General features: G+C 64.5%; 52 protein-coding genes and 1 tRNA gene (2 of these 53 running past the window's edge). 18 read left to right on the top strand and 35 right to left on the bottom strand.

Translation table 11 applies throughout. From position 1 onward, the window contains the following. The 4 genes from DYI37_RS19980 to DYI37_RS10005 all read left to right on the top strand — a co-directional run. Positions 1-10, top strand: partial view of a hypothetical protein gene (locus DYI37_RS19980; RefSeq protein WP_158555130.1) — the 3' portion only. It extends 128 nt beyond the left edge of the window; 10 of the gene's 138 nt are visible here — the last part of the coding sequence; the start codon falls outside the window, past its left edge; it ends in the stop codon at positions 8-10. A 135-nt stretch (positions 11-145) separates the two neighbouring features. Next, positions 146-222: transfer RNA gene (locus DYI37_RS10010), tRNA-Met, on the top strand. A 74-nt stretch (positions 223-296) separates the two neighbouring features. Continuing rightward, on the top strand, positions 297-578 hold the full coding sequence (locus tag DYI37_RS19780; protein ID WP_147307906.1) for a hypothetical protein: 282 nt from the start codon (positions 297-299) through the stop codon (positions 576-578). After that, entirely contained in the window at positions 563-1,267 is a 705-nt protein-coding gene (locus DYI37_RS10005; RefSeq protein WP_116683102.1) for a helix-turn-helix transcriptional regulator, read from the top strand. The genes DYI37_RS19780 and DYI37_RS10005 overlap by 16 nt, the downstream gene beginning before the upstream one ends. A gap of 181 nt (positions 1,268-1,448) precedes the next feature. Here the strand turns inward: DYI37_RS10005 and DYI37_RS10000 are convergent, their stop codons facing one another. Together DYI37_RS10000 and DYI37_RS09995 are read right to left on the bottom strand one after the other, a co-directional pair. After that, positions 1,449-1,649: a hypothetical protein gene (locus tag DYI37_RS10000; RefSeq protein ID WP_116683101.1), complete on the bottom strand. Its 201-nt coding sequence runs from the start codon at positions 1,647-1,649 to the stop codon at positions 1,449-1,451. Positions 1,650-1,702: 53 nt separating this feature from the next. Beyond that, positions 1,703-2,410, bottom strand: coding sequence for an acyl-homoserine-lactone synthase (locus DYI37_RS09995; protein ID WP_116683100.1), 708 nt, complete (start codon positions 2,408-2,410; stop codon positions 1,703-1,705). A gap of 509 nt (positions 2,411-2,919) precedes the next feature. On the opposite strand from DYI37_RS09995, the gene DYI37_RS09990 reads away from it, so the two are divergent. After that, positions 2,920-3,723 carry an exodeoxyribonuclease III gene (locus DYI37_RS09990; protein ID WP_116683099.1) on the top strand — a complete coding sequence of 268 codons (804 nt, stop codon included), beginning with the start codon at positions 2,920-2,922 and terminating at the stop codon, positions 3,721-3,723. A gap of 68 nt (positions 3,724-3,791) precedes the next feature. Here DYI37_RS09990 and DYI37_RS09985 read toward each other — a convergent pair whose 3' ends face one another. The 8 genes from DYI37_RS09985 to DYI37_RS09950 all read right to left on the bottom strand — a co-directional run bounded on the left by DYI37_RS09985 (position 3,792) and on the right by DYI37_RS09950 (position 9,976). Continuing rightward, a complete protein-coding gene (locus DYI37_RS09985) occupies positions 3,792-4,046 on the bottom strand; it encodes a hypothetical protein (protein WP_116683098.1) in 255 nt (84 codons plus the stop codon). A gap of 187 nt (positions 4,047-4,233) precedes the next feature. Beyond that, the gene (locus DYI37_RS09980; protein ID WP_116683097.1) at positions 4,234-4,983 is read right to left on the bottom strand and encodes an ABC transporter ATP-binding protein; all 750 of its coding nucleotides are present in this window, start codon (positions 4,981-4,983) and stop codon (positions 4,234-4,236) included. Between the two features lie 52 nt (positions 4,984-5,035). After that, positions 5,036-5,845 carry an ABC transporter permease gene (locus tag DYI37_RS09975; RefSeq protein WP_116683096.1) on the bottom strand — a complete coding sequence of 270 codons (810 nt, stop codon included), beginning with the start codon at positions 5,843-5,845 and terminating at the stop codon, positions 5,036-5,038. Next, positions 5,835-6,833 carry an ABC transporter substrate-binding protein gene (locus tag DYI37_RS09970; RefSeq protein WP_116683095.1) on the bottom strand — a complete coding sequence of 333 codons (999 nt, stop codon included), beginning with the start codon at positions 6,831-6,833 and terminating at the stop codon, positions 5,835-5,837. The genes DYI37_RS09975 and DYI37_RS09970 overlap by 11 nt, the downstream gene beginning before the upstream one ends. A gap of 135 nt (positions 6,834-6,968) precedes the next feature. Further along, positions 6,969-7,559: a CbiQ family ECF transporter T component gene (locus DYI37_RS09965; protein ID WP_116683094.1), complete on the bottom strand. Its 591-nt coding sequence runs from the start codon at positions 7,557-7,559 to the stop codon at positions 6,969-6,971. After that, positions 7,556-8,230: an energy-coupling factor ABC transporter ATP-binding protein gene (locus DYI37_RS09960; RefSeq protein ID WP_116683479.1), complete on the bottom strand. Its 675-nt coding sequence runs from the start codon at positions 8,228-8,230 to the stop codon at positions 7,556-7,558. The genes DYI37_RS09965 and DYI37_RS09960 overlap by 4 nt, the downstream gene beginning before the upstream one ends. Positions 8,231-8,323: 93 nt before the next feature. Then, on the bottom strand, positions 8,324-8,872 hold the full coding sequence (locus DYI37_RS09955; protein ID WP_116683478.1) for a biotin transporter BioY: 549 nt from the start codon (positions 8,870-8,872) through the stop codon (positions 8,324-8,326). Between the two features lie 243 nt (positions 8,873-9,115). After that, a complete protein-coding gene (locus DYI37_RS09950) occupies positions 9,116-9,976 on the bottom strand; it encodes a D-amino-acid transaminase (RefSeq protein ID WP_116683093.1) in 861 nt (286 codons plus the stop codon). A gap of 188 nt (positions 9,977-10,164) precedes the next feature. On the opposite strand from DYI37_RS09950, the gene DYI37_RS09945 reads away from it, so the two are divergent. Further along, positions 10,165-12,081, top strand: coding sequence for an FUSC family protein (locus DYI37_RS09945; RefSeq protein WP_116683092.1), 1,917 nt, complete (start codon positions 10,165-10,167; stop codon positions 12,079-12,081). Between the two features lie 327 nt (positions 12,082-12,408). Here DYI37_RS09945 and DYI37_RS09940 read toward each other — a convergent pair whose 3' ends face one another. The 6 genes from DYI37_RS09940 to DYI37_RS09915 all read right to left on the bottom strand — a co-directional run bounded on the left by DYI37_RS09940 (position 12,409) and on the right by DYI37_RS09915 (position 18,301). After that, positions 12,409-13,668, bottom strand: coding sequence for a branched-chain amino acid ABC transporter substrate-binding protein (locus DYI37_RS09940; protein WP_116683091.1), 1,260 nt, complete (start codon positions 13,666-13,668; stop codon positions 12,409-12,411). 166 nt (positions 13,669-13,834) lie between these two features. After that, positions 13,835-14,182: a DUF6867 family protein gene (locus tag DYI37_RS09935; protein WP_116683090.1), complete on the bottom strand. Its 348-nt coding sequence runs from the start codon at positions 14,180-14,182 to the stop codon at positions 13,835-13,837. Next, positions 14,182-14,919: an ABC transporter ATP-binding protein gene (locus DYI37_RS09930; RefSeq protein WP_116683089.1), complete on the bottom strand. Its 738-nt coding sequence runs from the start codon at positions 14,917-14,919 to the stop codon at positions 14,182-14,184. Before DYI37_RS09930 ends, DYI37_RS09935 begins: the two co-directional genes overlap by 1 nt. Beyond that, positions 14,916-15,917 (bottom strand): ABC transporter ATP-binding protein, encoded by a 1,002-nt coding sequence (locus DYI37_RS09925; protein ID WP_245413864.1) that lies wholly within the window; start codon positions 15,915-15,917, stop codon positions 14,916-14,918. Before DYI37_RS09925 ends, DYI37_RS09930 begins: the two co-directional genes overlap by 4 nt. 2 nt (positions 15,918-15,919) lie before the next feature. After that, the gene (gene livM, locus DYI37_RS09920) at positions 15,920-17,377 is read right to left on the bottom strand and encodes a high-affinity branched-chain amino acid ABC transporter permease LivM (RefSeq protein WP_199520132.1); all 1,458 of its coding nucleotides are present in this window, start codon (positions 17,375-17,377) and stop codon (positions 15,920-15,922) included. Between the two features lie 6 nt (positions 17,378-17,383). Beyond that, the gene (locus DYI37_RS09915) at positions 17,384-18,301 is read right to left on the bottom strand and encodes an ABC transporter permease subunit (RefSeq protein WP_116683087.1); all 918 of its coding nucleotides are present in this window, start codon (positions 18,299-18,301) and stop codon (positions 17,384-17,386) included. Positions 18,302-18,703: 402 nt separating this feature from the next. On the opposite strand from DYI37_RS09915, the gene DYI37_RS09910 reads away from it, so the two are divergent. Together DYI37_RS09910 and DYI37_RS09905 are read left to right on the top strand one after the other, a co-directional pair. Continuing rightward, positions 18,704-19,960, top strand: coding sequence for an FIST N-terminal domain-containing protein (locus DYI37_RS09910; RefSeq protein ID WP_116683086.1), 1,257 nt, complete (start codon positions 18,704-18,706; stop codon positions 19,958-19,960). Next, the gene (locus DYI37_RS09905) at positions 19,957-21,351 is read left to right on the top strand and encodes an ATP-binding response regulator (RefSeq protein WP_245413863.1); all 1,395 of its coding nucleotides are present in this window, start codon (positions 19,957-19,959) and stop codon (positions 21,349-21,351) included. Before DYI37_RS09910 ends, DYI37_RS09905 begins: the two co-directional genes overlap by 4 nt. 19 nt (positions 21,352-21,370) lie before the next feature. Here the strand turns inward: DYI37_RS09905 and DYI37_RS09900 are convergent, their stop codons facing one another. The 6 genes from DYI37_RS09900 to DYI37_RS09875 form a co-directional block, all read right to left on the bottom strand. Then, positions 21,371-22,060, bottom strand: coding sequence for a response regulator (locus tag DYI37_RS09900; RefSeq protein WP_116683085.1), 690 nt, complete (start codon positions 22,058-22,060; stop codon positions 21,371-21,373). Between the two features lie 276 nt (positions 22,061-22,336). Beyond that, positions 22,337-23,341, bottom strand: coding sequence for an ABC transporter ATP-binding protein (locus DYI37_RS09895; RefSeq protein WP_116683084.1), 1,005 nt, complete (start codon positions 23,339-23,341; stop codon positions 22,337-22,339). 13 nt (positions 23,342-23,354) lie between these two features. Beyond that, positions 23,355-24,185 (bottom strand): carbohydrate ABC transporter permease, encoded by an 831-nt coding sequence (locus tag DYI37_RS09890; protein WP_116683083.1) that lies wholly within the window; start codon positions 24,183-24,185, stop codon positions 23,355-23,357. An 11-nt stretch (positions 24,186-24,196) separates the two neighbouring features. Further along, positions 24,197-25,069: a carbohydrate ABC transporter permease gene (locus tag DYI37_RS09885; RefSeq protein ID WP_116683082.1), complete on the bottom strand. Its 873-nt coding sequence runs from the start codon at positions 25,067-25,069 to the stop codon at positions 24,197-24,199. 243 nt (positions 25,070-25,312) lie between these two features. Next, positions 25,313-26,644, bottom strand: a complete 1,332-nt coding sequence (locus tag DYI37_RS09880) for an ABC transporter substrate-binding protein (protein ID WP_116683081.1) — start codon at positions 26,642-26,644, stop codon at positions 25,313-25,315. 196 nt (positions 26,645-26,840) lie between these two features. Then, a complete protein-coding gene (locus DYI37_RS09875; protein WP_158555129.1) occupies positions 26,841-28,571 on the bottom strand; it encodes a sulfatase-like hydrolase/transferase in 1,731 nt (576 codons plus the stop codon). A gap of 134 nt (positions 28,572-28,705) precedes the next feature. On the opposite strand from DYI37_RS09875, the gene DYI37_RS09870 reads away from it, so the two are divergent. Next, on the top strand, positions 28,706-29,668 hold the full coding sequence (locus DYI37_RS09870; protein ID WP_158555128.1) for a lysylphosphatidylglycerol synthase transmembrane domain-containing protein: 963 nt from the start codon (positions 28,706-28,708) through the stop codon (positions 29,666-29,668). 2 nt (positions 29,669-29,670) lie between these two features. On the opposite strand, the gene DYI37_RS09865 is transcribed toward DYI37_RS09870, so the two are convergent. From DYI37_RS09865 to ribA, 3 genes are read right to left on the bottom strand one after another with little or no spacing between them, the layout of a single operon-like run. Next, complete coding sequence (locus tag DYI37_RS09865) at positions 29,671-30,435, bottom strand: FkbM family methyltransferase (protein ID WP_116683079.1); 765 nt, start codon at positions 30,433-30,435, stop codon at positions 29,671-29,673. Further along, positions 30,432-31,259, bottom strand: a complete 828-nt coding sequence (locus tag DYI37_RS09860; protein WP_116683078.1) for a CDP-alcohol phosphatidyltransferase family protein — start codon at positions 31,257-31,259, stop codon at positions 30,432-30,434. Before DYI37_RS09860 ends, DYI37_RS09865 begins: the two co-directional genes overlap by 4 nt. Then, complete coding sequence (ribA, locus tag DYI37_RS09855) at positions 31,256-32,392, bottom strand: GTP cyclohydrolase II RibA (RefSeq protein ID WP_116683077.1); 1,137 nt, start codon at positions 32,390-32,392, stop codon at positions 31,256-31,258. Before ribA ends, DYI37_RS09860 begins: the two co-directional genes overlap by 4 nt. Positions 32,393-32,568: 176 nt before the next feature. On the opposite strand from ribA, the gene DYI37_RS09850 reads away from it, so the two are divergent. From DYI37_RS09850 to DYI37_RS09835, 4 genes are read left to right on the top strand one after another with little or no spacing between them, the layout of a single operon-like run. Next, positions 32,569-33,567 (top strand): zinc-dependent alcohol dehydrogenase, encoded by a 999-nt coding sequence (locus tag DYI37_RS09850; RefSeq protein WP_245413862.1) that lies wholly within the window; start codon positions 32,569-32,571, stop codon positions 33,565-33,567. Between the two features lie 6 nt (positions 33,568-33,573). Continuing rightward, entirely contained in the window at positions 33,574-33,972 is a 399-nt protein-coding gene (locus DYI37_RS09845) for a 6-pyruvoyl trahydropterin synthase family protein (protein WP_116683076.1), read from the top strand. Continuing rightward, positions 33,969-35,015, top strand: a complete 1,047-nt coding sequence (locus DYI37_RS09840) for a glycosyltransferase family 4 protein (RefSeq protein ID WP_116683075.1) — start codon at positions 33,969-33,971, stop codon at positions 35,013-35,015. The genes DYI37_RS09845 and DYI37_RS09840 overlap by 4 nt, the downstream gene beginning before the upstream one ends. Further along, complete coding sequence (locus tag DYI37_RS09835) at positions 35,012-35,797, top strand: methyltransferase (RefSeq protein ID WP_116683074.1); 786 nt, start codon at positions 35,012-35,014, stop codon at positions 35,795-35,797. The genes DYI37_RS09840 and DYI37_RS09835 overlap by 4 nt, the downstream gene beginning before the upstream one ends. 22 nt (positions 35,798-35,819) lie before the next feature. Here DYI37_RS09835 and DYI37_RS09830 read toward each other — a convergent pair whose 3' ends face one another. From DYI37_RS09830 to DYI37_RS09800, 7 genes are all read right to left on the bottom strand, one after another. Next, positions 35,820-36,407: a cytochrome b gene (locus tag DYI37_RS09830; protein ID WP_116683073.1), complete on the bottom strand. Its 588-nt coding sequence runs from the start codon at positions 36,405-36,407 to the stop codon at positions 35,820-35,822. A 201-nt stretch (positions 36,408-36,608) separates the two neighbouring features. Continuing rightward, positions 36,609-37,256, bottom strand: a complete 648-nt coding sequence (locus tag DYI37_RS09825) for an Isoquinoline 1-oxidoreductase subunit (RefSeq protein WP_116683473.1) — start codon at positions 37,254-37,256, stop codon at positions 36,609-36,611. Between the two features lie 251 nt (positions 37,257-37,507). Beyond that, positions 37,508-39,700 (bottom strand): xanthine dehydrogenase family protein molybdopterin-binding subunit, encoded by a 2,193-nt coding sequence (locus DYI37_RS09820; RefSeq protein WP_116683072.1) that lies wholly within the window; start codon positions 39,698-39,700, stop codon positions 37,508-37,510. Between the two features lie 4 nt (positions 39,701-39,704). Beyond that, positions 39,705-40,163, bottom strand: coding sequence for a (2Fe-2S)-binding protein (locus DYI37_RS09815; protein ID WP_116683071.1), 459 nt, complete (start codon positions 40,161-40,163; stop codon positions 39,705-39,707). 303 nt (positions 40,164-40,466) lie between these two features. Continuing rightward, positions 40,467-40,652 (bottom strand): CsbD family protein, encoded by a 186-nt coding sequence (locus DYI37_RS09810; RefSeq protein WP_116683070.1) that lies wholly within the window; start codon positions 40,650-40,652, stop codon positions 40,467-40,469. A gap of 95 nt (positions 40,653-40,747) precedes the next feature. After that, positions 40,748-41,515 (bottom strand): sulfite exporter TauE/SafE family protein, encoded by a 768-nt coding sequence (locus tag DYI37_RS09805; RefSeq protein ID WP_116683069.1) that lies wholly within the window; start codon positions 41,513-41,515, stop codon positions 40,748-40,750. Positions 41,516-41,608: 93 nt separating this feature from the next. Further along, positions 41,609-42,286 carry a hypothetical protein gene (locus tag DYI37_RS09800; protein WP_116683068.1) on the bottom strand — a complete coding sequence of 226 codons (678 nt, stop codon included), beginning with the start codon at positions 42,284-42,286 and terminating at the stop codon, positions 41,609-41,611. 1,123 nt (positions 42,287-43,409) lie between these two features. Between DYI37_RS09800 and DYI37_RS09795 the strand changes: the two genes are divergently transcribed. The 4 genes from DYI37_RS09795 (at position 43,410) to pnp (ending at position 49,406) form a co-directional block, all read left to right on the top strand. Continuing rightward, the gene (locus tag DYI37_RS09795) at positions 43,410-44,618 is read left to right on the top strand and encodes a site-specific DNA-methyltransferase (RefSeq protein ID WP_116683067.1); all 1,209 of its coding nucleotides are present in this window, start codon (positions 43,410-43,412) and stop codon (positions 44,616-44,618) included. Between the two features lies 1 nt (position 44,619). Further along, positions 44,620-45,657, top strand: coding sequence for a DUF262 domain-containing protein (locus DYI37_RS09790; RefSeq protein WP_116683066.1), 1,038 nt, complete (start codon positions 44,620-44,622; stop codon positions 45,655-45,657). An 878-nt stretch (positions 45,658-46,535) separates the two neighbouring features. Continuing rightward, positions 46,536-46,805, top strand: a complete 270-nt coding sequence (rpsO, locus tag DYI37_RS09785) for a 30S ribosomal protein S15 (protein ID WP_116683065.1) — start codon at positions 46,536-46,538, stop codon at positions 46,803-46,805. A gap of 465 nt (positions 46,806-47,270) precedes the next feature. Then, positions 47,271-49,406 (top strand): polyribonucleotide nucleotidyltransferase, encoded by a 2,136-nt coding sequence (gene pnp / locus DYI37_RS09780; protein ID WP_116683064.1) that lies wholly within the window; start codon positions 47,271-47,273, stop codon positions 49,404-49,406. A 185-nt stretch (positions 49,407-49,591) separates the two neighbouring features. Here pnp and DYI37_RS19975 read toward each other — a convergent pair whose 3' ends face one another. Together DYI37_RS19975 and DYI37_RS19970 are read right to left on the bottom strand one after the other, a co-directional pair. Then, a complete protein-coding gene (locus DYI37_RS19975; RefSeq protein WP_158555127.1) occupies positions 49,592-50,206 on the bottom strand; it encodes a Dps family protein in 615 nt (204 codons plus the stop codon). Positions 50,207-50,391: 185 nt separating this feature from the next. Further along, a complete protein-coding gene (locus tag DYI37_RS19970) occupies positions 50,392-51,990 on the bottom strand; it encodes a hypothetical protein (RefSeq protein ID WP_158555126.1) in 1,599 nt (532 codons plus the stop codon). A 537-nt stretch (positions 51,991-52,527) separates the two neighbouring features. Between DYI37_RS19970 and DYI37_RS09770 the strand changes: the two genes are divergently transcribed. After that, on the top strand, positions 52,528-54,015 hold the full coding sequence (locus DYI37_RS09770; protein WP_158555125.1) for a VWA domain-containing protein: 1,488 nt from the start codon (positions 52,528-52,530) through the stop codon (positions 54,013-54,015). A 189-nt stretch (positions 54,016-54,204) separates the two neighbouring features. Here DYI37_RS09770 and DYI37_RS09765 read toward each other — a convergent pair whose 3' ends face one another. Further along, positions 54,205-56,265: the 3' portion of an EAL domain-containing protein gene (locus DYI37_RS09765; protein WP_116683061.1), read on the bottom strand. It continues 1,140 nt past the right edge of the window; the window shows 2,061 of its 3,201 coding nt (coding positions 1,141-3,201); its start codon lies beyond the right edge, outside the window — the gene reads right to left on this strand; it ends in the stop codon at positions 54,205-54,207.

Genomic DNA, 56,265 nt, shown 5'->3' with positions numbered 1-56,265 from the left:
ACCCGCCTGAACCGCTCGTTTTCGAGCCTTCGACTTTTTCTTTGCGAAGGCTCGAAATTTCCTGTCATCGGGGCTTCACATTCGGATCGGTCTCGAATAGATAGGGCTCACCGAACGGGGCGAACGAAAGCCTCATCGGAGTTGGCGCGGGGTGGAGCAGTCCGGTAGCTCGTCAGGCTCATAACCTGAAGGTCAGAGGTTCAAATCCTCTCCCCGCAACCAATATTCCAAATCGCCAATCGTCCTGAGCCCGCCGCAAGCGGGCTTTGATGTATGTGGATACGGGATCCAATCCGATGGATCAGTTCCTAATCGCAGACGCGTATGCGTCGCTGGCGAACGATCGCCGTGCGGGCGAACCGAAACCTTTCCCGAACGTCATACGAACAGTCTACAGGATCATCGCCGCTTATGGCATGATGCAGGATCTTAACCGTGCATCCGTTCATCGCAAGCCCGGTCTTCAATTTGCTGCGGCGTTTCAAGGAGAGAGAAAAGCTGGGACACGATCTGCCACCACGCAGCGCCGCCGTCCGGCGCTTGGCCAGACCATGGAACGGCGATGCCGCGTAGCCTGAATTGCGAAACCCTGTTGTCGGCCGTGCAGTCGGCCCAGTCCGTCGAATCGGCGATCCGGCAGCTGTCGATGCTTCTGAACGGTCTTCATGTCACCTGCCATCTCGCCCAGTCGGCGGTTGACACGATCGATTGGCCCTATTTGCGAACGACCTACCCGCAGAACTGGATCTCCCACTACCTCCTCAATGGCTATGCGCGGGTCGATCCCGTGGTCGCCGCAGGCTTCACCCGGACATTTCCCTTCGAATGGTCGGAGTTGGAAGTCGTCGGCGAGGCGATGGCCTTCTTCGAGGATGCGCGGATCCACGGCGTCGGTCCCGACGGATATTCCGTGCCGATCGTCGATCGAACCGGTCGTCGCGGGCTCGTCTCGGTGGGGGACTCCGAACAGTGCGACTGGCCCGACGCGTTCGACAACGCAACCGTCGTTCTGCCCAAGGTCGCCCATGCCCTGCACGCCAAGGCCGTCGCCGAGGCCTTCGGACCCATGTTGGAGGTCTCCCTGTCGCCGCGTGAGCGCGACGTGCTGGCGCTCGCGGCCAAGGGGCGGAGTTCCAAGGCGATCGCCCTCGAACTGGGCGTCTCGGAACACACCGTGCGCGGCTACCAGAAGTCCGCGCGTCACAAGCTGAACGGCGTTTCGATCGCTCAGGCGGTTTCGATCGCACTCAAGCGGCGCCTGATCTGACCACCAGACCGGCGGTATGGCGCGAGTCATCCTGGACGCTGCGGCACCATGAGCACGGCCCCGAGGCCGGTCACATGGCGCCACGTCGATTAAGTGTCGACGGATCGGGCCGTCCGTCCGAAGCCCCGTCTGCCGGCCTCAAGCCCTGATCTAGGACGACGGATTGCCGGTTTCGGCGCGCTCAGCTGTTCAGCTTGGGTCGTGGACGGTTGGAGCCGACGGGCGCGATCTGGGCGGCGAGGCGCGCCATTTCGAGGAGATGGGCGCAATATCCCATCCGTGTCGCTTCGCAATCGCGGATCAGTCGTTCGATCTCCATCTCGATACGCTGACGCCGCATGTCGACGTCCTGGATGGTCTCGACATCTTGCTGCAAATTCATTCGGTTTCAGTCCTTTTTGCCAATCTCGTATTGAAAATTCCGGTCCGCCCCGGTCAGGAAGCGGCTTTTCCCCGCAGGGCTTTCACCCGCCAGTTGGTGCCGGCGACGAGACGGGGTCTCTGCCGCGCTCGGCCGGGTTCGGTTCCGCGATAGAGCGGTGCATCGAGGCGGAGCCTGTCGCGCATCGTGCCGCAGACCGTCTCCGTGACGGCGAAGACGCCGCAGCAGACCGGGCGCCGCCCGAAGGCGTCGGATCGGCCCACCTCGTCGATGGCCGCGCCGTGCTGACGGTAGATGCGCAGGACGAGCGGATCGAGATTGCCGACGATGGTGTCGATCCCGTGGGCGAGCGCGACCTCGCAGGAGGCCAGGAACATGCGGCAAAGGGCCTTGTTCGGCGCGAGATCGGGATGGTCCTCGGCGATCCTCGCCTCGTCGATGCACAGGCGGGTCGCCTCCCAGATGCCCGGTGCCGAAAGGGTCGCTCCATCGGGGAAGGTTTCCGCGAAGACGTCGTAGAGCAGCGTCGGTCCGGTCGTCGGCATCAGCCGCGCGCTGCCGTAGAGAACGCTTCGGTCTTCGTTCGTCCAGAGGAGGTAGGCCGGATTCATCCGGTCGTACCGGTCGATTTCCTTCATGTCCTCGACCGTCACGTCCCACTGGAGTTGCTCGTGGAACACGCGAGCCCTCAGCCGGAACATCTCGTCGAGAAGTCCGCTATGGCGTTCGAAACTATCGGCTTGGACAAGCAGGAATGACATGGCGACCTCGCTTCCGTGTTGAAGCCGAGGATGCCATGGCGCCGGATCGCAACGTCAGTCCCCCAGATCGACCCCCTCATTCGGGGGGTACACGTGGCCTGGGCGGCCGCGAGGTCCATCTATTACTTGAAATGATATCTTTCTACATTTCAAGGTGTAATCGCGTTTCGTCTCGCCCGTCCGAATGGGCGGAGAGTAGGGCATTTGCGGATCGGGTCTTGCCTGAAGCCCCTGGCGACCCGCGCCTTCTCGAAAATTCGTCTCGCCTCCCGCGTCGTCGAAAGCGCTGCCGATTGCAACCTGCGGCGCACTCACGTCTTTGCGAAGTTGTCATGACCCGAGCCTTGAGCCCGATGACGGCGACGAACGGCGAGGGGGTGCTCGAGGGGTGAGATCGCTTCCCGACACCATCCAGACCGAACCTGACGGCTTGCCACAATGATGGAGCCTGATAAGCCGGTCACGCGCTGCGGCCGCGCCGATTCAACCGCCCATGGAAGAGCCCGACGATGACCTTCTCGATGACGACCTGGAACATCAACTCGGTTCGGCTTCGGGCCGATCTCGTGGTCCGGGTCCTCACCGAGGAGCAGCCCGACGTCCTGTGTCTCCAGGAGATCAAGTGCACCGAGGATCAGTTTCCGCACGAGGCCTTCGAGGGGCTCGGCTATGACCACGTGGCAATCCACGGCCAGAAGGGCTATCACGGGGTCGCCATTCTTTCGAAGCGACCCTTCACCGACATCGTCCGCCAGGACTTCTGCGAGGTCGGCGATGCGCGCCATCTCTCTGCGCGGATCGAAGTATCCGGGCGGCAGGTCCGTATCCACAATCTCTACGTTCCTGCAGGCGGCGACGAGCCGAACCCGGATACCAATCCGAAATTCGCTCACAAGCTGCGATTCGTGGAGGAGCTCAGGGCAATGAGGGCCGAGGCGGAGCCCGGCGTGTCGGCGCTTCTGTGCGGGGATCTCAACATCGCGCCCTACGAGACCGATGTCTGGTCGCACAAGCAGATGCTGAAGATCGTCTCCCATACGCCCGTCGAGACAGAGGGTCTTCTCGCCGCGATGGACGAGGGAGGCTGGCGGGATCTCGTTCGCCGGCACATCCCGATGGAGGAGAAGGTCTTCACTTGGTGGAGCTACCGCGCCAAGGATTGGGCCGCTTCCAATCGTGGCCGGCGGCTCGACCATGTCTGGGCGTCGCCCGATATCGCCGAGGCGTCGACGGGCGTCGCGATTCGAAGCGATGCGCGTGGCTGGGACCGCCCCTCCGATCACGTGCCGATCACCGTGCGTTTCGATCTCTGACGCAGCTTCGATGCGCCGGCGGGGAGGGGAGCTCGAAGCCTCGGTGACGCGTCGGACGATCCGACGCTCTAGAAGCGGATGCTCCTGCGCTTGGCCCGCTCGGCATCCTGGAGATCCGTGAAGCCCTGAACCCAGAGGCGGGCTTCCTGGGACGAGCCCGGATGCGGGCAGCTGGCTTCGCTCTGCTTCATGCGTGCGGCCGCTTTCCCCGCATGGTAATGGGCGCGCTCGCGGCTCGCGATTTCGATCGCACGGGCAAGCGCGGAGCGCGTCATGGCGCTCGCGTCGGAGCCTTGCGTGTGTGAGGTCGCATCGTAACGCATGCGCTTTTCCACCAACTCGAACAGGGTTTCCGCCGACGGCTCACTCCGTTTCGCATGCCCCGCCCGTGTTCGCGGACCGTTCGAAACCTGCCGATCGGAGGCTGCGGCATGCCGCAGGACGAGTGAATGGCAAAAACCTTAAGATTGCGAGTCATGCCTCGATCGGCGAGGGGCTTTTCCTCCGCGTTCACAGAACGCCGGGAAACTCCCTGTCGAGACGCCGGAGTTCGGTCTCGCGCCATTCGGCGTCGCGCGCCTCGCGGGCGACCTTGATCTCGTGAATGCCCCGGATCTTGGCCGGCCGTTCCGTCAGGAAAACGATCCGGTCCGAAAGCTGAACGGCCTCGCGCAGATTATGCGTCACCATCAAGGCGGTGGTTCGCCGTGCCGACCAGACGGTGGTCAGCAGGCGGCGAAGCCGGGCCGCGGTCATCTCGTCGAGCGAGACGAAGGGCTCGTCGAGGAGCAGGAGAGAGGGGCGGATCGCGAAGGCTCTGGCAAGGGCTGCCCGGCGGGCCAGTCCGAGGGACAATTCGGTGGGAAAGCGCGAACGCATTTCCGAGAGCCCGAGAACGTCGAAGAGTTCGTCGAGATCTTCCGTTCCGATGCCTTCGGGCAGCGCGAGGCGGACATTCTCCTCGACCGTGCGCCAGGGAAGAAGCCGTGGCTCCTGAAAGACGACCGCGATCCGTCCGTCCGGATCGGGCCGAACGACCGAGCCCTCGAACTCCGTCTCCAGCCCGAGGACGATGCGAAGGGTGGTGGTCTTGCCGCAGCCGGACGGGCCGATGAGCGTGACGAAGCTGCCGCCCGGCACCTCGAAGGCGACATGGGCGATCGCCTCCACGAGCTTGCCATCGGCGCCGCGAAAGGCCTTGCGGGTGATGGAGACCCGAAGCGGCGCACCGGGAGCGGCATTCGACAGGCCGCCGGTCATGAGCCGCCGACCCTGGGACTGCGAGGAGCCGGACTTTGCATTCCCCGTCTTCTCATCGTGGTCTGCGCCAGCGCGTCGCGCGCGCCTCGAAGGGTTGGACAAGCATGAGTTCGATGGCGAGCATCACCGCGACGAAGGCGAGGGTGTAGGCGAGAATCCCCGCGACGTCGAAAAGCTGGAAGTAGAGATTGATCTGGAAGCCTACGCCATCCGAGCGTCCCAGAAGTTCGACCACGAGCGCGATCTTCCAGATCAATGCGAGGCCCGATCGCGAGGCGGCGGAGAAGTAGGGCTGGAGCTGGGGCAGAACCACGTGGCGGATCCGCTTTGCGGCACCGAAGCGATAGATGCGCGCCATCTCGCTCAATTGCGGGTCCAGCGCCTTGGCGCCCTCACGCATGGTCACGACGACGTTCGGGATCTTGTTCACCGCGATCGCGCCGATCGCCGCCACCTCGTTGAGGCCGAACCAGATATAGGCGAGGACGATGACGACGAGGGCCGGGATGTTGAGGAAGAGGATCAGCCAGGGATCGAAGAACCGGTTCGCCTGCCGGCTGATGCCCATGCCGATCCCGATTACCGAGCCGATGGCCATCGCCGCGACGAAGGCGAAGGCGACCCGCATCAGGGTCATGGCGAGATGGAACCAGAGTTCCCCCGAGACCGCGTCACGCCAGAACACCTCGAACACCTGAGGCGGGGTCGGCAGGACCCGCGAATCCGCGACCGCTGCCGCGATCCACCAGATGGCGAGAAGCCCGAGAAGCGAGATCGTCGTGAGCGTGCCGGGCGTCAGCCGGTCGTGTGCGAGGCGGCGCAGGCGCTCTCCGCGCACACTCGCCATCCCGTCAAGGGCCATTGCCGAGGCCGGAATAATAGGTTCCCTCCACGAGAGTCTCGCTTGGGCCGACGAGGCGCTCGCCCCCAATCTCGTAGAGAAGGGCGTAGAGAGCCTCGGTGTCCTTCACCTCGTCTCCGGGACTGCGCGCCGGAATGCCGTCGCGATAGCGTTGGATGAGGATCCGATAGGCGGCGTCGTCCTCGGCCTTCATCATCGTGCGCAACGGCTCCCAGGCCGCGTCGGACGAGGTCAGAAGGTCCTTCGTCGCAAGATCGGCGGCGAGGAACCCGTCGATCGCCTCGGGATGCTCCTCGGCGAAGCTGTCGCGGAACACCCAGCCGATCGAGGCGACGGGTCCCTCCGTGCCCATCTCGCGGGCAGCCTCGGTGCCGGAGATCAGCGTGCGGAACCCCGATGCCTCGAGGCGCGCGGCATAGTGCCAGAAGTTGAGGACGGCATCGAGTTCGCCGGTCCGCGCCTTTTCCGTGAGTAGCGGCGGCGCGCCATAGACAATCTCGTTTGCGCTCGAAAGATCGACACCGTATTCGCGTTTCGCCAGCGCCTGGATCAGAAGCCAGTTCTTGTCGAGCGGACCACCCGCCACGCCGATCGTCTTGCCGGTCAGATCGCCGAGATCGGCGGCCGGGCTGTTCTGCGGCACCATCAGCGAGCCGACCGAGGTGGAATAGGGAGCGAAGGTGAAATCCGCGCCGGTCGCCCGTTGCCGCGAGACCCACAGCCAGTCGGCCACGATCATGTCCACATCGCCGGCCTGGAGCGCGACGCTGGACGCAGCTTCCCCGGCAAAGGGCACGATTTCCACATCGACGCCGTTCGCCGTGTCGAGGCCCTCGCGGGTCATCGCGTCGAGTTCCCAGTTGACCGTGCCGTATTGCAGGACGCCGACCCTGATCGGCTCCACCCGGGACGGGGTCTCCTGAGCCAGCGCGCCGAAGCACGACAGGAGACCGGCCGCGAGTGCCGCGATTCTCATCAGGGTCTTCATATCGCCGATCCTCCCGAAACCGTCGAAGCATGCTTGCGAACGGTTCTACAGGAAAGGACGCCCTGGCGTCAGGACCGGGAACTAATCTTTTGGCCAACAGGACATTTTCCCGCACGAGTGAGGGAGAACTGCCGGTCAGCTGCGGGCGTCGATGGCTTCCGCGATCGCATCGGCGCTCTTCAGGAGCCTTATGATCACCGGCACGATGAGCGTGACGACCGGTTTGCGGCTTCCGCGCGCGGCCTGCGCCTCCTTCACCTCGTCAACGACCTGCGAGACGAGAGGAATGAAGCGCAGGGTCAGCGAAATCGCGAGGCTCACCTTGCCGGCATCAACGCCGAAGCGCTCGAGCGGAGAGAGCGTGGCATGGATCGCCCCGACGAGATCCTCGGTGCGCGTCGTCAGGGTGACCAGCCCTGCTGCGAGGACGAGCGCGGCGAGCCTTGCGACGGAGAGGCCAGCGGCAGTGAGATCGGCGAGCCAGATCTGCGCGGCGAAGAGGATCGCGAGAACGATCAGAAGCGGCCGGATCTGCGCGAGGAGCGTATGCAGGCCGAAGCCGGCGACGGCATAGGCGAGGCAGACGAGAAAGAGGGCAGAGGCGGCCAGCCAGAGCGAGGGCAGCGAGAGGAGAAGCGTGCCGAACAGGGCGAGTGCGACAAGCTTCACGCCCGCCCGCATCCGGTGCAGCACGCTGTTGCCCGCCCGGTAGAGCCCGACGATCACGAGGCGAGCGCCCGATAGGCGGCGATCGCCTCGGCGGGCGGGCCGTCATGGGCGATCCGTCCCTCGCTGAAAACCAGCACGCGGTCGAACCCGGCAAGGCAGTCGAGATCGTGGGTGACGAGAATGACGCTCTGATCGATCGCGGCGAGTGTCTCCATGACCCGGCGCGTATTGCGCAGATCGAGAAGCGTCGTCGGCTCGTCCAGCACGAGAAGGCGCGGCTCCAGCACCATGACACCGGCAAAGGCGACCATCTGGCGCTCGCCGCCGGATAATTCGTGGACCAGCCGGTCTTCGAAACCGGTAAGGCCGAACCGTTCGAGCGCGGCCGCGACTCGCGCCGATGCGGCCTCGCCCGTCGCCTTGCGCGCCTTTAGACCGAAACCGACATCCTCGCCCACGGTTGGATAGACGATCTGGTTGTCGGGATTCTGGAACAGGAAGCCGACACGGCGCCGCACGTCCTTCGTCGCCGTCTTCGTATCGAGACCATCGATGCGAACGCTGCCGCTGGTCGGAAGAATGAGGCCGTTCAGAAGCCGTGCGAAGGTGCTTTTGCCCGAGCCGTTCGCACCCACGATCCCGATCCGGCGTTCCGTCAGTTCGCCATGGATGCCGTCGAGGACGAGCGTGCCGCCGCGCCTGACCGATACCTCGTCGAGTGAGATCATCGTCGAATCCATGGCTCGAAGGGATGGACCGGGGCGTTCACCTCAGCTCCGCCCCGCTTCGATCATCCGAGGTGTTCCGCGAAAACCCTGTTTCTATCCGCGCGCTTCGACGAGCGGATAGGAGCGCTTCAGGGCGACGATGACGAGCGCGGCGACGGCGGCCTTCACGAAGTCGCCCGGCAGGAAGGGGGCCGAGCCGGAAAGCGCCGTCCAGAGCGGAATCCCCGCGATGAAGGCAAGCGCCGGAATGCCGATCGCATAGAGCACGACGATGCCCCCGATCACGCAGTTCAGAAATGCCGTGACAGGGCCGAGGCTGCGCCAGGAGCGTTCCGTGAGCCAGCCGATGACGGCGGCGGCGACGATCCAGCCGAAGAGGAAGCCTGCGGTGGGGCCGGCAAAGACGCCGAGCCCGCCGCGCCCGCCCGAAAGAAGCGGCAGGCCGACGGCGACGAGGACGAGGAAGAGCGCCATGGACAGGGCGCCTCGTTTGGCGCCGAGGATGCCGCCCGCCAGCATCGGGCCCAGCGACTGGGCGGTGATCGGAACCGCGATCAGCGGCACGGTGAGCGGCGGGAAGATGCCGAGAACCGCCATGAGAGCGGCAAACAGGGCGATCAGGACGATATCGCGCGTGGTCATGGGATCGAAGACCTTCCTCATCATAACTGAGATCCGCCGGACTCTCGAAACCGGCTGTGCGCCAGATCCCGTTGGTCCGCATTCTCATTGCCCTGTCGCCCCTTCGGGCAACCGGCAGCCATCCTCGTTCTCTCGCCCTCAAGGGCGCTGGTGATTCCGGACCGCCTGCAGGGGCGAGACACCGGCGATCGACGCGCAGTCTGGTAGCGGATGCATTACGGCTCCGCAATGCGCAGGTCTTCGTCAGATCGCGTTCGCGTCGGCTTCGGCGATATAGGCCTCACGCAGGCGAAGGGTGAACTCGCCGGGCTTCGCCTCGCCGATCGCGGTTCCGTCGATCGAGATCACCGGCATGACGAAAGCCGAAGCGGATGTGACGAAGGCCTCGCGTGCCCGCAAGGCTTCCTCCACCGAGAAGGGGCGGATCTCGATCCGCATCCCCGTCTCCTCGGCGATGCGGACCACGGCCGCCCGCGTGATGCCGTGCAGGATGTCGTTCGACAGATGCCGCGTCACCACAACGCCTTCGGCAGTGACGATATAGGCGTTGTTCGAGGTCCCTTCCGTCACGAAGCCCTCTTCATCCACCATCCAGGCATCGCCTGCGCCTTTCGCCTTGGCCTCCATCTTGGCCATGGAGGGGTAGAGAAGCTGGACGGTCTTGATGTCGCGGCGCTTCCAGCGAAGATCGGGAACGGTTGCGACCGCGATGCCGGTCCGGGCGGCGGAGGTGTCGCGCAACGGCTTTGCCTGGGTGAAGAGAACGAGGCTCGCGGGCACGGGCCCGGACGGATAGGCGAAGTCCCGTTCGGCGGCGCCGCGCGTGATCTGCATGTAGACGAGCCCTTCCTCGATGCCGTTGCGCGAGACCAGTTCGCGGTGGATCGCAAGCAGGGCCTCGTCGTCGGCTGGGGAGGATAGGGCAAGTTCGTCCAGCGAACGTCGCAGCCGCTTCATATGGCCGCCGAAATCGACGAGCTTGCCCGAGAGTACGGCGGTGACCTCGTAGACACCGTCCGCAAAGAGGAAGCCGCGATCGAACACCGAGATCTTGGCATCGGCTTCGGGGACATAGGAGCCGTTGACGTAGACGATGCGGGACATGCGTGCTCCTTTTCGGCGGGATCGTGGGACGGAAGGTCGATGTATCCCCATCATCGCGCTATGGGAAGGCCGGAGAGCGGGCAGGCCGCGCGGGTCGCATGTGTGGGTGATTCGTCTGCCTGAGCGCCTGCCAGGAATGGGTTCGGGGGTCTCGAAGGCCGCCGGGCGGGAAGAGACGGAGCCGGTGCATGGTGAAGGGTCTGAGGCGCGGGTTTGGCGGTCTCGGCGCGATGATCGCAGCGAAGGATCCCAGTCTCGCAAGGCTGCGGATGGCGCTGCGCACGACGTTGACCGTCATCGGCGTCGGCCTCGCTCTCGCGCTCGCCCATCTCGTTCATCCGCTTCCCTTCACGGCCTATGGCGTCGGCATCGTCACCTCACTCCAGGGCGCGCTCGCCGTGCGGGACATCGGCACGCGCCAGCGCGCGGTCACGCGCTTCTGGTGCGGCCTCGCGGGCTTTGCGGCGATCCTCATCGTCACGCTTCTCGTGCCGTTCCTGGCAGCGGTCGAGATCTGGTTTCTCGTGGTGATCTTCGCTGCGGTGTTCATCCGCCGGTTCGGCGTGCGCTGGAATGCCGTCGGCATGTATGCCTTCATGTGCTCCTTCATCGCCGGCTATCTGAAGCCCGAGGTCGCCGATCTCGGGGGGATCGCGGTCGCCATCGTGATATCGGGCGTCGTCGCCCATTTCCTGCGCAACACCATCCTCCCGGAACGGCGCTCGAAGGATTTCGAGATCGCGATCATCGCGGTCGGATCGCGGGCAAGGGCGCTCTCGCGTGTTCTGGCCCAGGCGGCCGGGGCAGGCCCCAACACCTCGCGCGAGCCGTTGATCGCCGCTGAGAACGATTTGCGCGACGCAATTCTCGTTGCCGATGGCGATCTGCCGGTGCGGGCCGCAAGCCCGGCGGCCGAGCCCGCGCGCCGCGCGATGGCCGAATGCCTGATGGACGTCCAGGTGGTCGCCGAGATCCGGACCGCGGCGGCGTTCGCCGTGCCGCGCGATCCGGCATTCGAGGCGAGGGTCGACGCGCGCTTTCACGAGACGCTCGGCCGCATGCACCGCATGGCGCGGGAGATGCCGAAAGAAGCCTTCGACGGGGAGGCGGTGCCGCTCCAGCGCCCGGCCGTTCCCCAGTTCACCGGCCTCGTCTCGGATCCGGCTCTGCGTTCGGCGATGCAGGTCACGCTCGCCACGGCGATCGCGATGGTGGGTGGTCTCCTGTTGTCGCCGACCCGCTGGTTCTGGGCGATCCTGACCGCATTCCTCGTCTTCACGAACGTCCAGTCGCGCGGCGACACCCTGTTCCGCGGTCTCTCGCGTGCGCTCGGAACGCTGGTGGGCATCGTCTTCGGCATCGCGCTTGCGACGCTTCTTGCCGGCGACGTCGTGCTCTCCTCAGCGCTCGCGATCGTCTCGATCTTCGTCGCCTTCTATTTCCTCATGGTCTCCTATGCGGTGATGACCTTCTTCGTCACCGTCGCGATCTCCTTGATCTACGGGCTCATCGGCGTCTTCACGCCCGATCTCCTCATTCTTCGTCTGGAGGAAACCGTCATCGGCGCGATCGCCGGCATCTTCGTCAGCTTCGTGGTCTTCCCGCGTTCGGCGCGCGGCGCGGCGGACGATGCCGCCCGGGACTATTTCAGGACGGCGCGGGTGTCTCTCGATGCGATCGCGGCTGCGCTGCGCGGCGAGCATAGCGCAGACAAGCTCGCACTGGAGCGGGCGCTCGACCGCTCCTACGACGGCGTGGTGATGGCGGCGCGGGGGATCGGCAGTCCCTGGCAGATGCAGCGCAGGCCCGGCCCGGTCCGCCGCACGCTGTTCCGCATGCGCGCGCTCGCCCATTATGTCCACGTTCTCGGCGGCCATGTCACGCAAGACGGTCTCGCCGGCGCCGATCGCGAGGCGCTGGCCGGCGACGTCGAGAGTCTCGCCGAAAAGCTGGAGCGGCTCGGCCAGCGATCTGGCTATTTCGACAAGGGCGTCGAGCTGCCCGCGATGGCGGAGGATGCGAACCTGACGAACCGGGACGAACCGCGCCTGATCGTCGGCGTTCTGAAGAGGATCGTCGACGGGTTTCTCAGCGAAGGCCGGTAGATCCGACGGGACGAGGCCGGAGGATCGGGTTTCGAAGGTCCGATTGCCCAGAGGGGCGGCGATGCCACGCGTCTCGGCATGTGCCCCGTCCTTCGCGCAGCCACCATTCGGTCCGATGCGGGAGATGTGGCGTGCGACCTCAATCCAGACGCGGATCTGGACCGAAGGCGTGGCAATCGAAGGCGCGGCGCAGAACGCCGATCGGGTGAATATCGCGGACGATGTCGGAACGAAGAAAGGCCCCGGCGTCAATCGCCGGGGCCTTCGAAGCACTTGGTCGAAAGCCACCCGCCGCCGGGACCGGCGGCAGGGGAATACGGCCGTGGATCAGTTCGAGGAACCGTCGGTCGGCGCCGTGCTGCTCGAAGAGCCGGTCTCCTCGGCGGCCGCATCGCCATTGGCGCCCGCATCGTCCGTGGACGTCGGTACCGTCTCGGTGGTTCCCGAGGCGGAGCCGCCATCGACTGCCGCCTGATCGGCCGTCGGTGCGCCCTGGAGCTCGGCATACTTGCCGTTGTCCCACTCGTACATGACGTAGCCCGGCAGGGTCACGTCGCCCTTGTCGTCGAAGGACAGGTCGCCGATGACCGTGCTGAAGCTGCCCTCGTTCAGAGCGCCGACGACCGCGTCGTAATCGGTGGAGCCGGCCTGCTTGACGGCATCTGCCCAGGCCTGGATCGCCGCATAGGTGTAGAGGACGTAGCCTTCGGTCGTCTTGCCTTCGGCTTCCAGCTTCTCGACGATCGGCTTGGCCTGCTCGTTGTTGCGCGGGTCCGGCGAGAAGGTCATCAGGGTGCCCTGGCCGGCATCGCCGGTGATCGCCCAGTACTCGTCGGTGACGAGCGCGTCGCCCGACATGATGATCGTATCCATGCCCTGTTCGCGCATCTGGCGCGCCATCAGGCCGGCTTCGGTGTGGTAGCCGCCGATATAGACGAGATCGACACCGGCCTGCTTCATCTTGGTGACGAGCGAGGTGTAGTCCTTTTCGCCGGCGGTATAGGCCTCGACGAGCACGGGCTCACCGCCGGCTTCCTTGTAGAACTTCTCGGTCTGGTCGGCGAGACCCTTGCCGTAGGCGGTCTTGTCGTTGAGGATCGCGACCTTGGCGTCCGCGAAGTTGTCGTGGATGTACTTGCCGGCGACCTCGCCCTGCTGGTCGTCGCGACCGCAGACACGGTAGATGCCGTCGCCGGGGCGCTGGTCGGTATAGTCCGGATTGGTCGAAGCCGGGGAGATCTCGATGATCTGCTCGTCCGCATAGACCTGGCTGGCGGGGATCGATGAGCCCGAGCAGAAGTGACCCGCGACGAAGGGAACGCCTTCGGAGGCGAAGTTGTTGGCCACGGCCACGGCCTGCTTCGGATCGCAGGCATCGTCGCCGATGGAGAGCTTCAGCATTTCGCCGTTGATGCCGCCGGCTTCGTTGATGTCGGCCACGGCCTGCTCGGCGCCGACGCGCAGCTGCTGGCCGAAGCTCGCATACTGGCCGGTCATCGGACCGGCGACGCCGATCGTGATGTCGGCCTTGGCCGCTCCGGTGAAGACCAGTCCGAGGGCCGCGCTGGCGAGAAGTACCTTGTTCATGAATGCTCCCTGTTTGTCTCGTTGGCCCGGATGGATCCGGGTTGGGTCAGGAATGGGTCTCCATGCCTTCGCCGATTAAAAACCGAGGCGTCTGTATTTGCTAGTCGTTCCGCCGCTTTTTTCTACTTTGATGAATAAAGAGGCGGAGCGCACGTCGCATCGGCTTTCAGCGGGTTCCGAGAAAGCCGTATTGTCGTGCCATCTGTCGATTGCGCACGAAACTGCGTCCGATCGCGGCGATCGCGAAGAGGACGACATAGTCGATGAACGCGTAATAGAACGCGGTCCCGAACTCCTCGAGCGGCAGGAAGAACGTGCCGTCGAACAGGCTGAAGTGGATGAAGCGGACGGCGATGGTCAGGAGGAAGACATAGAAGGCCATCAGCCCCCAGCCGTTCCAGGACAGGGCCGTGGACCGCCCGATCGCATAGGCGCCGCCGCCGCCGAGAACGACCGTGACCACGATGAATTCCCAGACCGAAACCTCCCAGAGGAGAGCCATTTCCGGTTGCATCAGTGGGCTCCCCCCTCGAGATAGGCGCTGCGGACTTCCTCGCGCGAAAGAAGCTCCATGCCGGTGCCCGACATGGTGATCGAGCCGTTGACCATGACATAGCCGCGATGGGCGAGGCGCAGGGCGTGGAAGGCGTTCTGTTCCACGAGGAACACGGTGAGGCCCTCGGTGCGATTGAGTTCGCCGATGGCGGAGAAGATCTGCTTGACGATCAACGGGGCAAGGCCCAGCGAGGGTTCGTCGAGAAGCAGGAGCTTGGGGCGGCTCATCAGCGCGCGCCCGATCGCGAGCATCTGCTGCTCGCCGCCCGAAAGCGTTCCGCCGCGCTGGCTGCGCCTCTCCTTGAGGCGCGGGAAGAGGTGGAAGACCTTTTCGAGATCCGCATTGAACGTCGACGGATCTTCGAGAATCGCGCCCATCTGCAGGTTTTCCATCACGGTCATCCGCGAGAAGATGCGCCGGCCCTCGGGGGACTGGGCGATCGAACGGGACATGATGTCGTGGGTCGGCAGATGGGTGATGTCGTCGCCGCGATAGAGAATCTTTCCGCTGCGCGCCTGGGGCGAGCCGCAGATCGTCATCATCAGGGTGGACTTGCCGGCACCGTTCGCCCCGATCAGCGTCACGATCTCGCCGGCATGGACGTCGACATCGACCCCGCGCAGGGCCTGGATCTTGCCGTAGAAGGTCTCGACCCCCCGGATGGAGAGCATCAGTTCCTGGCTGGCGGCGCTCATGCCCGGTCTCCCTCGCCAAGCTGCGCATTGGCCGAGCCCTGCGGATCGTTCTGGTGCAGGGCTTCCTCCACCTCGTCCACCTCCTCGTCGTCGACGCCGAGATAGGCGGCGATCACCTTCGGGTCGTCCCTGACGGCGGCAGCGGCGCCGTCGGCGATCTTCTTGCCGTAGTCGAGAACCACGATGTGGTCGGAGATCTGCATGACGACGCCCATATCGTGCTCGATGAGGAGAACCGAGACGCCGTCCCGGTCGCGGATCGAGCGCAACAGGTCGTTGAGTTCGGACGACTCGCGCGGATTGAGGCCCGCCGCCGGCTCGTCGAGGCACAGGAGGCGCGGATCGGTGCACATGGCGCGCGCGATCTCGAGGCGCCGCTGGTCGCCATAGGCGAGATCGGCGGCCGGATCGTCGGCCCGGTCGATGAGATCGATGCGCTCGAGCCAGGCGATCGCCTTGTCCTTGGCCCGTTCCGCCTCGCGCCGCCATCCGGGCAGGCCGATGAGGCCGCCGATCGTGTAGCCGGAGGCCCGCATCAGATGGTTGTGCTGGGCGACGAGCAGGTTCTCCAAGACCGTCATGCCGCCGAACAGGCGGATGTTCTGGAAGGTGCGCGCGACGCCCGCGATGGCGGTGATGCGGAAATCGTTCATCCGCTCGAGGAGATAGATACCGTTCTCCCCGTCCCGGTCGTATTGCCGGCCGGACCGGGTGAGCTCGGCGATCGCTGCATCGCTGGGCTTTGCCCCACGGCGCAGGAGGATCCGCCCCTCGGTGGGCTTGTAGAAGCCGGTGACGCAGTTGAAGACCGTCGTCTTGCCCGCTCCGTTCGGCCCGATCAGGGCGGTGATGTCGCCGCGCCCGACGCTGAAGGAGAGGTCGTCGATGGCGGTGAGGCCGCCGAAGCGCATGGTGAGATGCTCGACGGTGAGGACGGGATCCTCCGTCCAGCGGGCATGGCTTGCGGGGGCGTGTGTCGGGTTCATTGTGTCTGACATGATCAGTGACCCTCGCCCTGGCTGACGAGATCGGCGCCGATCGCCTTCTTCTTCTTGTAGTAGACCGAGGGAACCCGGGTGGAGATCAAACCGCGCGGTTTCCAGACCATAATCGCGACCATTGCGAGACCGAAGATCAGCATGCGGTACTGGGTCGGATCGAAGCCGGCGCCGAAGACGGCGTCGAGCACCGTCAGGTTGCGCAGGAGTTCGATGCCGCCGATCATCACCACGGAAGCGATCACGACGCCGAGCTGGGAGCCGAGGCCGCCGAGCACCACGATGGCGAGGATGATCGCCGACTCGATGAAGGTGAAGCTTTCCGGCGAGATGAAGCCCTGTCGCGTGGCGAAGAAGGAGCCGGCGAACCCGCCGAACATCGCGCCCGTCGCAAAAGCCGTCAGCTTGACGTTGACGGTGTTGATGCCGAGCGCCCGGCAGGCGATCTCGTCTTCCCGAAGGGCTTCCCAGGCCCGGCCGACCGGGAGCTTGCGCATGCGCATGGTCACGAAATTGGTCAGTAGCGCCAGCGCGAGGATGATGTAGTAGAGGAAGATGAAGCGCTGGATCGGGTTGTATTCCAGGCCGAAATACTCCGCGAACCCGTTCTCGCCCCGGCTGAATTCCAGGCCGAACAGGGTCGGCTTCGGAATGCCGAGCAGGCCGTTGGGGCCGCCGGTGAAGTCGTACCAGTTGAGCAGCACGACACGGATGATCTCACCGAAGGCGAGCGTGACGATCGCGAGATAGTCGCCGCGAAGCCGCAGCACCGGGAAGCCGAGCATGATGCCCCAGAGCGCGGCGAACAGGCCGGCCATCGGCAGGCAGACCCAGAAGCCGAGGTCGAAATTGATGGACAGGAGCGCGAAGGAATAGGCGCCGACCGCATAGAAGGCGACATAGCCGAGATCGAGAAGACCGGCGAGGCCGACGACGATGTTGAGGCCCCAGCCGAGCATCACATAGGTCAGGATCAGGATCGCCAGATCCAGAAGATACCGGTTCTGCCTCGGCAGGAAGACGTCGAGGAGGAAGGGCAGCGTCAGGGCGACGAGCAGAAGGACGATGCCGAGGATCTTGCCGATCGGCAGCGAGGACCGCTCGGATTTCGTGCGCTTGAAGAAGCCGGTGATCGGGCTCTCCGTCGCGAAGACGAAATAGGACAGGAGGAACCGCGCGACGAAGGCGATCGCGATCCAGATCAGCCACAGGTCCGGCCGGAAGGCGAGATCGAGGCCGCCAGTCGCGATATTGGTCCTGAAGGCGAAGAAGAAGAGCGTCAGTCCCGCGACGATCGCGGCCGTGATCGCGGCCTCGCGGAAGGACTGTGCGAGACGCGAGCGTTTCGCCGGTTCCGCGTTGAACGGCGGAACGCCCTGCATGGCCGCGCGGCGCGCTTCGCTCTCGAGCTCGGCGCCCTCGGGGCGGTTCGAACTCGTCGGTTGGTTGGTGGTCGCCATGTCGCCTCAGACCTTCTCGACTTCCGGGCGGCCGAGGAGGCCGGAGGGCATGAAGATGAGGACGATCGCGAGGATCGAGAACGCTGCGACGTCCTTGTATTCGACCGAGAAGTAACCCGACCAGAAAGTCTCGATGAGGCCGATGGCGAGCCCGCCGAGCATCGCGCCGGGAAGCGATCCGATGCCTCCGAGCACGGCGGCGGTGAAGGCTTTCACGCCGGCGATGAAGCCGATGTAGAAGTCGATCACGCCGTAATAGAGGAGGTACATCGTGCCCGCGACGGCCGCGAGGCCCGCACCCATGACGAAGGTCAGCGAAATGGTGCGATCCACGTTGACGCCGAGGAGCGAGGCCATCTTGCGGTCCTGCTCGCAGGCGCGCTGCTGGCGGCCGAGCGAGGTCTTGGAGATGATCAGCGAGAAACCGATCATCAGCGCGATCGTCAGGGCGATGATGATGAGCTGCATGTAGGAGAGCTGGACGACGATCCCGCCGGGCCCGTCCATCAGCGTGATGCCGCCCTGGATCTGGGGCGGCAGCGGCTTGACGCGCGCGCCCTGGGTGACCTGGACGAAGTTCTGCAGGAAGATCGACATGCCGATCGCCGTGATCAGCGGAGCGAGGCGGAACGAGCCGCGAAGCGGGCGGTAGGCGACGCGCTCGATCGTCCATCCCCAGACGGCGGTGAACAGCATCGCGACCGCGAGAATGATCAGGAGCACCAGCGGCAGGAAGGTCACTCCGAGCGCCGCGAGAGCGAGAAACGCGGTCAGCGCGATGAACGCGCCGATCATGAAGACTTCGCCATGGGCGAAGTTGATCATGCCGATGATGCCGTAGACCATCGTATAGCCGATGGCGATCAGACCATAGATCGATCCGAGCGTGATGCCGTTGATCAGCTGTTGCAGAAAATATTCCATAGGCGCCCGTCTTTTGAAGCAAGCTTCTCGTTGTCGGGTGTCGCTTGGTTATCGTTGTCAGGAGCGCGACACCCGCCGTGATCCCGCCTGGAGAACATCAAGGCAGATTACTTATCTGATGCATTCCATAGCAGGTCTTCCAAGGCAAGGCCCGTGCCGAAAAGTCCACCGAAACGTCGCGGGTCCGCTCTGTGAAGACCGGATGACAGTGGATGCGGGACGGCGCGGCCTGTCAATCCCGTGCGCCGGGCAAGCCCGCGCCGTCTGCCCGCAGATCGCGTGGCCGAGTGCGCCGCTTGCCGCACGGTTCTGAATGGAATAGGTCTAAACTACAGGATCCGACGTGTCCGGGAGGTGAGATGCCCGGGTCCTCCAGCTTGCGACCGGCATTGGGAGGACGGGATGCAGGTCCGTGATTTGCCCGCGGGCGAACGCCTGAGGAGCGGTATCGAGACGGCCGTCTATCGCGGCTGCGATCCGGCGGGTGCCTGCGCCTTCGCGCGCGAGGCCGCTTCGGGGCGCGATTTCACGATGATGATCGCTTTCGCGGATCGATCCCTGCCGTCCGCGGAGATGGCGCGGCTTCTGAAGCGCGATGTGGAGGTTCCGACGCAGGTCTGCTCGACGACCGCCGGCGGCATCGGTCCCTTCGGCTATCTCGACGGCTGCGTCGTCTTCGTCTTCTTCCCGGCCGAAAGCTTCGAGGCGCTCGCCGCCGTCGTGCCCGCCATTTCCTCCTCCGGCCTCGAGCACGGCACCACTGTCGCCGGCGAACTCTACGAACGCTTCGAGCGCCATGTCCGGCACCGTCACCCCCATGGTGGCGAAGAGGGCTCGGTCTTCGCGCTGACCTTCATCGACGGCTTGTCCAATCACGAGGAGGTGGTGGTCGCTGCGATCCAGCGCGGGCTTCCGAACCTGCCCCTCGTCGGCGGATCGGCCGGTGACGGCCTCGCCTTCGAGCGGACACGGGTCTGCCTCGACGGCCGCGCCCACGAGGATGCCGCGATCGTCTGCCTCGTCTGGACGACCGTGCCCTTCGCCGTGTTCAAATCCGATCACTACCGGCCGACGGAGACCCGGTTCGTGGTCACCGGATGCGATCCGGAGCGAAGGCTCGTCACCGAACTCAACGGAGTGGACGCCGCGACGGAATATGCGAGCCTTCTCGGTCTCGACGCCCGCAATCTTACCCCCTTTTCCTTCGCGGCCTATCCGCTGGCGGTGCGGGTGGGCGGGGAGCATTACTGCCGATCGATCCGCCGGGTGGAGCCCGATGGGCTGTCCTTCTTCTGCGCCATGGAGGAGGGCGTCGTCCTGACGATCGCCGAGGTGGGGGACATGGTCGGATCCTTGTGCGGCGAGTTGTCCCGGGTTTCCGACGAGGTGGGAGGGATCGACCTCGCTCTCGGTTTCGATTGCATCCTGCGCCGGATCGAGGCCGAGGAGCGCCAATTGTCGCGCCGGGTCGCGGACGTCTTCCGGCAACACAACGTCTTCGGCTTCACGACCTATGGCGAACAGTTCTCCTCGATGCACCTGAACCAGACCATGACGGGGATCGCCTTCGGGCCCGGCGCCGGCCGAACCGGCACCTGCATTCCCCGGATGTCCGGCGGCTCGGCACTCGCCAGGGAGCGCGTCGGAGAAACCGCATGAGCGACGTAATCCTCGGGACCCTCGGGGCGATCTCCGATATGGATACGGTGCCCGAGGCCGATCCCGCGAAGGAGGAGATCCGCCGCCTGAAGCGCGTCAACCTCGCCCTGATGCGCCGGATCGAGCAGGTCACGGACAGCCAGGCCAACGCTTACAGCCTGTTCGAGACCGCGATCCAGCGCGAGACCCAGGTCCGCCGCAGGACGACCGAACTGTCCGACGCCCTGAAGACCCTCGAGGACACCAATCGGCGCAATCTGGCGGCTCGCGAAGCCGCCGACAACGCCAATCGTTCCAAGTCGAAATTCCTCGCCGCCGCCAGCCACGATATCCTTCAGCCGCTGAACGCTGCGCGCCTTTCGCTGTTCGCGGTTCAGGGCTCCGGCCTCAATGCCGAGGGCGCGCGCTTTGCGAGTGCCGTCGACCGCGCTCTCGATACGATGGAAGACCTCATCAACAGCGTGCTCGAGATCGCGCGCCTCGATGCCGGTGTCCTCGAACCCGATATCGGGGAGATCCAGCTCGGCGATCTGTGCGCGGGGCTCGTCTCCGAGTTTCAGCCGCTGGCGAGCGAGAAGGGCCTCAGGCTGAAGGTCGCCGCGAGCGATCTCGTCGGCCTCTCGGATGCGGGCCTCCTGCGACGGCTTCTCGCAAACCTTTTGTCCAACGCCATTCGCTACAGCGAGCGCGGAGGCGTTCTCGTCGGCGTTCGCCGTCGGGGCGATATGGCAAGGATCGATGTCTGCGATACGGGGCAGGGTATCGAGGCCGATCAGTTCGAGAAGATCTTCGAGGAGTTCCATCGCGGGCGGCTCTCCCAGCAGAGCTCGAATGCGAGGCCCGGTCTCGGGCTCGGTCTCTCCATCGTCAAGCGCACCGCGGCCGCGCTCGGCCACAGCCTCACCTTTCGCTCGCGTCCGGGGCGCGGCACGGTGTTCTCGGTGACGGTCCCGCTGGCGCCGGTCCAGACCGGCGCCCACCGCCCGGTGTTCCCGCGCGCGAGCGCGTCCGGCATCGGGCTCGCCTTCTCCAAGATCCTTCTCGTGGAAAATCCCGAGACGGCCACCGAGGCGACCGTCGCGCTCCTGGAGCGTTGGTCCTGTACGGTGCGCACCGCGAGCGGCATCGGCGAGGCCCAGGCGATCCTTGCGCAGGAGACGTTCTATCCGGATGTCGTCATCGCCGATTACTGGCTCGACAAGGGGCAGACGGGTACCGATGTCGTGGGCGCGGTTCGCTCCTCGCTCGGCCGCAACGTGCCGGCCTGCGTGCTCACGGCGGATTACGCGCCCGAGACGGAAGCGCAGATCGAGCGCGAGGGCTGCGAGATCGTCCGCAAGCCGGTTCGCCCTGCGGAGCTGCGCGCGCTCCTTGCCCATATGACGGGCTGACGCCCGGCTGCGATGGGTCTCAGACGCTCGCGCGCTCGGTGCGTTTGGCCTCCGGGCCCGCCCCGGCGATATGGTCGAAGTCGAGCTTGGCGATCTCGATCACCGCCTGCGTGCGGCTGAAGACGTTCAGCTTGCGCAGGATTTCGGAGACATGCGCCTTCACCGTCGTCTCGCCCACCGAGAGCTCGAAGGCGATCTGCTTGTTGAGAAGCCCCTGGCGGATCATCGAGAGGACGCGAAGCTGCTGCGGGGTGAGACTTGCGACCCGCGAGGCGAGGGAATCCATGTCGGGATGGTCTTCTGGACCATTGGCGATGAGGCCGTCCTGCACGTAGACCGACCCCGACAGGACCTCGGTGATCGCGGTCGACAGGTCGAGCTTCTTGGCCGATTTCGAGACGAAGCCAGCGACCCCGTAGGACAGGACACGCCGCACGATCTTCGGATCGTCCAGCGCCGAGACGACGAGGATCGGCAGTTTGGGAAAACGCGCGCGCAACTCCAGAAGGCCTTCGAAACCCGTCACGCCCGGCATGGTCAGGTCGAGAAGGGCGAGATCGACCGACGCGGCCTTGTCCTCGAGAACGTCGATGGCTGCCTCGATCGCATCCGTCTCGATGGTCCGCGAATTCGGAACGGCCGCCTCGATCGCGGCGCGCAAGGCGTCGCGGAACAGCGGATGATCGTCGATGAGAAGAAACGTCGTCATGGTCGATCCTCCTGAACGCATCGCCGGTCTGCCCGTCGCCTGACGAAAGGCCGGCTCCGGTCTCGCCGAACCGGCGAGGCGATGGTCCCCCACACTGCCCAGCATAGGAAGCTTCGCGGCGCCCGGACAATAGGCCTTTGGTGCCGGGCCGTTCCGCCGAGCAGGCCGGATCCGGATCCGGATCCGATCACGGCGCTCCCGATTTCGAGCCTGCGCCCCGTCGCATCCGCGAACCTGCCTCCGGTTCGAAATGTCCTTGGTACAGCGCCCGGTGGTTCAGCCGATCGCCAGTCCCTTGTCGTCGAAGCGATGCATCTTGTCGGCCTGCGGCGTCATGTAGACCACGTCGCCGGCCTTCACCTGAAACTCGCCATTGGCGCGAACGGTGAGGGGCTCCTCGTGATCCTTGCTGTCCACGTGGAGGAAGGTGTCGGAGCCCAGATGCTCGGCCACCTTCACCTCGCCGCGCCAGAGGCCGTCGGAGGTCGAGAGATCCATATGCTCGGGGCGGACGCCGACGGTGGCCGCATCGTGCTGCCGCGCATGGGCGCCCGACATGAGGTTCATCTTCGGCGAGCCGATGAAGCCGGCGACGAAGGTGTTGCGCGGGCGCGAATAGAGTTCGAGGGGCGAACCCACCTGTTCGATGTTTCCGGCCCGCAGCACCACGATCTTGTCGGCCATGGTCATCGCCTCGACCTGATCATGCGTGACGTAGATCATCGTCGTCTTGAGACGCTGGTGCAGTTCGGAGATCTCGAGCCGCATGCCGACGCGCAGGGCCGCATCGAGGTTCGACAGGGGCTCGTCGAAGAGGAAGGCCGCGGGCTCGCGAACGATCGCCCGGCCGATGGCCACGCGCTGGCGCTGGCCGCCCGAAAGCTGGCCGGGACGGCGGTCGATGTAATCGGCGAGATTGAGGATCTTCGCGGCGTTCTCGACGCGCCGGTTCATCTCCGCCTTGTCCATCTTCGCCATCATCAGCGGGAAGGCGATGTTCTTGCGCACGCTCATATGCGGGTAGAGCGCATAGGACTGGAACACCATTGCGAGCCGTCTCTGGGCCGGCGGCAGGTTCGTGGCGTCCTTGCCGTCGATCAGGATCGTGCCGGAGGTCATGTCCTCGAGCCCGGCGATGAGCCGCAGGAGCGTGGACTTGCCGCACCCCGAGGGGCCGACGAAGACGACGAACTCGCCGTCCTCGATATCGAGGTCCAGATTGGGGATGACCTTGACGCCGCCGAAGGCCTTGGTGACGCTCTTCAGTTGGATTTTGCCCATGGCTTGCGATCCTTTACTTGACGGCGCCGAAGGTGAGGCCGCGCACGAGCTGCTTCTGCGAGAACCATCCGACGATGAGGATGGGGGCGATGGCGAGCATGGAAGCGGCCGACAACGTGGCGTAGAAATTGCCCTGCGGGCTCGAGAACGAGGCGATGAAGGCGGTGAGGGGAGCGGCGTTGGACGTCGTGAGGTTCAGGGTCCAGAACGCCTCGTTCCAGGCGAGGATGACGTTGAGAAGCACCGTGGAGGCGATGCCCGGCACCGCCATCGGAGCGAGGATCTGCGTGATCTCCTGGCGCAGGGTCGCCCCGTCCATGCGCGCGGCTTCCAGGATGTCGACCGGAATTTCCTTGAAGTAGGTGTAGAGCATCCACACCATGATCGGCAGGTTGATCAGGAAGAGGACGATGATCAGCCCGAGCCGGGAATCCAGGAGCCCGAGATTGATGAAGAGCAGATAGATCGGGATGTAGACGCCGACCGCCGGGAGCATCTTGGTGGAGAGCATCCACAGCAGCACGTCCTTGGTGCGCTTGGTTGGCGAGAATGCCATCGCCCAGGCGGCGGGGATCGCGAAGATGAGGCCGAGCACCGTGGAGCCGAGCGCCAGGTAGATCGAATTCATCATGAAGTGGAAGTAGTTCGCCTGCGCCTGGATGTTGACGTAGTTCTCCGTCGTCCAGTCGAAGAACAGGAATTGCGGCGGGATGGAGATCGCCGTCAGTTCCGTCTTGAACGAAGTCAGGAACGTCCAGAGGATCGGGAAGAAGATCAGGAAGCCGACGAACCAGGCAAGGATCGTCATGCCGATCTTGCGCTGTCTGGAAACTTGGCGGGCCACGGGCGTCCTCCTTAGGCGTCGAGGTTCTTGCCGATCGCCTTGATCAGGAAGATCGCAACGATGTTGGCGAGGATGACGGCGACGATGCCGCCGGCGGAGGCTGCGCCGATATCACCGAATGAGATCGCCTGCTGGTAGACGAGATAGGTGATGTTGGTGGACTGCGCGCCCGGCCCGCCATTCGTCGTCACGAGAATTTCCGCGAAGATCGACAGGAGGAAGATCGTCTGGATCAGGATGACGACCGTGATCGCCCGGCTCATATGGGGCAGCGTGATGTACCAGAAGATCGACAGCGCGCCGGCGCCGTCCATCTCGGCCGCCTCCTTCTGGTCGGAGGAGAGGGACTGGAGCGAGGTGAGCAGGATGAGCGTCGCAAACGGTAGCCACTGCCAGGCGACGATGAGGATGATCGACAGGAGCGGGACATCCGTCATCCAGTCGATCGGGGCGAGGCCGATCGCCGACATGGACTGGCCGATGACGCCGTAGACCGGGTTCATCATCATGTTCTTCCAGACGAGGGCTGCGACCGTCGGCATGACGAAGAAGGGGGCGATGACGAGGAGGCGCACGATGTTGACGCCATAGATGTCCTGATCGAGCAGCAGCGCGAGGAGAATGCCCCCGCCGATCGTGATGACGAGGACGCCGACGACGAGGACCATCGTATTGGTCAGGGCGGCGATGAAGGTTGGGTCGGTGAGGAAGTAGGTGTAGTTCTCGATGCCGACGAATGGTGTCGAGATGGGATTGTAGAGGCTGTATCCGAGGGTCGAATAATACAGCGTCATGGCCAGCGGCACGGCCATCCAGATCAGCAGTGCGATGACCGAGGGCGCCATCATCGAACGGGCGAGTTTCTGGGAGTGCTGCGTTGCCATCGAAATCTCCTGGCCGCGATCGAACCATCGCGAAAATTCGCACCTGACGGGAAGCGGGAGAGGACGACAGGACCGAACGGCGCGCCTCCATCCTCCCTATGTCCCTTATCCGTTCGCATGGAACGGCGTGGTCGGATGGAAGAACGGTTGGTTTGCGTTGCGGATATCGGTCCGGCGCTTGCCTCCCAATGGCCGGACATCCGGGCGGGTCGTCCCCGCCCGGACAGTTTCAGCGCTGCGGTCTTACTTGAGGTAGCCGCCGCGGGTCATTTCGCGGGTCGCGATCGCCTGGGCCTGGCTCAGCGCCTGGTCGGCGGTGACCGAACCCGAGAGCGCCGCCGCCATCTGCTGGCCGACGGCCGTGCCGATGCCCTGGAACTCCGGGATCGCCGCGAACTGTAGCCCGAAATAGGGCTTGTCGTCCGTCGGCTCCGCCTTGGCGTTCTGGATCGCGTTCAGCGTGGCTGCGGCGAAGGGAGCGGCGTCCGTGTATTCCTTGTTCTCGTAGAGCGAGGTGCGGGTACCCGGGGGCACGCTCGCCCAGCCCTCACGCTCGGCGACGAGGTTGATGTAGTCCTGCGATGTCGCCCAGGCGACGAATTCCTGAGCGGCTTCCGCCTTTTGGGAACCCGCCGGCAGGCCCAGCGACCAGGCCCACTGCCAGTTGTAGCCGTCGTTCGGGCAGTCCTCGGTGCCGCAGGGCGCGCCGCCGAACCCGACCTGATCGGCCACCTGGCTCTGCTCGGGATTGGTCACGAAGGAGGCGGCGACCGAGGCGTCGATCCACATCGCGCACTTGCCCTGGCCGAACAGCGAGAGGTTCTCGTTGAAGCCGTTGGAGGCGGCACCCGGAGGGCCGTATTTCGTCATCAGCTCGACATAGAGATTGACGGCCTTCTTCCAGCCCTCGCTCTCGAACTGGGGCTGCCAGCTGGCGTCGAAATAGTTCGCGCCGAATTCCCGGGCCATATTGCCGAGGAAGGCCATGTTCTCGCCCCAGCCCGGCTTGCCGCGCAGACAGATTCCGTAGACGCCGTTCTCCTTGTCCGCCGTCTTCTCGGCGGCTTCCGCGATGAAGTCCCAGGTCGGCTGCTCGGGCATTTCGAGCCCGGCCTTCTCGAACAGGTCCTTGCGGTAGAGGGTCAGAACGCTCTCGGCGTAGAACGGCAGGGCGTAGAGCTTGTCGTCGACCGAAAGCGCGTTGCGGATGGCCGGAATCAGGTCGTCGGTGTTGTAGGTCTCGGGCAGGTTGTCGAGGGGCTGCAGCCATTCCTGCTTGGCCCAGATCGGCACTTCGTAGGTGCCGATGGTCATCACGTCGAACTGACCGCCCTTGGTGGCGATGTCCGTGGTCACGCGCTGGCGGAGAATGTTCTCCTCCAGGGTCACCCAGTTCACCTTGATGTTCGGATGCTGCTCCTCGAAGACGCTCGTGAGGCCCTGCATCCGAATCATGTCGGAGTTGTTGACGGTTCCGACGGTGATCGTCGTCGTCTCCTGGGCGGTCGCGGAGGCCGTGAGGGCGACGAGGGCGCCCAGCGCGGCGCTGGTCTTCAGTAGCGAATGAATGGACATGGTTCCTCCCAGTCGGTCTATGGACGAATGACGCATCGGCTGACCTTCGATCTTAAGTTACGCTTCTGATCGGCGCGGTCCAGTGGAGAATGAGGATTTCCAAAGCTCAAGCGGAATGGGCCTCCCCGGCGATCTCGCTTCGTCTCTCCTCCGGCGGACGGTGCGTCCGCCGACTTTTACCAATTTCCTTGGTTGGTCAATATCCCTTATCTATCAATTCGGAACGGGCTGTGGACGAGCCCGCCGTTCGCTCGGTGCCATCTTCGCTCCTCCCCGCATTCGTCAGCGTGCGAACAAGGCTCTCGCGAACCGACCACATCGTCCGCGAAGCCTGATCTTCGGCCGGAATCAAGCCGTTGTCGAGCCCGAGCGGGCCGAGGCGCTCGAGAACGGCCGGATCGTTCGCCAGAATGTGAAAGGGCACGTCGCGGCCCGCACCGTCTCCTGTCAGGAGCCGCGCCGGCTGGTGATCGCCGAGCACGATGAAGACGGCGTCGTCGCCGAAGCGCGCGATGAAGTCGCCGATCGTCTGGAGGGCGTAGTCGATCGAGCGCACGAAATGATCGCGAACACGGGCGGGTTCGGCCCAGACCTCCTTCGGCGTCGGTCCGACGCTCGCCTGCGCATCGAAGACGGTGCCGTCGCCGACGGCATCCCAGGGAACGAGACGGGGGATCGGCGTCCACGGGGCATGGCTTGAAATAAGCGCTGCTTCGACCATCACGGGCCGGTCCGCCGACTCCACGATGCGCCTTGCTGCCGACAACGTGTATTGATCCGGCATCGTCACCCAGTTGAACGGCAGGCCTCGATAGCCGAGATCGGCCGCCGCAAAGATTTCGTCGTAGCCGTAATAGCCGCCTTCGGGCCAGTCCATGGTGATTGCCGGCATCACGGCGACCGTCCGCCAGCCGGATCGCCTGAAGAGGGCGTTCAGCGTCTGGCGCTCGCTGGCGATCATTCGGTCGTAGCGGTGCTGATCGGTGGTGGGCAGGCCCGATAGAAGTGCGCCATGGGCAAGCCAGCTCTGCCCGCCCACCGTCGGCGATGCCAGCCAGCCAGACCGGGCACCGTAACCGGCTTCCGACAGTTGCTTCTCGACGGCCTTGAGGCGCGGCTCGATCAGGGCCCGGTAGGCGGGGTCGGACAGAACGGTCCGGCCGTAGGACTCGACGAACAGGATGTAGACGTCGCGGCCCCCGAGCGCCTGAAGGATCGGCTGGCCCGCGAGATCGGCCAGTGGATCGGCCGCAAGATCGCTCTCGAAGGCGATGAGATCAAGCGAGGATTGCCGTATCAGGTCGATGCGGCCCGTGGCGAAGGCCGAGTTTTCGGCGGAAAGAAGAGGGATGCCCTCGGGGTTTGGTCGGTCCGCATAGTCGGCGACGCCACCCAGGAGGGCGAGAATGCAGGCCACCGCCCCGATCCGGTGGGCGCGAGGCCCTCTGAGCTTGCGCCCCTGGGCTAGCGCATAGACGAGGATCGCGATCGCCAGGGCCCAGACGGCGATGGCTGCGGCGATGATCGCGAAGGCCTCGGCCAACCCGACCGTGCCTGTGAGGAGGTTCCAGCCATCGGTCAGAATGACGACATCGAGCAGCGGATTGAACGGTCGTCCGAAGGCCGAATAGGTGCCGAGATCGGCAAGTTTCAGGAAGAGAATCACTGCGGCGGCAAGACCGATCACGGCGAGAAGCAGTCTGAAGACGAGGCCTTGCGCGAGAAGGAGAAGACCCGCGGCGGCGAGAAGTTCGACCGGAATCCCGTCGACCCAGCCGAAGGGGAAGTCGCCCGGGGTGGCCGGCAGGAAGAGAAGGAGGGCGAGGAGCGCGCAGCCGAGCGTGAAGGAGACCATGGGGCGCAGCGCCGCCAACCGGGCACGTCCGGGTTTCGTAATCGCGCCGAATGGCCGCGCCTGCCTCGTCATTCTTCCCGCCCATCCTTCCGGTTCGTCTCGTCCGGGGCTTGCCATATGGTGCATTCGTGGCGATCTGTCGGCGGACCGGGAGCCGCGAGCCCTCCGGTCTCCATATCTCGAAGCCGGCGGAAAGACCGACGCAATTGCCCCATCGCCTGCTTCTCGTCGGCCGGATCGTTCTTCCCTTTCTGCTCGTCGCGGCCCTGATCGGGCTGACGGATATCGGCGCGACGTTCCATTCGCTTCTCTCGGCCGATCCGGCTCTCGTTATCGCGGCGCTGCTTCTCGTCCAGGCGCATATCGTCGTCGCCGCCATCCGGTGGCGCGTCACGGCCTTGAGTCTGGGGATGATCCTGCCGGTCCCAAGGGCCGTGACCGAATATTACGGGGCTTCGCTCCTGAACATGATCCTGCCTGGAGGCGTTTCGGGAGACATCCTGCGCGTTGCGAGAAACCGCACCGTGGAAGCCGAGCGCACCGATTGGGAGCGCTCCGCCCATGCGGTCTTCCTGGAGCGGGCATCGGGACAGGTGGCCTTCGCCTTCATGGCGGGCGTCGGTCTCGTTCTCTGGATGTTCGATCACGGCCGCGATACGCCCCGCATCGCATTCGAAGGTATCGTCAGTACCGTGCTCCTTGCGAGCGCGCTCGCCCTGATCGTCGCGTTGCTCGCCGTCTTCGCGCGCGGGCGTCTGCGGGCTGCGATCGGCCGTCTCTGGCAAGCGACGCGCCGGGCCTTGCTGACGCCGCGTCAGGCCGCCATCCAGTTCGTCCTCTCGCTCGTCGTGGTGGCCGCCTATCTCGCCGTCTTCTCGCTGGCGAGCCGCGCCATCGGCGCGCCCCTCGACATGGTACAGACCCTGCTACTGGTGCCGCCCGTTCTTCTCACCATGGTTCTGCCGATCTCGATCGGAGGCTGGGGCGTGAGGGAAGCGGCTGCCGCCGCGCTCTGGCCGCTTGCCGGATACGAGCCAAATGCAGGGGTCGCGGCGAGCGTGCTCTACGGGCTCGTCTCGACGATCGGGGCGCTGCCCGGCGTGTTCGCCTTCGATTTTCCCTCGCCCGGCACCTGGTTTCGCAGACGGATCCTCCGCCGCGATATCTAAGATCAGCCTGTGCTTTCGTTCGGCGAGGAGAGCCGTGCGTAAACATCGCCCGAGGCACCCGACTGGCTCTCGCGCCGAAGCGTCTCGCGGAAGCGATCCGCGGGCTCCCATTCGCCTGAACGGAACGTCTGGGTCTCGCCGACGACGAGATTGAATTCGTAGGAGCCGAGTTCGGTGAGGCGGAGTAGGCAACGCTCCGCGATATCCATGGCAGCCGGCAGATATTCGAAGGAGATCAGCGGCAGCGGCGCCGAGAGACCCTCCAGAATGTCCGCTTCGCTGCCCTCCACGTCGATCTTCACGAAATCGGGCCGTCCGTATTCCGCAACGAGCCGGTCCAGCGTCACCATCGGCACGCGAATGCTCGCATCCCAGCGGACGGTCTCGAAACCCGCGGCACTACCGATCCGTTCGCTCCAGCCGGCGGCCGTGCTCGAAAGGGTCGGATTGGCGTGGGAGATCTGCAGGTCCACCGAGCCGGATGTCCGGCCCACGGCCTCCGCCCGAACGGTGATGTCACGACCCTTCGCCAGATGGCGCAGGAGGCTGACGAAGCGCGGCTGGGGTTCGAGCGCGATGACCCGTGCGCCCGCCTTCGAAAGGGCGAGCGTGCGGTTGCCGGCATGGGCGCCGATATCGAAGGCGAGGGCGCCCGGCGCAACGAGTTCGCGCATGAACCGGCGCAGGCCGATCACCCGCCAGGGCTGGCCGTGATAGACGAACAGCGAGCGTGCCAGGCCGAGCCATGGGCGAAGGCGCCCGATCATCGCGACTGCGCTTCCCGCTCCGCACCGTCACCATGCACGAGCATCATGACCTGCGCGAAGAGATCGCGGGCGAAGGACACCGAGAGGAGAAGCAGCGCGCCGAGCGCGATCGCATCGGAGAGGGGCGGGGCGACGACCGGAGTGACGATGGCGCAGAGGGCCGCGACCTGGATGACGCAGACGACCTTTCTGAGAAGGCTCGGCGCAAGGGTCGAGGGCAGGCGCGGCACCAGCGCATGCAGAGCGAGATATGCGTATCGCATCCCCCCGAGGGCGAGGACGAAAGCCCCCGCCTTGCCGGAGGCGAAGGCGACGAGGGAGAGGAGGAAGATCATCAGCGCATCCACCTCCATGTCGAAGCGGGCTCCGAAGCGGGACTGGAGACGCGTACGCCGTGCGGCGTAGCCGTCGACGCCGTCGAGGAGGAGCGCGCAGGCGACGAGGGCCGCAAGACCCCAGGCGAGGTCGGCTCCCCCCTTGCTTTCCACGTGACCGATATGGATCAGGGACGCGGCGACGAGCGCCGTCAACGCGGCCCTGACGCTGGTGATGATGTTGGCCGGGCCGAAGCGCGAATGAGGATGAGCGCCGAGACCGGCCGCAGCGGTCCCGGCGATCGCCAGATAGACCGCGAGAGAGGTTGCGACGAACCGCCAGTCGGACCCTGCGATCTTCGCCAGAAACGGTGAGATCGCCGCGAGCGCCAGCCCGATCAGCGAGAGGATCGCGAGCGCTTCCAGAAGCACCGGGCGCACGTCGAAACGCAGGCGACCATCGACGACGGTGCGGATGAGAGGCCTGCCGCCTTCGCTGCTTTCGCTCATTTGGCGACGAGTGCCTGGGCGATGGCCCTCACATCCAGCTGGTGCCCGGCCCGCATGGCCTTGGTCGTCAGATAGGCCTGGTTCTCGTTCGTCACCTCTCCGAGAACCGAAGTGCGCCGGGTCACGGAAATCCCGGCATTTTCCAGAAATGCGGCCTTGGTCGGGTTGTTCGTCAGAAGCTCGACCTTGGCGATGCCGAGTGCCTTCAGCATTGCGACGGCGGCGCCGTAGCGCCTCAGATCGGGACCGAAACCGAGCGTCTCGTCCGCATCGATCGTGTCGAGGCCGTGCGCCTGATAGCCGTAAGCCATCATCTTCGCGCCGATACCCGTGCCGCGTCCTTCCTGATCGAGATAGATGAGAACGCCGCCGCCCCGCGCCTGGATCAGCCGCAGGCCCTCGCGCAACTGGTCGCCGCAATCGCATTTCAGCGAGCCGAACAGATCGCCCGTGATGCAGGACGAATGGATGCGGATCGGGACCGAGCGTTCGACATCGGGATCGCCGACCACGATGGCCACCTGATCGCGCTGCGACAGACCGCCGCGGAAGACGACGAACTCCGCCTTGTCGACATCCCGGAGGGGGACTTCGGTGCGGGCCATCATCTCGTAGCGGCTCTCCGCCTCGCCGGAGACCGCGATCTCCCTCGCCGTGATCCGCGTCACGCCCGCGAAAGCCGGTTCGTCCGGTTCGATCCGGGCGACCACGAGAGCGGGCAGGAGCAGGGCGATTGAGGACAGCGCGGTGAGCGCCGCGAGTTCCTCCGGTGCGTCCTCGAAATTCGTCGGCACCGGGCTCTTCATCCGGTAGCCGAGTTCGCAGGCCGCCGCATGCGAGACGCCCGCCAGTGGAACGAGCACGCCCTTCGGCCTGGCAAGACCCAGCGCGTGGCTGCGCTCGGCCGTCAGAAACAGCATATGTTTGCCGCCCGTCACCTGCGCGAACCGGTCGAAATCCCCCGAAGTCGCCGTATCGAGCGCGAGCGCCGCGTAGTTTTGCTCGCCCACGAGCACCACTGGACGCCCGAAACGCAGTTCGGCCCCGGCGATCTCGCAGGCCCGGCGCGCCACATCGCAAGGGTCGAGCATGGTCATCGGTTCGCCGTTGCGATTTTCGGCCTTGTTCGACATCGACGGTGCGTCCGGGGTTCGTGAAACTGTCATAGTATGGAAGACGTAGGCTTGCCCTGCACCTTTGACAAATGCCCCGGGTGGGACATTTTCGGCGTCATGACCGTCTCGGCCCAACAATTGCGTGAGAATGACCGGCAGTGCCCGCCTCTCGTCGTCCGGCGAAGGTTCGGCGCGTGAGCGACGGTGCCCGCCGGGCGGCGATCGATGCCCATGCGCTCTGGCTGGAGGCTCCGAACCACCCGGCCTTGCGCCCCCTGTCGCTGCCGGCTCCAGGTCCGAGCGAAGCGCTCGTCGCCGCCCGCTTCAGCGCGATCAGTCGCGGTACCGAGCGTCTCGTCAGCGCGGGACAGGTTCCACCATCCGAATACGAGCGCATGCGCGCGCCGTTCCAGTCCGGCGAGTTCCCGTTTCCCGTCAGCTACGGCTATTGCCTGGCAGGCCTCGTCGAGGACGGACCGCCCGGCTGGCTCGGCCGGTCCGTCTTCTGCCTCTGCCCCCATCAGAGCCATGCGGTCCTGCCCGTCGAGGCGCTCCGCCCGGTGCCTGAAGACGTGCCGCTCTCCCGCGCCGTTCTTGCCGCCAACATGGAGACGGCGCTCAACATCGTCTGGGACGCATCGGTCCAGCCCGGCGATACGGTTGCCGTCGTGGGAGCCGGAACGGTCGGCCTTCTCACGGCCTATTTTGCGGCGGCGATCCCCGGCACGTCCGTCACTCTCGTCGATATCGACGACGCGAAAGCCGGCCCCGCGCGTGCGCTCGGTCTTTCCTTCGTGGGGCCGGATTCGGCGCCGTCCGACTGCGACATCGTGATCCATGCCAGTGCGTCCGCGAGCGGTCTTTCGACAGCCATCGCCTGTGCCGGTTTCGAGGCGCGGATCGTCGAGGCGAGCTGGTATGGCGAGCGCGCGATCGAGGTTCCCCTCGGCGGCGCCTTCCATTCCCGCCGCCTGTCCCTCATCGGCAGCCAGGTCGGCCACCTTCCGTCTGCCCGCCGGGCCCGCTGGACCCATGCGCGCCGCCTCGACCTCGCGCTGTCGCTCCTTGCCGACGAGCGTCTCGACGTCCTCATCTCCGGCGAGACCCCCTTCGCCGAGCTTCCCGGGGCCTATCTCGGCATTCTCGACGACCCCGCAACGCTCTGCCACCGCATCCGATACGAAAAGGCCTGACCCCACATGTTCGCAGTCGAAGTGACCGACCACATCATGATCGCCCATTCCCTGCCGCGTCCGGTCTTCGGGCCCGCCCAGGGCATGCACGGCGCGACCTTAACCGTGGATGCGGCCTTCTTCACCGAGGATCTCGACGAGGACGGCCTCGCCGTCGATATCGGCGCGGCAACGGACATCCTGAAAGAAGTTCTTCGGCCGCTGAACTACCAGAATCTCGACGAGATCTCAGAGTTCTCGGGCAAGGTGACGACGACCGAGTTCCTCGCCCGGCATATCCATCGAAAGATCGCCGAAGCAATCGCCGGGGGGCGCATGGGCGAGGCTGGCGGCCGGGTCGCCAAGCTCCGGGTGCGCCTCCATGAGTCCCAGGTCGCCCGCGCCTGGTACGAGGCATCGCTTTGACAGCGAGTTTCGTCTTCGCCATCCCCGGCGATCTCGAAACCAAGACCGGCGGCTACGCCTATGACCGACGGATGATCGCCGAGCTCGAAGGGCTCGGCTGGTCGGTCACGCATCTGCAACTGCCGGCAAGCTTTCCCGACCCGGCGCCCGAGGATCTCCGCAGGGCAGGCGACCTCTTCGCAGCGCTCCCCGATGGAACCACCGTCTTCGTCGACGGGCTCGCATACGGCGTTCTGCCTGAACTTGCCGAGCGCGAGGCCAGCCGCCTCCGGCTCGCAGCCCTCGTGCATCACCCGCTCCATCTGGAGACCGGCATCGCGGCCGGGCGCGCGGCGGAGCTTCGGGCGAGCGAGGGTCGGGCACTGGCCGCCGCCCATGCGATCGTGGTCACGAGCGCGGCGACGGGCCGCGATCTCCAGCGCGGCTTCGGGATCGAGGGCGACCGGATCACGGTCGCGCCTCCCGGAACGCAGAAGTCCGAGCGTTCGAGCGGCTCGGCAGGCGCGCCGGTCATCCTCTCCATCGGGAGCCTCGTCGAGCGCAAGGGCCACGCCGATCTCGTCTCGGCGCTCGCAACCTTGCGCGATCGGGACTGGCGATGCCGCATCGTTGGCGATGCCACCCGCGACCCCGGCCACGCCCGAAAGCTCGAGAGCCTGATCGCGGATCGCGATCTGGCGGACCGGATCGAAATCGCCGGCGCGCTTCCCGATCTCGAAGAGGCCTACGGGTCGGCGGACATCTTCGCACTCGCGACCCGGCACGAAGGTTATGGAATGGTCTTTGCCGAGGCGATGTCCCATGGCTTGCCGATCGTCGGGACCCGGGCCGGCGCGGTGCCGGACGTGGTGCCACCCGAGGCGGGCATCCTCGTCGAGCCAGGCGACATCCCGGCACTCGCAGGGGGGCTCGAACGCATGATTGACGACAAGGACCGGCGCCGCCGGTTCGCAGATGGTGCCTACGCCGCCGGCTCACGGCTTCCGACCTGGGCGCAATCGGCGCGCGCGATCAGCCAGGCGCTGAAGGAGATCGCCGCATGAGCGGGTTCGAAGCCGACTGGCTCACCCTTCGCGAACCGGCCGATCGCAAGGCGAGGGCGGACGACCTTCTTCATGCGGCCGCCGATCATGTCGCATCGGACGAAGGGCCGGTGATCGATCTCGGCTGCGGAACCGGCTCGACCTTCCGAGCCCTCGATCCGCATCTTCGCAGGGGTACGCGCTGGGTGTTCGTCGACGACGATGCGGCGCTTCTGGACCGCGCGGCTGACGCGCTGGAAGAGCGCGACCGCGGACGGGTCGTCTTTCGCTCGATCGATCTGTCCGGCCTGACGGTCGATATCCTGGCGGGGGCAAGGCTCGTCACCGCCTCGGCCCTCTTCGATCTCGTCTCGGAACGCTTCGTTTCGAATTTCGCGAGAATGCTGCGCGAGGCCCGGACGGGCCTCTACTCGGCACTGACGGTCGACGGCCGTATCGAATGGGGCCGACCCCACGAAGACGACGCGGCGGTCGCCGCCGCCTTCTCGGCCGATCAGGGCCGAGACAAAGGATTCGGTCCGGGTCTCGGGGGCCGGGCCGCCGAGGCTCTCGAAGAAGCGCTGGCTCGCGAGGGGTTCGAAATCCGGTCGCGCGAGGCCGACTGGCATCTCGGGATCGACGACCTCGCTTTGCAGGACGCCTTTCATGCCGGCTTTGCTGAACCCGCGCGCGCCGAGCTCGGCGACGAACGCGCCGGCCAATGGCTACAGTTTCGCAAAAATGCCGCGCGGCAGGGGGCACGCCTCCTCGTCGGCCATCGCGACCTTCTCGCGCTGCCGTGAGGGCCTTCGCAGGGTGGCCCTCTCAGGTCATCCGGTAGAGCACCGCGTCACGACGGATCAGGTGGTGGTGGAGCACGCCGCCGAGATGCAGCACGAAGAGGACGAGGATCGTCCAGCCGAGCGTGACGTGAACCGTCATGAAGATTTTGGCGAGATCGTCGTTCTTTCCCACCGGGCTCGGGATCGGAAGGATACCGAACAGGCTCAGGGGGAAACCGAAGGCGTTCGTGGCGAGGAAGCCGAAGATCGGCATGGCGATCAGCGCTGCATAGAGCGCGATGTGCACGACGCCAGCCATGCGCTTCTGCCATGAGGGCATCGGTTGCGGGGACGGGGCTCCTCGGATCAGCCGGACGGCAAGGCGCGCCAGCATGAGCCAGAGGACGAGGAAGCCGAAGGACTCGTGCAGGAGGTAGAACGCGGTCTTGTGTTCGTCGGCGACGAAGGCGATGACCATTCCCATGGGCCAGACGACGAGAACCAGAGCCGCGACGATCCAATGGAAGACCCGCGAGGTGGGCGCATAGCGGGCCCGCTGCGGCAGACCCACGGCGACCCCGTTCTCGTCGAAAAGGCCGGCTGCGTTCGAAGCTTGCGGCTCATGGGACACGGCGCGCCTCCGATCAGTGGCTTGGACCTGCGTTCCGTCCGGTCCCTTGTCGAGAAGAGCTGCCTTCTGCCGTTTCCGGTCCGGATATCGGATCACCCGGACGAGGGCGACAGTGCCGCCCGGCGAAACCGGACGGCCAGTCTCCGACGTCGCGCGCGAGGCGTCAAGCCGACGGGCCTGCGCCTCCGGCCCGGCGCGCCCTCACTCGGCCGGGCAGTGCGCGCCGGTCGCAGCCCACGCGGCGTAGAGTTCGCCGAACCGTTCCTGCGTGCCCGGAACCGGCTCTCGTCCTTCTCCCGGGTTCCAGCCCCAGCCGACCAGATCGTCATGCGCCATGTGGTCCACGAGAGCCGCAAGGTCGAGGCCGCCATTGCGGTTCTCGTCCTTGATCTGCGTGCAGATCTCGGCGAGCGACTTGCCCTCCCACGCCATCTCGATCGGCGCCAGATGCCAGTTCGGATTGCCGGGGATCGACTTGATGTCCGCGCTCTGACCGACGACCTTCACATTCTCTGGCCCGTGGCAGGTGTTGCACATCATGCCGGGAACGCCGAAATTTGCCTCCCCACGCTGAACCGGAGGCTGATGCGGGTTCATCCCCATGTTCTGCAGCGGGCTGTTGCCGGCCGGATGGCAGTTCACGCAGCGCGGATGCTGGAGCACCTTGCCGGTTTCCTGGAAGATCGCGATCGAACGCTCGGTCTCGTCAGCGATCTGATCGAAATCGGAGACCGGTCTGAGGCCGGAGGGCTCGTCCGGCGGTGCGATCGGCTGCGAGGCTTCTCCGGTCGCCGGGTTGCGATCCTGCGCGAAGCTCGCGATCGGGTTCGCCAGAAGTGTCAGGGTCAGGGCGAGAGCGAGGCTCGCGGAACCGGATCGAAGGGCGCGTTTCACGTCTGAACTCTCTTTATGCTGTCGGAAGAACGGTCGGCTCGGCGTCGGGAACGGCTGGGCCTGAGGCAGGTCCGGGGGTGTGTGAAACGCCCCGGCGGATCGAAGAAGATGGTGCGAAGGGCGGTTTCGGGACCGCCGCTCGCCGTCTGTATTCGGGATATGCGCGACGGGCGCGAAGGCGCCCGTCCTCGCGGTGGCCCGAACGCTCAGGCGCCGGCGCCGAGGGACGACTTGATCGGCAGGGTTTCGACGGCCTGCCCGGTCAGGCGGCGCCAGGCATTGGCGACGGCCGGTCCGATCGGCGGGACGCCCGGCTCGCCGACGCCCGTCGGGGCTTCGCTCGATGGCAGGATCGCCACCTCGACTGCGGGCATCTCCAAGATGCGCAGGGACCGGTAGTCGTGGAAGTTCGACTGGAGAACGGCTCCGCCTTCGCCGAGCGTGACCTCGTCGTAGAGGATCGCCCCAAGCCCGTAGCCGATGCCGCCTTCCATCTGGGCCTTGACGATGTTCGGATTGACGACGACACCGCAATCGACCGCGCACCACACCTTGTGCACCTTCGGGCCCCCGTCCTCGGCAATCGAGACCTCGACGATCTCGGCGACGTAGGTGGAGAAGCTCTTGTGCACAGCGACACCCCAGGCGCGTCCCTCGGGCGCCGAACCCGACTTCCAGCCGGCCATGTCCGCGACCTTCTGCAGAACCCCGCGTTCACGCGATCCTTCGGGAAGCAGCGCGAGGCGGCCCTCGACGGGGTCCTTACCGCCCAGTTCCAGAAGCTGGTCGAGGAAACTCTCCACGGCGAACGCCGTGTGCGTGTGGCCGACGGAGCGCCACCAGAGGGCCGGCACCGGCAGGGCGGTGTTGGCGGACATGACCCGGCGGTTCTCGATCCGGTAGGGCATGTCGGACGCGCCCTCGACGCTCGTCTCGTCGAGCTCGTCCTTGTTCATGATCGACTGGCCGACGATCGTCTGGTTCCACGCGACGATGGTCCCGTCGCCGTCGACGGCGCCGGACAGCTTGTGCAGATAGATCGGCCGATAGAAGCCGCCGCGGATGTCGTCCTCGCGCGTCCACATATGCTTGACCGGACGCGACATTCCCGAAGCCTTGAAGACCTCGGCGGCCTCTCGCATGTAGGGCGAGCCGAACTGGGCACGACGGCCGAACGAGCCGCCGGCGAGTTGCGTGTTGACGCGGATGTTCGCCGGGTCGATGCCGCAGACATCGGCGATCGCCGCCTTGTCCTGACCCGGGAACTGGGCGCCGTTATAGCAGTCGATCGACCCGTCCTCGCGTTTGACGAGAACCGCATCGAGCGGCTCCATCGGGGCATGAGCGAGGAACGGGAAGCGCATCAGCGCCTCGACCGATCGCGTCCCGTCCTTGTTCAGAACGGCTTCGATATCGCCGTGATTGGCGGCTTCGAGCAGGCCCTCGCCATCGGCGATCTTGGAATAGGCCTCGAAGATCTCGTCGCTGGAGCGCGTCTCGGCCTTGGACAGATCCCATTCCACCTTGAGGGCGGACCTGCCCTTGAGGGCCGCGAAGGTGTTGTCGGCATAGACGGCGACCCCCTGGGGGATCTCCTTGACGTCGACGACGCCCGGTACCGCGCGGGCCGCCGTGTCGTCGAAGCTCTTGACGGTCGCGCCGAAGTGATCGGGATGGGCGACGACCGCGATCAGCATGTCGTCGAAGCCGATGTCGAGCGTGAAGATCGCGCTGCCGTCCACTTTGGAGGGCGTGTCGAGACGCGGCCGGTCGGTGCCGATGAGGACGAAATCCTTCGGGTCCTTGAGCGTCACCTCGGACGGCGCGTCCTGCCCGGCGGCCTTCTCGACCAGCGCTCCGAAATCGGAGCTTCGACCGGAGGCCTTGTGGCTGATCGTGCCGCGCGCAACCGTGATCTCGCCGGCTGGCACGCCCCATTCCTCGGCGGCCGCCGCGACGAGCATGGCGCGGGCCGTGGCGCCGGCCTGACGCATCTGCTCGTAGGAATTGGCGATCGCGGTGGATCCGCCGGTTCCCTGAAGGCCGAAGGCGAGGTTCTTGTAGATCTCGTCATCGGCCGGCGCGGCCTCGACGCGCATCTGGCTCCAGTCGGCATCGAGCTCTTCGGCGACGAGCGTCGTGAGGCCCGTATAGGGTCCCTGGCCGAACTCGATATGCTTGGAGAGAACCGTCACCGAGGAGTCGGGCGCGATCCGCACGAAGGCATTGAAGGGCCGCGCGCCGTCGGTCTGGACGTCGGCCTGGATGACCGAGGGGTCCTGGGTCTTCGCGAAACCCTTCGGAACGAGGGTCATGCCGATGACGAGGCCTGCGCCGGTCAGGAAGGCGCGCCGGCTGGGGCGCGGACCACCTGCCGAATGTCCGTCGTGATAACCCATGGTCTTACGCCTCCATCTTGTCGGCGGCATCGTGGATCGCCTGACGAATTCTCTGATAGGTCGCGCACCGGCAGATGTTCCCGGCCATGGCGCCGTCGATATCCTCGTCGCTGGGCTTCGGGTTCATCTGGAGGAGCGAGACGGCGGACATGATCTGTCCGGACTGGCAGTAGCCGCACTGCGGAACGTCGATGGCCGTCCATGCGGCCTGGACCGCTTCGGCTTCGGGGCCCTCGACACCTTCGATCGTGGTGACCGTGGAGCCTTCGAGGGTCGAGATCGGCGTGATGCAGGAGCGCCGCGTCATGCCGTCCACATGAACGGTGCAGGCGCCGCACTGGGCGATGCCGCAGCCATACTTCGTGCCGGTGAGCCGTTCCGCGTCGCGCAGGACCCAGAGAAGCGGGGTTTCGGGGTCGCCGTCGAACTGGCGGTCCTCGCCGTTGAGGGTGAAAGAGACCATCGCGCGTTCCTTGTCGTCTGGTAGACGGACCTTCGGAGCCGTCGGCCCCATCGTCCTCGTGCCGAACGCGTTCGGCTCGCGCGTCGCTCCGCGGCAACGGAGAGAGGCACGAGCGAGAGGGGCGTTCGGCTGTCGGGAAAAGACTACGCTTTTTAGAGCGTTTCGCAAGTGCGGCAGACGAAACGCGGCGGCGTGGTGACCGGCGGGAGGGAAGGCGCGTTCAACCCCCGGATGCGACAAAGCCGCCCCCGATGGGACGGCTTTGCGTAAGGAGAGGAGCGCCAGACGGCGCCCGCCTGAAGATCAGTGGCCGGTCTGGTCCGTCGCCGCGTCCTTGACCTTGCCGTAGTTCTTCTGGGTCTTGCCCTCGGTCTGGTCGACCTTGCCTTCGGCTTCCATCTTCTCGTTGCCGAGCGCGCTGCCGACGGCTTCCTTGATCTTGCCGCCGACTTCCTTGGCTGCGCCCTTGACTTCGTCCTTGTTGGTCATTGTCCTGTTCCCTTCGTTTCACGAACAAAAGTTTCGCATTCTAAACGCGGCCGGCCTTTCCCCGTTCCCTGACCCTTCCGGTATGCCTGACGATTTCAGCCGAGGAGCTGGGCGACCTGGACGAGGCCGAGACTGGTGATGAGGCCGCCGACGAGGCGCAGGAGCACCTTCTCCTCCAGACGCTTGACGATGTAGCCCGCAAACGGCGCGGCGATGACGCCGCCGACGATGAGGCCGAGGACGGCGAAGCCGTGGGAGGCGAAATCGCTCTCCTGCCAGTGGCCGGTGAGGAGGGCGAAGAGGAAGCTCATGGAGACCGCGACGGTGATCAGGAACTCGGCCGTGTTGACCGTGCCGATGACGTAGCGCGGCTGGCCGCCGGCACCCAGCAGCCCGGTCGTCACGATCGGCCCCCAGCCGCCGCCGCCGACGGCGTCGAGGAAGCCGCCGGCGAGACCGAGGGGAGGGACGACGCTGCCGGGAACCGGGCGGCTCGGGATCTTGCGGAAGGAGCGGGAGAACAGATAGACGCCGATGAGGGTGAGATAGGCCGCGACATAGGGCTTCATCACCGCGCCGGGAAAGCTGGTGAGGAGATAGGCGCCGACCACCCCGCCGAGGACGCCGAAGGGCACGAGGCGCCAGAACAGCTTCCAGTCGATATTGCGGTGGATCGCGTGGGCGGTGCCGGAGGCCGCCGTCGTGAAGAGCTCCGCCGTGTGGACCGAGGCCGAGGCCGTGGCCGGGGTGACGCCGAAGGAGATGAGGACGGTGGAGGAGACGACGCCATAGGCCATGCCGAGGGCGCCGTCGACGAGCTGGGCGAGACCGCCCACGAGAAGGAAGAGAAGAAAGTCGGACATGGCCGGCTCCGAAGTTGAGACGGCGCCGAATCTATCCTCCTTCCGGCCTTTACGCGGAGGCAAGAAAATGCGCGCAGCCGGGCTTTACCGATCTCAATTTTGCGTTTCATACGCCACCGCCGTCATTCCCGCGCTTTCCCCCGAAGGCCCGCTGCCCATGGGGGCCGCCGCGATCTCCGCCTCCATGATGGCGACGGCCTGAACCTCCCGCTTCACCATGTCCGGCTCGCGGAAGAGGCGGGGGCTGCTCGATCGCGCGATCAGGAAGCGCATTGCGAGATTGGCGGCGCGCGGAATGCGCGACAGACAGGGCGGCGGACTGCCGCGCAGGAGCGCCTCCCTGTCCTCGCCCGCACGCTCACCGTGGCGGCATTGGAAGAAGCGGCGGCAATCGCCGCGCCGGCAATGATGGGACAGCCGCTGGATGCGATCGGCGATGACGTGCTCGTCGCCGATCGCATGCGTCGGGACGGGGCGATGGCGCTTACCTTCGAGCCGCGCGCGGACCTCGGGGCGCACGGGCAGGCCGGCGAGCCGCATGGCGGTGACGAAGCGCTGGTAATGCCGGCGGGCGATCGCCTGCGACTCGGCGATCTCCTCGCGGCTGACGGGCGGCGCGCCCGCCGCATCGCCCCGTCCCCCGCCGCCGGCCTTCGCCTTGCCGCCGGCCGGGTGCCGTGCCGCAGGCTTCGCCCGTCCCGGCGTTCCGTTCGAAGGTTTCGCCAGTGCCGCTTCAGAGCCCGCCGCTTTCGGTCCTCTCCGCTTCGCCATGATCTGTGCCTCCCTCGAAAAACGAACCCGCCCGGCCTCTCCTTCCGCCGGGCACCCTTTTCGGCCGGACCGCGAAGGGCGCGTGGATCATGGGCTGAGCGGGGGGCACGGATCGGCGTTCCCGCGCTCGTGTCTGCGAGCCGGGGTTTGAACCTCGCCGGGCCCGCTCGCCCGTCCCGGCCTTTCATGTCGGGGGAGGGGTCGGTCCCGTATCGCCCGCTTGTTCGAAGGGCCGGTTCGTCCGGCGCTTCGAAGAAGCGGGGCCTTGCCACGGCCGCATCCCAAAGAGGCGGCAGCGGAGCGCCGGAGGCAAACCCTCCGATGTGTAGTCAAGTCCGGTTCGCCTCCGGCGCACCGCACGGGATTTGTCGCCTCGCTTCGCCCTCGGCCCGGCTTTCCGCTACGAACCGCCGGGCCCTTGTTGCACTCGCCGGATGGCGGGCGTGAAGGGACCCGAAGCGGCCCGGGCGCGGAACGCCCAGACTGTCGGACGGCTGCCGACGCTTCACGGCGGGCTTTCGAGGGCCCGGCCGTTCAAGCGGACCGATCCGCACCCGCGCCGTAGTACGCGAGGGGTCGGCGGAGCCGCGAGGCGTCCGGGATGAGGGAGCTTCCGGACAAGCCCCCACGCCGCAGACACCGCCCGCACCCCCGAACGATCCCGGCGATCGTCCTTGCCATTCGGTGGCGCGGTGAGGGGATGATGGGGGAGGGCGGTGGGGGTGGGGATAAGATTTTGAAGCAAGCTGGAATCTAACGGTGTCCCTTGTAACGAGAGGCGAGCATCAGTCGACGTCAACCCTTATTTGATCGCTTCAGTTTGTTTGGAATGAGCCGTGTCTGCCCAGTTTGAATTGCCGAAAATTCTATAAGGCCAAAAATTTCAAGCGCGCAATCACTGGAAACGTAGTAGTTTTGCGTGTAGAAAGAAAAATGGAAAAAGGAATGTCTTCGGCAAACAACCAGGCCCGATCTTCGCAATCAAAGATCTCAAATACCTGTCGAGTCAACGGCGGAGAGCGGTGTCCGGGCATCATTCACGCATATTAACCGACGCTTAGAGATGAGACGTGGATCGTACATTGATCAACGATGTGCGAAAATTAGCAGGACTGCATAGCATTTGCGAGATTTGTTCAACCAGGCGTTGTTGCCATCTGCGGGGGTTTCAACGAAAAACCCTATTAGAAGATCGGATAATGAGTTCTATCGTTATTATGCTGGATACCCATTAGATTTCGCCACTTGGGCGCTGTCTGAGCTTGGCTTGCCGAGCAGCGCGGTGATCGTGGATCCGTGGAGTGGATCTGGGACCACAGCCGCCGCATGTGCGCACGCGGGCACCTCCTGCTATGGATATGACATTAATCCCGTTATGGTGCATCTTGGTAGGGCTAGGGTCGCTCTAGACACCGATTTTGAAGAAGCAGCAGAAATTATTTCCAATACTAAGGATCTGTTGCGTTGTAGGGGCGTCACTGAGTTCAGGGAGATTGGTCACGCGTTTCGTGAGATCCCTGTGACGAATGAAACGGCTCACAGCGTAGCTATTGCTGCCTTATTTCCATTCGCACGGTCGCAGCTGGAGCAGTGGCGGTCGCGGAATCCATCTTGGTACAGTCGTCATTCAACTTTCGAAGGGTTGCAAGTAGAGGCAGGAGCAGTTTGCGATAATTGGATAAAGTTGCTCAAGACGCTAAAGCAATGGCGAAGTGTTTCCGAAAAATCTCCCGGGTGTGCCATCGTCATTGAGCGTGGCGATTCAAGGAAAGCGATCGGACGTTTCAATACTTTCGACGGGGTATTGACATCTCCGCCGTATCTTACACGTTTAGATTACGTACATGCGACCTTGCCCGAGTTTTTGCTACTCAGGGATTTCGATCTCGCCCCGGATATTCAACGTCTTCGTCGCTCGATGCTGGGTTCGCCGCTGACTAGCGAGCGCCCTGCACAGAGTATCGAGCGCCTCCCTGACGACGTAAGAGGCGTTTTGGAGCGCATAAAGCGGCATGCTTCTAAAGCGTCATCGACTTACTATCTGCGCTTTTTTGCAACTTACTTTGTTGATCTCCAAGCTTCCATTCGTAATATCGGAAATGCCCTAAAATCTGGAGGAAGCGGTTGCATTGTTGCGCAGCCTACTAGCTACAAAGACATAACGATTGACTTGCCCGATTTGATCGCTAGCTTGGCGAATCAGTTCGGTCTTTTCGAATATTCGCGATACACGTTCGATAGTCGTCGTTCGATGTCGCTGGTTAACACACGAGCTCATGCGAACGCTCGGCTGCCGAAAGCAGAAAGCGCCGTGTTTTTTAGGAAAGAATAAGATGCGAGCTGTATATTCGCCGATGTCTGTTGGTGACTACTGTAAAGCGTTGAATGATGGGTTGATCACAGTGAATGACGACTATCAGCGAAACGCGGGTATCTGGGCGTCTTACGCGAAATCGTTTTTTATAGAATCTATTCTACTAGAGTATCCTATACCTAAGATATTTCTTTATTCGAAAGTCGACCTTAGAACGCGGAGTACGATCAAAGATATTGTCGATGGTCAGCAAAGAAGTCATACTCTACAGAGCTTTTACAACAAAAAATTTAAACTGTCTAATAAGATCGAAACTAGTGAACTCCGGGGAAAGAATTACAATCAGCTTCCGGAGGAGTATCAATCAAGCTTTATATCTTATAGCCTTCCAATTGATGAATTTAGAGGTGTTCAACCCTCCGAAATCCAAGATTCATTTCGCCGTATGAACGCAAGCAACGTTCCACTGAACGATGAAGAGCAACGTAACGCGAAATTTCAGGGGCCTTTTAAGTGGTTCATCCAGCGCGTTGCCCTCCATTTCTCCGAGCAGTTGCGAGCTATCGGTATTCTATCGCGCCGCGATATTATTAGAATGTCGGATACCAGAATGTATGCGGAAATTTTGCATACGGCTTTGAATGGATTCGTTACGACGAAATCTTCGCAGATTGATGGTCTATACCGTCGTTTCAATACCGTTTTCAACGAAGAAGACTTGTTTTATGAGTATATGGAAGTTGGGATAGGCCAAGCTGCCGACTTAGTCGCCCAAAGTGAGCGCGAATTTCAACGGAGCTATATGTTTCAGACGCTTGTTTTAGTGTTTCTGGATCGACATTTTAATTTGAGTCTTTACGAGCAAGCTTCGATTCTGGTGCCAGAGATCGCGGACGCCCTCCAAGCTTATCCCGTCGATCTTGCTATTCTCAGCGAAAGCTTGCGTGATCCTGATAATCACCCGGCTCTCTCTGAATTCGTCGCCTCCACTAAGGGGACTAACGTTGGACGAGCAAAAGCAGTGAGGTTCCTCTATCTAAATGCTGCGTTGCAATGAGATGCGTATCGGACTTAAGGAAATTGCGGGACGCCGTCATTCATCGTAAACGGTACTTACAGTCTCTCGTCATTCCTGCTTCAACATCGTCAGACAAAGCGACAAGGCGAACTCTGGCTTTCGCTGTAATAGAATTGGACAATTTGGTCGTCCTCGGGCTTCGTCAGTACACAAAGAGCTCTCTTCTCCGAAGTCGTTCCGCTGATGGTAGTTATATATCTTGCAACGTTTCGCCAAGAAGTACGGAAGAAGCCGCTGCCTTAGTATATCGAGTTATAAATCCGAGCGGCTTTGCGAAAAAATCATCTCCAATCGCAATACGAGAAAAGGATGAGCAAGCCTTTAGAGATCCGAAGGAGGTTGAAAAAGTCTTCATCTCTTACGCAACCTCTAATATCGCTGGGCTGAGACTGGGTTTATCCCTAAATGCTCAGGTATTTTCGGAGGTTAAGGTGTTTAGACATTTTTTCGCTCATAGAGCAGAGAATACCTGTGATGCTGTCAATCGATTTGCCCGCAATAATGGTTTTGCAGGTAATATCGACCCGGAAAGGCTGCTGGTAATCGGTCGCCCAGGGACAGGCGTCCGTCTCATTGATGGATGGCTCGCAGACGTAGAGAATTTCTTCGATCTCGCGACTTAGCGCGAGCTAATATATGGAGTCCCCCTATCATTCCGCCGCGAAATCCCATATCTCCCGGCGCGTACGAGATCGGCTTTTGCCGGCTCGCATGATCATGGCCGTCGCTGGACGACATCCCGGCGATCGGCGTCCTGTCTCCGAATTTCATGAGACGTCACAGTTCGGGCCTTCATCGGGCCGCCTCGTTTCAAGGCGGGTGCGGATGGGGGTCTTCAGCATAGAAAGGCTTATCCGATGTCGATGACCGCCGAACGCAAGGCCGAGATCCTCAAGGAATACGCGACCAAGGAAGGCGATACCGGTTCGCCGGAAGTGCAGGTCGCGCTTCTGACCGAGCGGATCACCAATCTCACCGAGCACTTCAAGGACCACAAGAAGGACAACCACTCCCGTCGTGGCCTTCTGAAGATGGTCTCCCAGCGCCGCCGCCTTCTGGACTACACCAAGAAGACCGACGAAGCGCGCTACCAGTCGCTGATCGAGCGCCTGGGCCTGCGCCGCTGACACCGACCGAACCGGCTTTCAGGGCTTAACGCGCTGATTTCGCGAGGGATCGCTGGGGGCCGGGTTCCGGCTTTCGCGATCCGTCGCGGGGCGCTTTGCCCGCCGGTTTCACTTTCGCCGCCCGATGCTGTATGGTGACGGGCGGCGGTTCATCCGCTGAATTTTGATGTCATGGGGCAGGATCATCAAAGGCTCCCCGCCGGCATGGGACACAGGCGCTTCGCTTTCGCGAAAGTGCCAACCCGCCGGTCTCGTCCGGTTCGAGGCTACGGCCTCGGCCAGGGACTTCGAGAGCCTTTCATCGTCTTGCCCGTGGATCAAGGTTCGCACCCGATGTGCGATCCGACCGATCAGGACGCGCCGAGCGGCTTTCCCATCGAGGGAAGGCCGGGCGCAGCCGCCAGGTGAGGGAACGGTTCTCCGTTTCCCGATGGATCGCCTGAACGACGAAAAGGCAAGATATACATGTTCGATAATCACAAGGTCGAGATCGACTGGGCCGGCCGCCGGCTGACGCTGGAGACGGGCAAGATCGCCCGCCAGGCCGATGGCGCCGTGCTCGCCACCTATGGCGAGACCGTGGTGATGGCGACGGTCGTCTCCGAGAAGCAGCCCAAGGCCGGCTTCGACTTCTTCCCGCTGACCGTGAACTACCAGGAAAAGACCTTCGCGGCCGGCAAGATCCCCGGCGGCTTCTTCAAGCGCGAGGGCCGGCCGAGCGAGAAGGAGACGCTGACCTCGCGTCTCATCGACCGCCCGATCCGCCCGCTCTTCGCCGAAGGCTACAAGAACGACACGCAGGTGGTGCTGACGGTTCTGCAGCATGACCTGGAAAACGATCCGGACGTGGTGGCGATGGTCGCGGCGTCGGCCGCGCTGACGCTTTCCGGCGTGCCCTTCATGGGCCCGATCGGCGGCGCGCGCGTCGGCTATATCAACGGCGAATACAAGGTGAACCCGAATGTGGACGAGATGCCGGAATCGGCGCTCGACCTCGTGGTGGCCGGCACCCGCGACGCCGTTCTGATGGTGGAATCGGAAGCCCACGAGCTGACCGAAGAGGTGATGCTGGGCGCGGTGATGGAAGGCCATCGCTCGTTCCAGCCGGTGATCGACGCGATCATCAAGCTCGCCGAGGTCGCCGCCAAGGAGCCGCGCGAGCATTCCGCCCCCGACCATTCGGTGCTGGAAGGCGAGATGCTGCAGCTCGTCGAGAACGACCTGCGCGAGGCCTACAAGATCACCGACAAGCAGCAGCGCTATGCGGCGGTCGATGCGGCCAAGGCCAAGGTGACCGCGCACTTCCTGCCCGAGGACGCCGAGGAGACGAAGTTCTCCAAGCAGGACGTCGGCACGGTGTTCAAGAGCCTCCAGGCCAAGATCGTGCGCTGGAACATCCTCGACACCAAGAGCCGCATCGACGGGCGTTCGCTGGACACGGTCCGCTCGATCGTCTCGGAAGTCGGCATCCTGCCGCGCACCCACGGCTCGGCGCTGTTCACGCGCGGCGAGACCCAGGCGCTGGTGGTGGCGACGCTCGGCACCGGCGAGGACGAGCAGTTCGTGGATGCCCTGACCGGCACCTACAAGGAACGCTTCCTGCTGCACTACAACTTCCCGCCCTATTCGGTGGGTGAGACGGGCCGCATGGGTTCGCCCGGACGCCGCGAGATCGGCCACGGCAAGCTCGCCTGGCGCGCGATCCGTCCGGTTCTGCCGGCGGCCGAGCAGTTCCCCTACACGCTGCGCGCGGTCTCCGAGATCACCGAGTCGAACGGCTCGTCCTCGATGGCGACGGTCTGCGGCACCTCGCTCGCCTTCATGGATGCGGGCGTTCCCCTGAAGCGTCCGGTGGCGGGCATCGCCATGGGCCTCATCAAGGAGGACGAGCGCTTCGCGGTGCTGTCCGACATTCTCGGCGACGAGGATCATCTCGGCGACATGGACTTCAAGGTGGCCGGAACGGAAGCGGGCATCACCTCGCTCCAGATGGACATCAAGATCCAGGGCATCACCGAGGAGATCATGAAGATCGCCCTCGACCAGGCCAAGGGCGGCCGTGTCCACATCCTCGGCGAGATGAACAAGGCGCTGGGCGAGGCCCGCTCCGAGCTCGGCGAGTTCGCCCCGCGCATCGAGGTGATGCAGATCCCGACCGACAAGATCCGCGACGTGATCGGCTCGGGCGGCAAGGTGATCCGCGAGATCGTGGAAAAGACCGGCGCCAAGATCAACATCGACGACGAGGGCACGATCAAGATCGCGTCCTCCTCGGGCAAGGAGATCGAGGCGGCCCGCAAGTGGATCCACTCGATCGTGGCCGAGCCGGAAGTCGGCGAGGTCTACGAGGGCACGGTGGTGAAGACGGTGGAGTTCGGCGCCTTCGTCAACTTCTTCGGCTCGCGCGACGGCCTCGTCCACATCTCCCAGCTCGGCGAGGGCCGCGTCGCCAAGACGACCGACGTCGTCAAGGAAGGCGACAAGGTCTGGGTCAAGCTGATGGGCTTCGACGAGCGCGGCAAGGTCCGTCTCTCGATGAAGGTCGTCGACCAGGCGACGGGCGAAGAGATCAAGAAGGCCGCTGGCGAAGACGCGGCCTGATCCGAGGGACTCGGACCCGATGTCAGAATCGGGTCCCTGTCTTCTGATTTTTGCTGACGCATCGGATGATCCGAAAACCGGGATCACTTTTCGGTCCGATGCTGTGGTCACGCATCCGCTTACAATCGAAGCGCGCCGGGAGCGATCCCGGCGCGCTTTTGCGTTTGGGGCAGAACGAGACGCAATCAGCGACCGCGTTCGAGATGGGCGCGGAGCTGCCAGAAATGCTTGTCGATCACGTGGGAGAAGCCGATCAGAAGGTCCTGGGTGACGAGATCGTCCTCGGTCGCATCGATCGCGGAGTAGAGGTCCGAGGACATCGTCGCGTAATTGGCTTCGAGGAGCTCGAGGGTCTGGCGATCGTTCAGATAGCCTTCATCGATGGGCTGGATCGTCGTGTTTTCGGCGGTCGGGACCAGACGGCCGTCAGCCGCCTCGCCGAGAGCCAGCTTGCGTTCGGCGGCCTGATCGATGAACGGGAGAAGCGCCGAATAGAGTTCGCCGTAGAACTCGTGCAGCTGGTAGAACTCGATGCCCTGCACGTTCCAGTGCGCCTGATGGACATTGTGCTGAAGCGCGATGAGATCATAGGTGACCTGCTGCAAGGCTTCGGTGGAGGTCCGGCGGACATCCTGCGAAAGCGGCAGGGAGACACTGTTCTGCGTCGATGTCTCGGTCCCCGAGCTCGATGTCGCCGGGTTCGTGTTCGTGTCGGTGCTCTGCGCGAATGCAGGACCCGCCAGCAGCGCCGCCGCGATGGGAGCGGCGTAGCGAAGGTGACCGAGGTGGCGGAATGTCATGACTGTCCCTTTCCCTGTGCTCTGCGGCGGGATTGTCAGGATGATTCCGATCCGGCCGCCGAGGTTAAAGGGAAAGGCAGGGTGTCGTTCCGTGCGACGGGGCTTTTGATAAGCGTGCCATAGTGTCGCTGCCGGCGCGACCGATGCCGCAAACCGCGTGCCGTTTCGGCCGAACGGCGCCCGGATCAGAGCGGATCGGTCGGGCCGTCCGCTTCCGATGGGGCACCGGGTTCGAACTGTCCGGCGCCGGGATCGAGGCTTGGGGGTTGGGGGGATTCGGGTGCGCGCAGCATCGCTCCATTGACGGTGATGGACTGGTCGCGGCCGAAGGTGGCGGCCCATTCCAGGGCGCCGTCACCCACGGGTCTGCCGAAGCCTTTCGCCATCTGCAGGACGCTGACGCCCTGAAGGGCCTGCGGATAGTCCCGGCCGGCCTCCTGAAGGCCGGCGATGAGCGTATCGATCCCCTCGGCCCTGACATCGACGGAGACATCGCCATCGGCGAAGTCGGCGGAATAATCGATCCGGTAGCCACGGCCCGCAATCGACGAGTCCACGATGCCGAAGCTGGCCCCCGAGGCCTGGAAGAGGTCGTCGACCTTCGTCAGGGTTTGCCTGGAGACCGGCGCCTCGGCGTTCAGCCGAAGATCGGAGATCAGGAGGGTGGCCGGTTCGAGGAGATCGACATCCGTCGCTTCGGCTTCGAACACGACCCGGTCCGGGATCAGGGCGCTCGCCCATTCCGGCACGAAGGGCGAGGTGATGGCGATATCCGTCAGGCCGTACCGGATGCTGTAGGTCCCGGTGGTGCTGATCCCGTCGAGGGCCATGTCGACGTCGGCGGAGCCGATGCGACCGGACCCGAAGGGACCGACATCGACGGTGATGCCGCCGATCTTCATATCGCTGGCAAAACGGGTCCAGACGGGGAGAGCGGCTCGGAGCGCATCCTTGAGCTCCTCGAGCAAATCGCCTGGCTCGGGACGGGTCAGAAGTTCGATCCCGACGCCGTAGAGGCGCATTACCTCGGCGGTCCTCATTCCCTCGCCGTTCACGACGGTTTCCAGATCGCCGCTTTGCACGACGAACGAAATGGCGCTTTCCGGATCTCTCGGATCGAGCGACACCGTTCCTTCCTGCCGGAAGGCTCCTCCCGACTGGACCGCCTCCATATTCAGTCCGCCGTCCTCGCCGACCTCTCCGGTGAACCGCGTGCGGATCGGCTCGCTCGTCGTCGTCGTCGTTCCGGCCGGATTGGTCTCGACCTGACGCACCGTGCCGAGATAGCCCTCCGCGCGCGTGAAACTCTGGACTTCGGGGTCCCAATAGCCCGCCCATTCATGGGACCCGACCTCGTAATCGAGCCTCTGGACGATCTGCGCCCCGCCTGGTTCGCCCGAAGGGGACCGGAACGAGAGGCTCATGGCGAAAGGCCCGCTCGAGGCGACGAACCACCGCCCGTCAGGCTGCTCACTGACGAGAATCGCGTAATCGTCCATTCTCAAAGAGATGTCTTCGAGACCTGCGATCTCCTCGCCGAGTTCCGACAGACGGGCCGTGATCCGGTAGCCTTCGTCGACCGGCTCGATCGAGACGATGCCGTTCTCGAAGGCAGCGGCCGTCAGATAGAGTTCGAGCGAGGATCGCAGACGGTCCGCTCCGCTCTCGTCGCCCGCGCGCAGCACAGGCTCGCCGAGAAGCGCTGCAAGATCGCTGCGCTGCGGCGGGTTTTCCTCGGCAAGGACGCTGCCGGTCGCAAGACAGACGGCACAAGCCAGTGCCATGATATGGTTCTTCATCGTCGGCCCCCCGCCAGAAGATCGGATCACGCAGGTCTGATTCGAAAGCGATCCGCCGTCTCCGTACTTGCCCCACGAGACGACGGAACGTCCATTCTGGGTAGCTAACTCACCGGTTTGCCCCCGTCCATAGTCTCAGGCCGGAAATGGTGGACAGGGGGATGGGCGAACGGCGGAACTCGCAGCTCATGGGAACGTGGCCGAACAGAAGGCTTGGCTTCAGGCCTCGGACCCGATTTGAGAATCGCGTCCGAGGCTCCTGTTTCCTGCTGACGCATCGGATGGCGCGAAAACAGGTTCCACGTTTCGGTCCGATGCTGTCGTCGCCGCCACCCCGTCGCCGCCGACCCGTCCGCATTCCATCGCACCCCACGCCTTCACGTTCGCGTGTCATTCGAATGCACGGATGCGAAGTGCCCGAAAGGCGTGTGGATCGCGCAAGTTCTGCGTGAATCCTTCAGTAATCTTCAATGACCAATCGCCAAGGTCCGCTGACTTTCTCTGAAACATATGGACATGTCGATGAAAACGTCTCCTGCCTTACGCCTTGCCTCCATGGTGCGGTTCATGGCGAAGGAGGCGCGATCGTTCGCCGGCGATCGCGGGGGCAATTTCATGCTGCTCGCGGCGCTGATCCTGGTGCCCCTCGTCCTTTTCGCCGGAGGTGCCGTCGATCTGGCGGATGCGAGCCACAAGCGAAGCGCGATCCAGAGCGCAGCCGATATCGCCGCGCTCGGTGCCGCATCCATGGCCGATGCGACCTTCGGCGACCGGGAGACGAGAGCCCACCAGCTCTTCCATCAGAACATGTCGGGGACGGATGACGAACTCACCGGCCGGTTGAGCGCTGAGAACGGCGTCTTCACCTATACCGTGGCGGACGAGGTCCCGTATCGCTTCATGAAGATCGTCGGGCTGGACAAGGCCAAGCTGAACGTCGTCGCCCAGGCGGCAACACAGGGGCCGGACATCGACATCGCCTTCGTTCTCGACAATTCGGGATCGATGAAGGGCGAGCGAATCCGCGAACTGAAGGGGGCGGTGCGGCTGTTCCTGGACGAGTTCAAGGATCAGAGGGACCGGATCCGGGTCGCGCTCGTGCCGTTCCACAGCGGGGTTCGCCTCTCGGACGCCAATCTCGCAAGATCGGAAACCGATCTGGAGTTCATCGATTGCCGCCTCCTCGAGAGCGGCACGGGCTGGGACAGCTTCTACGGCCCCCTGTGCTCCAGCGGCAGACCGGGCTTCGTCATCGGCTCCACGGGTGCCTATGTCACGGCCGACGGGTCGAAAGACGCGTTCCTCTACAAGGCCGTGACGGCGAGCGGCCGCAACGCGATCCGTGCCGACCGTGCCACCTGCATCGACAGCGTCTACAGGCGCCGGGGCGACCAGTGCATGAATTACAAGGTGAGCCAGGTCAGCAATTTCGTCGTCTACGACCAGCCCAGCAAGCAGAGCTGTGTCATCGATCGCAACCAGAACTTCGACGTGACGAGCGACGCGCCCGATCGGGCGGGCCGGAAATATCCCACATCGCAATGCGACACGCAGGAGATCGGCGAGGTTCGCCCGCTCGACGGCAATCTGGATCTGGTGGCGTCCCGCGTCGACGCCCTGACCGCCGAGGGCAGCACGAACCTGACGATCGGAATTCAGTGGGGAATGGAGGCCCTGTCGCCCACCTCGCCGCTGACCGGGCGGCGCTCCGGTGCCGAGCCGGTGATGGTGATCCTGTCGGACGGCAAGAACCAGAAGAACCGCTGGCACTTCCTCACCGGCGATACGACTCCCATCGACGATCGCACACGGGCCGCCTGCCAGCACGCCAAGACGCGCGCCGAGCCGATCAACGTCTATGCGGTCAATCTCATCGACGGCGATCCTGCGGTCCTGAGGGGATGTGCATCCCGGCCGGAACAGTATTACGCCATCGCCTCCGCGGGTGAACTGCGAAGCGTCTTCGCCCGGATCGCAGGCGAGATCAAAGGTGTCAGGCTGGTCAAGTGAAGCGCCGGGCCGGCGCCGCTTGCCCGCACGGACCGCCGGGCGGCGCTCGCAGGCATCGGACCTGCGACCCTCGTCCGCATCTTCGGACGATCCGATGCCGCACTCGGGGGTGGCACCCAAGGGCGGAAGCGAAGCTCGCGCGCGAAGCGCTGCGCGCGACGAGCCGGGCGCCACGACCCGGCCGCAGGGTCAGATGATGGCTTCGCCGAGGACCGGCTCGCGGGATGGGCGCCGGTCGAGGATCATCGCCCGGGTTCGATGATCGAGCTTCCGGGGCACATCGCGGACGGGGCGGGGCTCGGCCACGAGGAAGCCCTGGATCTCGGTGCAGCCCACGACCATCAGCCGTTCGAGCTGCTGCGTCGTCTCCACGCCCTCGGCGACGACGCGGGCCCTGAGCCCCCCGGCGATGCCGAGCACCGAGCGGATGACGTGCCAGGCGGTCTCGTCCGTCGCCTGGACGAAGCTGCGATCGAGCTTGATCGTGTCGAACCTGAACCGGGTGAGATAGCTGAGGGACGAATAGCCCGTTCCGAAATCGTCGAGGGAGACGAGAGCGCCGAGCGCCTTGATCTCGCCGAGGATGTGGATCGCGCGGGAATCGTCGTCGATCAGCACGCCTTCGGTGATCTCGAGCTCCAGACGCTCCGGGCGAAGGCCCGTCTCGGCGAGAGCCTGGCGGATCACCGACAGAAAGCCCGGATCGAGGAACTGGCGCGGACTGACATTGACGCTGATCGCCGTCTCCTCGAATTGGCTCGCGGCGATGCGGCACGCCTCGCGGATGACCCATTCGCCGATCGGAACCACGAGACCCGATGCCTCGGCGACGGGAATGAAATCGGCCGGCGAGACGTAGATGTCGCCACGGCGCCAGCGGATCAGCGCCTCGTAGGAGGAGATTCTCGCATCGGTCAGGTCGACGCGCGGCTGGAGGAAGAGCTCGAACTCGCCGCGCTCGATCGCAAGGCCGAGATCGCTTTCCAGCTCCTGGCGCAGGCGCAGCGCCCGGCCCATGCCGGGTTCGAAGGCCTGATAACCGTTGCGACCGTTCTGCTTGGCCGAATAGAGCGCGAGGTCGGCATGCTGCATGAGGGAGGCGAAGTCGTCTCCGTCGCGCGGAGCCAAGGCGATGCCGATGCTCGCGCGCGGATGGATGGTGGCGCCCGAAGGCAGGAGAAGCGGCTCGGCGAGCGCCTTCAAGAGGCGATGGGCAAGGTCCGCCGCCTGGTTCGCGAAGGCGACTTCGGTCTGGATGACGGCGAACTCGTCGCCGCCCAGCCTCGCCACGGTATCGTTCTGGCGCACCTGGGCGCGCAATCTCTCGGCCACCGCCATGAGCAGGGTATCGCCGCTCGGATGGCCGTGGATGTCGTTCACGTCCTTGAACCGGTCCATGTCGACGAGAAGCAGGGCGACCGAAGGCCTGCCGATATCGGTTGCGAGAACGTCGTCGAGCCGGCGGCGGAAGAGTTCCCGGTTCGGCAGATCGGTGAGGGGATCGTGCATTGCGAGGTGAAAGATCCGGTCCCGCGCGGCACGCTTCTCCGAGATGTCCGTGAGGCGAACGATGAGCACGGTCTCGTCCTGGAGGCTCGTCGAGCGCACGGTGATCTCGACCGGCACTTCGCGGCCGAGATCGGACATGATGTCGATCTCGCGCGTCGTCTCCTCCACATCCGCAAAGCCGGTGGACAGGTTCGGCAGGCCGTTCATGTCCGACAGGATCGAGACCGAGCGACCGAGGAGGAAATCGGCCGGCGCCTCGAACAGCGCCTCGGCGGCGCCGTTGGCGGTGCGCACGATGTCGTCGTGGATGAGGAGGATGGCGTCCGCGGTGATGGTGCCGAGGGCTTCGAACCGCGCGATCTCACCGCCTTGGCCTTCGGATGCGCTCGCGATGCGGCGTTCGGCTTCGCGCGCATGGAGCCGGTCCATCAGCCCGTTGAGGCAGTTCGCCAGATCCTGGCTGTCGTCGCCCTCTTCGACGGGAAGGCGCAGATCCGGCGTGACGGGGGAGCTGACGAGGGTGGTGATGGCGCTTTCGAGCTCGCCGGTTCCCAGATGCACGCCGTGCTCGCAGATATTGAGGCCGCGCGCTTCCTCCTCGGGTGTCGTCCTGAGGCGGACGACCGTCTTCAGGACGTGGAGGATGAGGAGGCCGCCGAAGAAGGCCCAGAGGAAGCCGAGGCCGACGCCTGCCGCCTGGACGAGCGCCTGATCGAGACGCGAGCCGGCCGGCAGGGAGGC

Origin of the sequence: Fulvimarina endophytica (assembly GCF_003403015.1) — a bacterium.
GTDB lineage: Bacteria > Pseudomonadota > Alphaproteobacteria > Rhizobiales > Rhizobiaceae > Fulvimarina > Fulvimarina endophytica.
The sequence above is the reverse complement of the archived record's forward strand: the minus strand, read 5'-3'. Positions and strand labels throughout refer to the sequence as shown.

What these genes read in the sequence shown, in the direction of transcription:
- DYI37_RS19780 (WP_147307906.1), top strand. Translation starts at nt 297, where the DNA reads ATGGATCAGTTCCTAATCGCAGACGCGTATGCGTCGCTGGCGAACGAT.
- DYI37_RS10005 (WP_116683102.1), top strand. Translation starts at nt 563, where the DNA reads ATGCCGCGTAGCCTGAATTGCGAAACCCTGTTGTCGGCCGTGCAGTCG.
- DYI37_RS10000 (WP_116683101.1), bottom strand. Translation starts at nt 1,649, where the DNA reads ATGAATTTGCAGCAAGATGTCGAGACCATCCAGGACGTCGACATGCGG.
- DYI37_RS09995 (WP_116683100.1), bottom strand. Translation starts at nt 2,410, where the DNA reads ATGTCATTCCTGCTTGTCCAAGCCGATAGTTTCGAACGCCATAGCGGA.
- DYI37_RS09990 (WP_116683099.1), top strand. Translation starts at nt 2,920, where the DNA reads ATGACCTTCTCGATGACGACCTGGAACATCAACTCGGTTCGGCTTCGG.
- DYI37_RS09985 (WP_116683098.1), bottom strand. Translation starts at nt 4,046, where the DNA reads ATGCGTTACGATGCGACCTCACACACGCAAGGCTCCGACGCGAGCGCC.
- DYI37_RS09980 (WP_116683097.1), bottom strand. Translation starts at nt 4,983, where the DNA reads ATGACCGGCGGCCTGTCGAATGCCGCTCCCGGTGCGCCGCTTCGGGTC.
- DYI37_RS09975 (WP_116683096.1), bottom strand. Translation starts at nt 5,845, where the DNA reads ATGGCCCTTGACGGGATGGCGAGTGTGCGCGGAGAGCGCCTGCGCCGC.
- DYI37_RS09970 (WP_116683095.1), bottom strand. Translation starts at nt 6,833, where the DNA reads ATGAAGACCCTGATGAGAATCGCGGCACTCGCGGCCGGTCTCCTGTCG.
- DYI37_RS09960 (WP_116683479.1), bottom strand. Translation starts at nt 8,230, where the DNA reads ATGATCTCACTCGACGAGGTATCGGTCAGGCGCGGCGGCACGCTCGTC.
- DYI37_RS09955 (WP_116683478.1), bottom strand. Translation starts at nt 8,872, where the DNA reads ATGACCACGCGCGATATCGTCCTGATCGCCCTGTTTGCCGCTCTCATG.
- DYI37_RS09950 (WP_116683093.1), bottom strand. Translation starts at nt 9,976, where the DNA reads ATGTCCCGCATCGTCTACGTCAACGGCTCCTATGTCCCCGAAGCCGAT.
- DYI37_RS09945 (WP_116683092.1), top strand. Translation starts at nt 10,165, where the DNA reads ATGGTGAAGGGTCTGAGGCGCGGGTTTGGCGGTCTCGGCGCGATGATC.
- DYI37_RS09940 (WP_116683091.1), bottom strand. Translation starts at nt 13,668, where the DNA reads ATGAACAAGGTACTTCTCGCCAGCGCGGCCCTCGGACTGGTCTTCACC.
- DYI37_RS09935 (WP_116683090.1), bottom strand. Translation starts at nt 14,182, where the DNA reads ATGCAACCGGAAATGGCTCTCCTCTGGGAGGTTTCGGTCTGGGAATTC.
- DYI37_RS09930 (WP_116683089.1), bottom strand. Translation starts at nt 14,919, where the DNA reads ATGAGCGCCGCCAGCCAGGAACTGATGCTCTCCATCCGGGGGGTCGAG.
- DYI37_RS09925 (WP_245413864.1), bottom strand. Translation starts at nt 15,917, where the DNA reads ATGTCAGACACAATGAACCCGACACACGCCCCCGCAAGCCATGCCCGC.
- livM (WP_199520132.1), bottom strand. Translation starts at nt 17,377, where the DNA reads ATGGCGACCACCAACCAACCGACGAGTTCGAACCGCCCCGAGGGCGCC.
- DYI37_RS09915 (WP_116683087.1), bottom strand. Translation starts at nt 18,301, where the DNA reads ATGGAATATTTTCTGCAACAGCTGATCAACGGCATCACGCTCGGATCG.
- DYI37_RS09910 (WP_116683086.1), top strand. Translation starts at nt 18,704, where the DNA reads ATGCAGGTCCGTGATTTGCCCGCGGGCGAACGCCTGAGGAGCGGTATC.
- DYI37_RS09905 (WP_245413863.1), top strand. Translation starts at nt 19,957, where the DNA reads ATGAGCGACGTAATCCTCGGGACCCTCGGGGCGATCTCCGATATGGAT.
- DYI37_RS09900 (WP_116683085.1), bottom strand. Translation starts at nt 22,060, where the DNA reads ATGACGACGTTTCTTCTCATCGACGATCATCCGCTGTTCCGCGACGCC.
- DYI37_RS09895 (WP_116683084.1), bottom strand. Translation starts at nt 23,341, where the DNA reads ATGGGCAAAATCCAACTGAAGAGCGTCACCAAGGCCTTCGGCGGCGTC.
- DYI37_RS09885 (WP_116683082.1), bottom strand. Translation starts at nt 25,069, where the DNA reads ATGGCAACGCAGCACTCCCAGAAACTCGCCCGTTCGATGATGGCGCCC.
- DYI37_RS09880 (WP_116683081.1), bottom strand. Translation starts at nt 26,644, where the DNA reads ATGTCCATTCATTCGCTACTGAAGACCAGCGCCGCGCTGGGCGCCCTC.
- DYI37_RS09875 (WP_158555129.1), bottom strand. Translation starts at nt 28,571, where the DNA reads ATGACGAGGCAGGCGCGGCCATTCGGCGCGATTACGAAACCCGGACGT.
- DYI37_RS09865 (WP_116683079.1), bottom strand. Translation starts at nt 30,435, where the DNA reads ATGATCGGGCGCCTTCGCCCATGGCTCGGCCTGGCACGCTCGCTGTTC.
- DYI37_RS09860 (WP_116683078.1), bottom strand. Translation starts at nt 31,259, where the DNA reads ATGAGCGAAAGCAGCGAAGGCGGCAGGCCTCTCATCCGCACCGTCGTC.
- ribA (WP_116683077.1), bottom strand. Translation starts at nt 32,392, where the DNA reads ATGTCGAACAAGGCCGAAAATCGCAACGGCGAACCGATGACCATGCTC.
- DYI37_RS09845 (WP_116683076.1), top strand. Translation starts at nt 33,574, where the DNA reads ATGTTCGCAGTCGAAGTGACCGACCACATCATGATCGCCCATTCCCTG.
- DYI37_RS09835 (WP_116683074.1), top strand. Translation starts at nt 35,012, where the DNA reads ATGAGCGGGTTCGAAGCCGACTGGCTCACCCTTCGCGAACCGGCCGAT.
- DYI37_RS09820 (WP_116683072.1), bottom strand. Translation starts at nt 39,700, where the DNA reads ATGGGTTATCACGACGGACATTCGGCAGGTGGTCCGCGCCCCAGCCGG.
- DYI37_RS09815 (WP_116683071.1), bottom strand. Translation starts at nt 40,163, where the DNA reads ATGGTCTCTTTCACCCTCAACGGCGAGGACCGCCAGTTCGACGGCGAC.
- DYI37_RS09810 (WP_116683070.1), bottom strand. Translation starts at nt 40,652, where the DNA reads ATGACCAACAAGGACGAAGTCAAGGGCGCAGCCAAGGAAGTCGGCGGC.
- DYI37_RS09805 (WP_116683069.1), bottom strand. Translation starts at nt 41,515, where the DNA reads ATGTCCGACTTTCTTCTCTTCCTTCTCGTGGGCGGTCTCGCCCAGCTC.
- DYI37_RS09800 (WP_116683068.1), bottom strand. Translation starts at nt 42,286, where the DNA reads ATGGCGAAGCGGAGAGGACCGAAAGCGGCGGGCTCTGAAGCGGCACTG.
- DYI37_RS09790 (WP_116683066.1), top strand. Translation starts at nt 44,620, where the DNA reads ATGCGAGCTGTATATTCGCCGATGTCTGTTGGTGACTACTGTAAAGCG.
- rpsO (WP_116683065.1), top strand. Translation starts at nt 46,536, where the DNA reads ATGTCGATGACCGCCGAACGCAAGGCCGAGATCCTCAAGGAATACGCG.
- pnp (WP_116683064.1), top strand. Translation starts at nt 47,271, where the DNA reads ATGTTCGATAATCACAAGGTCGAGATCGACTGGGCCGGCCGCCGGCTG.
- DYI37_RS19975 (WP_158555127.1), bottom strand. Translation starts at nt 50,206, where the DNA reads ATGACATTCCGCCACCTCGGTCACCTTCGCTACGCCGCTCCCATCGCG.
- DYI37_RS19970 (WP_158555126.1), bottom strand. Translation starts at nt 51,990, where the DNA reads ATGGCACTGGCTTGTGCCGTCTGTCTTGCGACCGGCAGCGTCCTTGCC.
- DYI37_RS09770 (WP_158555125.1), top strand. Translation starts at nt 52,528, where the DNA reads ATGAAAACGTCTCCTGCCTTACGCCTTGCCTCCATGGTGCGGTTCATG.